At 51.6% G+C, this 57,438-nt stretch carries 50 protein-coding genes, 1 tRNA gene and 5 pseudogenes (2 of these 56 only partly in view); 36 read left to right on the top strand and 20 right to left on the bottom strand.

What is annotated here, in order from left to right; genetic code table 11:
• On the top strand, positions 1–825 hold the 3' portion of the coding sequence (locus O1Q98_RS09410; protein ID WP_125258072.1) for a 6-phospho-beta-glucosidase. Its footprint begins 612 nt before the window's first position; the window shows 825 of its 1,437 coding nt (coding positions 613–1,437); its start codon lies off the left edge, out of view; it ends in the stop codon at positions 823–825.
• 78 nt (positions 826–903) lie between these two features.
• On the opposite strand, the gene argF is transcribed toward O1Q98_RS09410, so the two are convergent.
• On the bottom strand, positions 904–1,920 hold the full coding sequence (argF, locus tag O1Q98_RS09405) for an ornithine carbamoyltransferase (RefSeq protein ID WP_125258073.1): 1,017 nt from the start codon (positions 1,918–1,920) through the stop codon (positions 904–906).
• 162 nt (positions 1,921–2,082) lie between these two features.
• Between argF and rraB the strand changes: the two genes are divergently transcribed.
• Positions 2,083–2,517, top strand: a complete 435-nt coding sequence (gene rraB, locus O1Q98_RS09400) for a ribonuclease E inhibitor RraB (protein ID WP_125258074.1) — start codon at positions 2,083–2,085, stop codon at positions 2,515–2,517.
• Positions 2,518–2,688: 171 nt separating this feature from the next.
• On the opposite strand, the gene O1Q98_RS09395 is transcribed toward rraB, so the two are convergent.
• A complete protein-coding gene (locus O1Q98_RS09395) occupies positions 2,689–3,192 on the bottom strand; it encodes a GNAT family N-acetyltransferase (protein WP_416232397.1) in 504 nt (167 codons plus the stop codon).
• A 322-nt stretch (positions 3,193–3,514) separates the two neighbouring features.
• On the opposite strand from O1Q98_RS09395, the gene O1Q98_RS09390 reads away from it, so the two are divergent.
• Both O1Q98_RS09390 and O1Q98_RS09385 read left to right on the top strand, forming a co-directional pair.
• Positions 3,515–4,084 carry a helix-turn-helix domain-containing protein gene (locus O1Q98_RS09390; RefSeq protein ID WP_125258075.1) on the top strand — a complete coding sequence of 190 codons (570 nt, stop codon included), beginning with the start codon at positions 3,515–3,517 and terminating at the stop codon, positions 4,082–4,084.
• A 38-nt stretch (positions 4,085–4,122) separates the two neighbouring features.
• Complete coding sequence (locus O1Q98_RS09385; RefSeq protein ID WP_125258076.1) at positions 4,123–4,620, top strand: GNAT family N-acetyltransferase; 498 nt, start codon at positions 4,123–4,125, stop codon at positions 4,618–4,620.
• 81 nt (positions 4,621–4,701) lie between these two features.
• Here O1Q98_RS09385 and O1Q98_RS09380 read toward each other — a convergent pair whose 3' ends face one another.
• From O1Q98_RS09380 to pepA, 3 genes are all read right to left on the bottom strand, one after another.
• Positions 4,702–7,557 carry a valine--tRNA ligase gene (locus O1Q98_RS09380; protein ID WP_125258077.1) on the bottom strand — a complete coding sequence of 952 codons (2,856 nt, stop codon included), beginning with the start codon at positions 7,555–7,557 and terminating at the stop codon, positions 4,702–4,704.
• Between the two features lie 12 nt (positions 7,558–7,569).
• A complete protein-coding gene (locus O1Q98_RS09375; RefSeq protein ID WP_125258078.1) occupies positions 7,570–8,019 on the bottom strand; it encodes a DNA polymerase III subunit chi in 450 nt (149 codons plus the stop codon).
• 115 nt (positions 8,020–8,134) lie between these two features.
• On the bottom strand, positions 8,135–9,643 hold the full coding sequence (pepA, locus tag O1Q98_RS09370) for a leucyl aminopeptidase (RefSeq protein WP_125258079.1): 1,509 nt from the start codon (positions 9,641–9,643) through the stop codon (positions 8,135–8,137).
• Positions 9,644–9,926: 283 nt separating this feature from the next.
• Here pepA and lptF point away from each other — a divergent pair.
• From lptF to O1Q98_RS09305, 13 genes and pseudogenes are all read left to right on the top strand, one after another.
• Positions 9,927–11,046, top strand: a pseudogene (lptF, locus tag O1Q98_RS09365) (LPS export ABC transporter permease LptF).
• Between the two features lies 1 nt (position 11,047).
• Positions 11,048–12,118, top strand: a complete 1,071-nt coding sequence (gene lptG, locus O1Q98_RS09360) for an LPS export ABC transporter permease LptG (protein ID WP_125258081.1) — start codon at positions 11,048–11,050, stop codon at positions 12,116–12,118.
• A 205-nt stretch (positions 12,119–12,323) separates the two neighbouring features.
• Positions 12,324–12,408 (top strand) — tRNA-Leu (locus O1Q98_RS09355).
• Positions 12,409–12,594: 186 nt separating this feature from the next.
• Positions 12,595–13,842, top strand: coding sequence for a tyrosine-type recombinase/integrase (locus O1Q98_RS09350; protein ID WP_125258082.1), 1,248 nt, complete (start codon positions 12,595–12,597; stop codon positions 13,840–13,842).
• A gap of 267 nt (positions 13,843–14,109) precedes the next feature.
• Entirely contained in the window at positions 14,110–14,277 is a 168-nt protein-coding gene (locus tag O1Q98_RS09345; protein WP_238553314.1) for a hypothetical protein, read from the top strand.
• A gap of 136 nt (positions 14,278–14,413) precedes the next feature.
• Positions 14,414–14,890 carry a restriction endonuclease subunit S gene (locus tag O1Q98_RS09340; RefSeq protein WP_278143558.1) on the top strand — a complete coding sequence of 159 codons (477 nt, stop codon included), beginning with the start codon at positions 14,414–14,416 and terminating at the stop codon, positions 14,888–14,890.
• A 109-nt stretch (positions 14,891–14,999) separates the two neighbouring features.
• The gene (locus O1Q98_RS09335; protein WP_125258083.1) at positions 15,000–16,523 is read left to right on the top strand and encodes a type I restriction-modification system subunit M; all 1,524 of its coding nucleotides are present in this window, start codon (positions 15,000–15,002) and stop codon (positions 16,521–16,523) included.
• Positions 16,513–17,727, top strand: coding sequence for a restriction endonuclease subunit S (locus O1Q98_RS09330; protein WP_125258084.1), 1,215 nt, complete (start codon positions 16,513–16,515; stop codon positions 17,725–17,727). The genes O1Q98_RS09335 and O1Q98_RS09330 overlap by 11 nt, the downstream gene beginning before the upstream one ends.
• Positions 17,724–18,773 carry a virulence RhuM family protein gene (locus tag O1Q98_RS09325; protein WP_125258085.1) on the top strand — a complete coding sequence of 350 codons (1,050 nt, stop codon included), beginning with the start codon at positions 17,724–17,726 and terminating at the stop codon, positions 18,771–18,773. The genes O1Q98_RS09330 and O1Q98_RS09325 overlap by 4 nt, the downstream gene beginning before the upstream one ends.
• Positions 18,770–22,056 (top strand): annotated as a pseudogene (locus tag O1Q98_RS09320) (type I restriction endonuclease subunit R). Before O1Q98_RS09325 ends, O1Q98_RS09320 begins: the two are co-directional and overlap by 4 nt.
• Positions 22,057–22,086: 30 nt before the next feature.
• Positions 22,087–22,809 (top strand): M48 family metallopeptidase, encoded by a 723-nt coding sequence (locus O1Q98_RS09315; RefSeq protein WP_125258091.1) that lies wholly within the window; start codon positions 22,087–22,089, stop codon positions 22,807–22,809.
• Positions 22,810–22,972: 163 nt separating this feature from the next.
• Positions 22,973–23,887: a restriction endonuclease gene (locus O1Q98_RS09310; protein ID WP_012883150.1), complete on the top strand. Its 915-nt coding sequence runs from the start codon at positions 22,973–22,975 to the stop codon at positions 23,885–23,887.
• Positions 23,888–24,039: 152 nt separating this feature from the next.
• Positions 24,040–25,213: pseudogene (locus O1Q98_RS09305) on the top strand (IS3 family transposase).
• A gap of 237 nt (positions 25,214–25,450) precedes the next feature.
• Here the strand turns inward: O1Q98_RS09305 and O1Q98_RS09300 are convergent.
• The 3 genes from O1Q98_RS09300 to O1Q98_RS09290 all read right to left on the bottom strand — a co-directional run bounded on the left by O1Q98_RS09300 (position 25,451) and on the right by O1Q98_RS09290 (position 27,068).
• The gene (locus O1Q98_RS09300; protein WP_125258093.1) at positions 25,451–26,026 is read right to left on the bottom strand and encodes a hypothetical protein; all 576 of its coding nucleotides are present in this window, start codon (positions 26,024–26,026) and stop codon (positions 25,451–25,453) included.
• A 79-nt stretch (positions 26,027–26,105) separates the two neighbouring features.
• Positions 26,106–26,318, bottom strand: coding sequence for a helix-turn-helix transcriptional regulator (locus O1Q98_RS09295; protein WP_125258094.1), 213 nt, complete (start codon positions 26,316–26,318; stop codon positions 26,106–26,108).
• Positions 26,319–26,438: 120 nt separating this feature from the next.
• Positions 26,439–27,068, bottom strand: a complete 630-nt coding sequence (locus tag O1Q98_RS09290) for an inovirus Gp2 family protein (RefSeq protein ID WP_278143553.1) — start codon at positions 27,066–27,068, stop codon at positions 26,439–26,441.
• Between the two features lie 742 nt (positions 27,069–27,810).
• On the opposite strand from O1Q98_RS09290, the gene O1Q98_RS09285 reads away from it, so the two are divergent.
• The 10 genes from O1Q98_RS09285 to O1Q98_RS09240 all read left to right on the top strand — a co-directional run bounded on the left by O1Q98_RS09285 (position 27,811) and on the right by O1Q98_RS09240 (position 33,829).
• A complete protein-coding gene (locus O1Q98_RS09285) occupies positions 27,811–28,638 on the top strand; it encodes a CopG family ribbon-helix-helix protein (protein ID WP_278143551.1) in 828 nt (275 codons plus the stop codon).
• Positions 28,639–28,771: 133 nt separating this feature from the next.
• Complete coding sequence (locus O1Q98_RS09280; protein WP_033576640.1) at positions 28,772–29,638, top strand: GTPase family protein; 867 nt, start codon at positions 28,772–28,774, stop codon at positions 29,636–29,638.
• A 96-nt stretch (positions 29,639–29,734) separates the two neighbouring features.
• Positions 29,735–30,556 (top strand): DUF932 domain-containing protein, encoded by an 822-nt coding sequence (locus O1Q98_RS09275; RefSeq protein ID WP_278143547.1) that lies wholly within the window; start codon positions 29,735–29,737, stop codon positions 30,554–30,556.
• 30 nt (positions 30,557–30,586) lie between these two features.
• On the top strand, positions 30,587–31,060 hold the full coding sequence (radC, locus tag O1Q98_RS09270; protein ID WP_278143545.1) for a RadC family protein: 474 nt from the start codon (positions 30,587–30,589) through the stop codon (positions 31,058–31,060).
• Entirely contained in the window at positions 31,060–31,461 is a 402-nt protein-coding gene (locus O1Q98_RS09265; RefSeq protein ID WP_240632698.1) for a type IV toxin-antitoxin system YeeU family antitoxin, read from the top strand. Before radC ends, O1Q98_RS09265 begins: the two co-directional genes overlap by 1 nt.
• Positions 31,462–31,486: 25 nt before the next feature.
• Positions 31,487–31,807: a TA system toxin CbtA family protein gene (locus O1Q98_RS09260; protein WP_102802208.1), complete on the top strand. Its 321-nt coding sequence runs from the start codon at positions 31,487–31,489 to the stop codon at positions 31,805–31,807.
• Positions 31,808–31,925: 118 nt separating this feature from the next.
• On the top strand, positions 31,926–32,759 hold the full coding sequence (locus O1Q98_RS09255; RefSeq protein ID WP_278143540.1) for a DUF4942 domain-containing protein: 834 nt from the start codon (positions 31,926–31,928) through the stop codon (positions 32,757–32,759).
• Positions 32,760–32,869: 110 nt separating this feature from the next.
• Complete coding sequence (locus O1Q98_RS09250) at positions 32,870–33,118, top strand: CopG family ribbon-helix-helix protein (protein WP_012883160.1); 249 nt, start codon at positions 32,870–32,872, stop codon at positions 33,116–33,118.
• A 3-nt stretch (positions 33,119–33,121) separates the two neighbouring features.
• On the top strand, positions 33,122–33,397 hold the full coding sequence (locus tag O1Q98_RS09245; protein ID WP_012883161.1) for a type II toxin-antitoxin system RelE/ParE family toxin: 276 nt from the start codon (positions 33,122–33,124) through the stop codon (positions 33,395–33,397).
• A 36-nt stretch (positions 33,398–33,433) separates the two neighbouring features.
• A complete protein-coding gene (locus O1Q98_RS09240) occupies positions 33,434–33,829 on the top strand; it encodes a DUF6088 family protein (protein WP_125258124.1) in 396 nt (131 codons plus the stop codon).
• 350 nt (positions 33,830–34,179) lie between these two features.
• Here O1Q98_RS09240 and O1Q98_RS09235 read toward each other — a convergent pair whose 3' ends face one another.
• On the bottom strand, positions 34,180–35,097 hold the full coding sequence (locus O1Q98_RS09235) for a LysR family transcriptional regulator (protein ID WP_125258125.1): 918 nt from the start codon (positions 35,095–35,097) through the stop codon (positions 34,180–34,182).
• A gap of 160 nt (positions 35,098–35,257) precedes the next feature.
• Between O1Q98_RS09235 and O1Q98_RS09230 the strand changes: the two genes are divergently transcribed.
• The 5 genes from O1Q98_RS09230 to O1Q98_RS09210 all read left to right on the top strand — a co-directional run bounded on the left by O1Q98_RS09230 (position 35,258) and on the right by O1Q98_RS09210 (position 39,650).
• Entirely contained in the window at positions 35,258–36,307 is a 1,050-nt protein-coding gene (locus O1Q98_RS09230) for an NAD(P)-dependent alcohol dehydrogenase (RefSeq protein WP_125258126.1), read from the top strand.
• A 21-nt stretch (positions 36,308–36,328) separates the two neighbouring features.
• Positions 36,329–37,357 carry an alpha/beta hydrolase gene (locus tag O1Q98_RS09225; protein ID WP_125258127.1) on the top strand — a complete coding sequence of 343 codons (1,029 nt, stop codon included), beginning with the start codon at positions 36,329–36,331 and terminating at the stop codon, positions 37,355–37,357.
• Positions 37,358–37,433: 76 nt separating this feature from the next.
• A complete protein-coding gene (locus O1Q98_RS09220; protein ID WP_240632702.1) occupies positions 37,434–37,901 on the top strand; it encodes a cyclophilin-like fold protein in 468 nt (155 codons plus the stop codon).
• 224 nt (positions 37,902–38,125) lie between these two features.
• On the top strand, positions 38,126–38,626 hold the full coding sequence (locus O1Q98_RS09215) for a hypothetical protein (RefSeq protein WP_125258128.1): 501 nt from the start codon (positions 38,126–38,128) through the stop codon (positions 38,624–38,626).
• 220 nt (positions 38,627–38,846) lie between these two features.
• A complete protein-coding gene (locus O1Q98_RS09210) occupies positions 38,847–39,650 on the top strand; it encodes a hypothetical protein (RefSeq protein WP_125258129.1) in 804 nt (267 codons plus the stop codon).
• A gap of 5 nt (positions 39,651–39,655) precedes the next feature.
• Here the strand turns inward: O1Q98_RS09210 and O1Q98_RS09205 are convergent, their stop codons facing one another.
• Positions 39,656–40,297 carry a LysE/ArgO family amino acid transporter gene (locus O1Q98_RS09205; RefSeq protein WP_125258130.1) on the bottom strand — a complete coding sequence of 214 codons (642 nt, stop codon included), beginning with the start codon at positions 40,295–40,297 and terminating at the stop codon, positions 39,656–39,658.
• A gap of 416 nt (positions 40,298–40,713) precedes the next feature.
• Positions 40,714–41,496 (bottom strand): HNH endonuclease, encoded by a 783-nt coding sequence (locus O1Q98_RS09200; RefSeq protein ID WP_125258131.1) that lies wholly within the window; start codon positions 41,494–41,496, stop codon positions 40,714–40,716.
• A gap of 222 nt (positions 41,497–41,718) precedes the next feature.
• Here O1Q98_RS09200 and O1Q98_RS09195 point away from each other — a divergent pair, with 222 nt between their 5' ends.
• A complete protein-coding gene (locus tag O1Q98_RS09195; RefSeq protein WP_125258132.1) occupies positions 41,719–43,104 on the top strand; it encodes an MFS transporter in 1,386 nt (461 codons plus the stop codon).
• Between the two features lie 144 nt (positions 43,105–43,248).
• Here the strand turns inward: O1Q98_RS09195 and O1Q98_RS09190 are convergent, their stop codons facing one another.
• From O1Q98_RS09190 to O1Q98_RS09180, 3 genes are all read right to left on the bottom strand, one after another.
• Positions 43,249–44,148, bottom strand: coding sequence for a jacalin-like lectin (locus O1Q98_RS09190; RefSeq protein WP_125258133.1), 900 nt, complete (start codon positions 44,146–44,148; stop codon positions 43,249–43,251).
• A gap of 466 nt (positions 44,149–44,614) precedes the next feature.
• Positions 44,615–45,145 carry a chorismate mutase gene (locus O1Q98_RS09185; RefSeq protein WP_205744234.1) on the bottom strand — a complete coding sequence of 177 codons (531 nt, stop codon included), beginning with the start codon at positions 45,143–45,145 and terminating at the stop codon, positions 44,615–44,617.
• A 378-nt stretch (positions 45,146–45,523) separates the two neighbouring features.
• Positions 45,524–46,756, bottom strand: coding sequence for an MFS transporter (locus O1Q98_RS09180; protein ID WP_125258134.1), 1,233 nt, complete (start codon positions 46,754–46,756; stop codon positions 45,524–45,526).
• 601 nt (positions 46,757–47,357) lie between these two features.
• Here O1Q98_RS09180 and O1Q98_RS09175 point away from each other — a divergent pair.
• Positions 47,358–48,170, top strand: coding sequence for an IclR family transcriptional regulator (locus O1Q98_RS09175; RefSeq protein WP_125258135.1), 813 nt, complete (start codon positions 47,358–47,360; stop codon positions 48,168–48,170).
• Between the two features lie 111 nt (positions 48,171–48,281).
• Here the strand turns inward: O1Q98_RS09175 and O1Q98_RS09170 are convergent, their stop codons facing one another.
• The 5 genes and pseudogenes from O1Q98_RS09170 to rhaB all read right to left on the bottom strand — a co-directional run bounded on the left by O1Q98_RS09170 (position 48,282) and on the right by rhaB (position 54,362).
• Entirely contained in the window at positions 48,282–49,880 is a 1,599-nt protein-coding gene (locus O1Q98_RS09170) for a methyl-accepting chemotaxis protein (RefSeq protein WP_125258136.1), read from the bottom strand.
• Between the two features lie 407 nt (positions 49,881–50,287).
• Positions 50,288–50,602 carry an L-rhamnose mutarotase gene (gene rhaM / locus O1Q98_RS09165; protein ID WP_125258137.1) on the bottom strand — a complete coding sequence of 105 codons (315 nt, stop codon included), beginning with the start codon at positions 50,600–50,602 and terminating at the stop codon, positions 50,288–50,290.
• 176 nt (positions 50,603–50,778) lie between these two features.
• Positions 50,779–51,610, bottom strand: a pseudogene (gene rhaD / locus O1Q98_RS09160) (rhamnulose-1-phosphate aldolase).
• Between the two features lie 9 nt (positions 51,611–51,619).
• Entirely contained in the window at positions 51,620–52,876 is a 1,257-nt protein-coding gene (locus O1Q98_RS09155; protein ID WP_125258139.1) for an L-rhamnose isomerase, read from the bottom strand.
• Positions 52,873–54,362, bottom strand: a pseudogene (rhaB, locus tag O1Q98_RS09150) (rhamnulokinase). The gene O1Q98_RS09155 and the pseudogene rhaB overlap by 4 nt, the downstream one beginning before the upstream one ends.
• 389 nt (positions 54,363–54,751) lie before the next feature.
• Between rhaB and rhaS the strand changes: the two are divergent.
• Complete coding sequence (gene rhaS / locus O1Q98_RS09145) at positions 54,752–55,576, top strand: HTH-type transcriptional activator RhaS (protein ID WP_125258141.1); 825 nt, start codon at positions 54,752–54,754, stop codon at positions 55,574–55,576.
• Between the two features lie 65 nt (positions 55,577–55,641).
• Complete coding sequence (rhaR, locus tag O1Q98_RS09140) at positions 55,642–56,496, top strand: HTH-type transcriptional activator RhaR (protein WP_125258142.1); 855 nt, start codon at positions 55,642–55,644, stop codon at positions 56,494–56,496.
• A 114-nt stretch (positions 56,497–56,610) separates the two neighbouring features.
• On the opposite strand, the gene O1Q98_RS09135 is transcribed toward rhaR, so the two are convergent.
• A protein-coding gene (locus tag O1Q98_RS09135) for a dipeptide ABC transporter ATP-binding protein (RefSeq protein ID WP_125258143.1) crosses the window boundary here: on the bottom strand, positions 56,611–57,438 show its 3' end. The gene runs 915 nt beyond the window's last position; the window shows 828 of its 1,743 coding nt (coding positions 916–1,743); the start codon falls outside the window, past its right edge — the gene reads right to left on this strand; it ends in the stop codon at positions 56,611–56,613.

Genomic DNA, 57,438 nt, shown 5'->3' with positions numbered 1-57,438 from the left:
CAGGCGATGTATCAGGCGGTGCATCATCAGTTTGTCGCCAGCGCGTTAATCGTGAAAAAAGCCCATGACATCAACCCGGATATCCAGGTTGGCTGCATGTGTGCGTTCGTGCCCTATTACCCGTACTCCTGCCATCCTGATGATGTCATGCTGGCCGCCCGTTCAATGCACGATCGTTTCTATTTCACCGACGTTCAGGTACGTGGCCACTACCCAGCCTACGCCAAACGAGAGTGGGCGCTAAAAGGCTACGAGATAGTCATGGAGCCACAGGATGAGCAGATCCTGCGTGAAGGGAAGGCGGACTACATCGGCTTTAGCTACTACATGTCCAACGTCGTTAAACACGATGTACACAACCGCATTGATGCCAGCATGGATGGCAGCTCTGAGCATTCGATAGCCAACCCGCATTTAACCGCGAGTGACTGGGGCTGGCAAATCGACCCAACTGGCCTGCGCTATGCGTTGCTCAGTTTGTATGAGCGCTATGAAGTGCCGCTGTTTATTGTGGAAAACGGGCTTGGCGCGCTGGATAAGCCGGATGAAAACGGCGTATGTCAGGATGACTACCGTATCGATTACCTGCGTTCACACATTGCAGCGATGAAAGCGGCGGTATGGGAAGATGGCGTCGATCTGATGGGGTACACGCCGTGGGGCTGTATCGATCTGGTGTCGTTTACTACCGGCGAGATGGCAAAACGCTACGGTTTCATCCATGTCGATAAACACGATGACGGCAGCGGCACGCTGGCCCGTCGCCCGAAAAAATCCTTCTACTGGTATCAGCAGGTGATTGCCTCTAACGGTGAACAGCTCTGAGTCTATTCGGGATCTCCGCGCGCTGATGAAAAAAGAATAATATTCATCAGCGCGTGATCGTTGGCTGCGGCGCTGTGGTTATGCCTCAACGTGTGGGCTGAGTGTGGCGACCATCACCGCCTTGATGGTATGCATGCGGTTTTCTGCCTGATCAAACACAATACTGTGGGTGGATTCGAACACGTCGTCAGTGACTTCCATGCCATCATGCAAATCGTATTGCTGGGCCATTTGTTTACCAAGCGTGGTTTTTTCATCGTGAAACGCGGGCAGACAGTGCAGGAATTTCACCTGCGGGTTGCCGGTGGCGGCAATCATCGCCCTATTCACCTGATAGGGGCGCAGCAGGTCAATGCGCTGTTGCCACACCTCTTTGGCTTCACCCATCGACACCCACACATCGGTATAGATGAAATCCACGTCTTTGACGCCGGCGGCTATCTCTTGCGTGAGTGTTATCTTGCCGCCGATTTTTGCCGCCGCCGCCTGACATTCCGCCACCAGCGCAGCATCCGGCCAGCAGGCTTTCGGCGCAATCAGGCGCAGATCTAACCCGGTGATGGCGGCCGCTTCCAGCATGCTGTTCCCCATGTTATTGCGGGTATCGCCGACGTAAGCCAGTTTCATATCGGACAACGATTTACCCGGCAGGTGTTCTTGCATGGTCAGCAAATCCGCCAGTAACTGGGTCGGGTGGAATTCATTGGTCAATCCGTTCCACACCGGCACACCGGAGAACTCCGCCAGCGTTTCCACCAGTTCCTGGCCGTAACCACGATACTGAATACCGTCATATAAGCGGCCCAACACACGTGCGGTGTCTTTCATGGACTCTTTATGACCAATCTGGCTACCGCTGGGGCCGAGGTAGGTGACTTGCGCGCCCTGATCGTATGCAGCAACTTCGAAAGAGCAACGAGTGCGGGTCGAATCTTTTTCGAAGATGAGTGCGATGTTTTTACCTTGCAGGTGACGAGGCTCGGTGCCGCTTTTCTTATGCGTTTTGAGGGTGGCGGCGAGCGTCAGCAGTTGGTTGATTTCAGCCGGTGTAAAGTCCATCAACCGTAAAAAATGACGTTTATAAAACGGGTTCATGCGGGTTATCTCCATATGGCTCAACGCTATTGGTTGAATTAAAATTCACTTTATATGTGTAAATATTCAAATTCAAGTGTCACGTTCAAACTTTCTGGTGGAGAGCGCGAGCGGCCTGTGTGAAAATAAACGTATCTTTGCCGCTTTAACGAGGACTGAGACATGGCAAACCGTGAACTGCTGGAAGAACAACGTGAAGAAACCCGCTTAATCATTGAGGAGTTGCTGGAAGATGGCAGCGATCCCGATGCGCTTTACACCATTGAGCACCATTTCTCGGCCGAGAAGTTTGAAGAGCTGGAAAAAGTCGCGGTAGAGGCGTTTAAGCTGGGTTATGAAGTCACTGATGCTGAAGAGATGGAAATGGAAGACGGCGCGGTGCTGATGTGCTGCGATGCGATTAGCGAAGTGGCGTTGAATGCCGAACTTATCGACGAGCAGGTCGAACAACTGTTAACGCTGGCGGAACGTCACGGCGTGAATTACGACGGTTGGGGCACCTATTTTGAAGATCCGAACGGTGAGGATGAGGATGATGACGAGTTCGGTGAAGATGAAGACTTCTATGACGAAGATGATGACGGTAAACGCCACTAATTTTTCGTTTTAACGTTTTAACGGTGACGGATACCGTTATCGTGTGCTGCAAATCCTTATCTGTTCATCGCCCGGTTTTCCGGGCGATGCTGTTTCTGGCATCGTTTCTGGCGTTGTTTCTGTCGCTTCGCAGCCTAAGCGCCATGATGCCTTTGGCCCAGCGCAGCGGCATTAAGGCATCAGGTTTTTTAGCATCCTGACCTCACAATCAACGTGGCCGGTGTGGCCCATGGCGTGAGGAATGTGGACAAAACCCAGCGTTTCATACAAACGGACGGCGCGCGTCAGGTGTGCGGTTGTTTCCAGATAGCAGCGCGCAAAACCACAAGCGCGGCCAAACGCCAGCGCCTGCTCGGCCAAGCGACGGGCGATACCCTGGCCTCTGGCCTCTGGAAGAAAATACATTTTTTGCAATTCACACACATCGGCTTCACCGCCTGCCAATGGAGCCAGGCCGCCGCCACCGACCACCTCACCCCCGCACTCGACCACCCAGTAGGCACTGTTAGGGCGACTATAGAGCTCGAATAACCGATCCAAATCGGGGTCGGAGACGGTATAGCCCTTGTCGGCGGTCAGGCCAAACTCAGCGGAAACCCGACGGATCACGCTTGCAATAGCCGCATTGTCTGAAGCGGTGATGGGACGTGTCAGCAAAGACAGGGACGCAGACATTGTTATGTTACTCACTCTTGCCAGGCGCGATGTGGTATCAGTCCAGGCGCGGTTAATCAAATCAGGCTGATACGCAAAAAGAAGGGTGCGACGGATTATACCGGGACTCGCACAGGCCAAAAACCCCGTTATTGATAACGGCATCGCGTGCAAAAGGCAATGTGAATTCACCTTCGGTGATAAAGGCGGTTTGGCGATCGTCCACCTCTCTCGCCGTTATTTCGTCACTGTCACTGTCACACCACTCGCGCGTCAAGAAGCCGGATTGATCTTTTGTTTCATTTATGGGATTTTATCTTAAATTTGAGAAAAGAGAGCGTGTATGGAACCTGAACTGTCCGATCTCGATCAACGTATTGCTACGCGGCTGGCCAGTTTGCGCCGCGAGAAGGGCTGGTCGCTTGACGATCTGGCACAACATAGTGGCATCAGCCGTGCGACGCTATCACGGCTGGAGCGGGCGCAATCCAGCCCGAGCGCGGCGCTGTTGGGGCGTTTATGTGCGGTGTATGGCTGTACGATGTCGCGCCTGCTGGCAGACGTCGAGATTCAGCCGCCTCAGCCGCTGAATACGCGACAACAGCCGGTATGGATAGACCCGGAAACCGGGTTTATTCGTCGCTCGGTGTCGCCGCCTTGTGCCGGTTTTCGCGCCGAAATGATTCAAGGCGAGCTGCCCGCTGCGGCCCGCATCCGCTATAACGCGCCGCCGCTGCCGGGTCTTGAGCACCACATTTACCTGCTAAGTGGTCAGCTACATCTGAGTCTGGATGATGAGGTGTATGAACTTGGCTCGGGCGACAGCCTGCGCTATCGCCTGTATGGATCGTCAGGTTTTTATAACCCCGGCCCAGAGCCGGTGCGCTACCTGATGGCTATCTGCATTCCCTGAGTGTGGGTGATGAAGTGAAAACAGTGGAGCGAAACAGTATGGCGACGAGAGAGCAGCAGAGAGATGAGCAGGATACGTGGGCCATCCGCGTTGATTATCTGACCGGTGCAGCAACAAGGGCGCTGATTGCTCTGCATGTGGCGGGAATGCAGGATAACTCACCGCCTGAACAGGTATTCGCGCTGGATCTCAGCGGGTTACAAACGCCAGATATCACCGTATGGAGCGTTTGGCAGGGTGAGAAAATTGCCGGTATCGGCGCATTAAAAATGCTGGCGGATGGCTGTGGTGAGCTCAAATCCATGCGCACGCATCCAGATTATCTGCGCCAGGGCGTGGCGGCGCGTTTGCTGGAGCATATTCTGGCACAAGCCCGGCAGCGCGGTGTCACGCGGGTCAGCCTGGAAACCGGCACCGGAGCGGCGTTTGAACCGGCGCTGGCGCTTTATCGTCGCTATGGTTTTGTGAATGGCGGGGCCTTTGCTGATTACACCGCCAGCGAATTCAATCAATTCCTGCATTTATCGCTGCGCTGATGGCATAAAAAAACACCACGGCGTCAGCGGCCGTGGTGTGTGGTTTTTTCTCGCGACCATTATCGCGGGAAAACGCGCGGATTACAGCGCGGCGATAACGGCCTGCTGCTCCAGCAGTTTTACTTTGGCTGCGGCATAGCCGTCGCGTTTTTCACGCTCTTTGGCAACAACGGCTTCAGGCGCGCGCGCCACAAACCCTTCGTTGGAGAGCTTGCTGTCGATGCGGCCGATTTCCACTTCAAGCTTCGCCACTTCTTTTGCCAGCCTGTCCAGCTCGGCGGCCTTGTCGATAAGGCCAGCCATCGGGATCAGCAATTCAGCGCCCTCCACCAGTTTGGTGACGGAAACCGGGCCTTTGTCGCCTGCCGGTAACAGCGTGATGCTCTCAAGGCGCGCCAGCGTCTGAATAAAGCCGAGGTTATCCTGCACGCGGCGGGTGGCATCAGCAGAAGCATCGCGCAGCAGCAGCGCCAGCGGCTTGCTGGGGGCGATGTTCATTTCAGCACGAATGTTACGCACCGCGATGATAGCCTGCTTGATCCACTCCAGATCGTTGAATGCCTGCTCGTCATCCAGCGCGGCATCAAAGGCCGGGAACGGTTGCAGCATAATGGTATCGGCGCTGACGCCTTTCAGCACTTTCACCCGTTGCCAGATGGTTTCGGTAATGAACGGGATGATCGGGTGCGCCAGACGCAACAGCGCTTCCAGCACTGTCACCAGCGTATGGCGCGTGCCGCGCAGTTCCGCATCGCTGCCGCCGTTCATCACCGGCTTGGTCAGCTCCAGATACCAGTCACAGAACTGGTTCCAGGTGAACTCGTAAAGCACGTTGGCGGCCAGGTCGAAACGGTAGCTGTCCAGCGCTTCGCGGTAGGCTTTCACCGTGCGGTTGAATTCCGCCAGGATCCAACGGTCTGCCAGTGACAACACTTTGTCACCGCCGTTAAAACCGCAATCCTGCTCTTCGGTGTTCATCAGCACAAAACGGCTGGCGTTCCACAGCTTATTACAGAAGTTGCGGTAGCCTTCCAGACGTTTCATGTCCCAGTTGATGTCGCGGCCGGTAGAGGCCAGCGCCGCCAGCGTAAAGCGCAGCGCATCGGTGCCGTGCGGTTCGATGCCGTTCGGGAACTGTTTTTCGGTGCGCTTGCGGATTTTTTCCGCCAGCTGCGGCTGCATCATGTTGCCGGTGCGTTTTTCCAGCAGCGCGTCCAGCGAAATACCGTCCACCATATCCAGCGGGTCAATCACGTTGCCCTTGGATTTGGACATCTTCTGGCCTTCTTCGTCGCGGATAAGGCCAGTCATGTACACGGTATGGAACGGCACCTGCGGCTTGCCGCCTTCATCTTTGATGAAGTGCATGGTCATCATGATCATGCGGGCTATCCAGAAGAAAATGATGTCAAAGCCGCTCACCATCACGCTACTGGGGTGGAAGGCTTTCAGCTCTGGGGTTTGCTCCGGCCAGCCGAGCGTGGAGAACGTCCACAGGGCGGAGGAGAACCAGGTGTCCAGCACGTCGTCGTCCTGGCGCAACGCCACATCCGCCGCCAGATTATTGTCGCGGCGCACTTCGGCTTCATCACGGCCAACGTAGACCTTGCCGCTGTCGTCGTACCATGCCGGAATGCGATGACCCCACCACAGCTGACGAGAGATACACCAGTCCTGAATATCGCGCATCCAACTGAAGTACATGTTTTCGTATTGCTTCGGCACGAACTGGATACGGCCATCTTCCACCGCTTCCACCGCCGGTTTGGCCAGCACAGCGGCACGGACGTACCACTGGTCGGTCAGCATCGGTTCAATGACCACGCCGCCACGGTCGCCGTAAGGGACAGTCAGGTCGTGTGCTTTGATTTCTTCCAGCAGACCCAGCGCGTCAAACGCCGCGACCACCGCTTTACGCGCAGCAAAACGCTCCAGCCCGCGAAACGCCTCTGGAATATCGTTGCTGTAGGCGGTGCTGGCTTCGCCGTTGGTATTAAAGATTTCCGCTTCCTGACGGATATCGCCGTCGAACGTCAGGATATTGATCATCGGCAACTGGTGGCGTTTACCGACTTCGTAGTCGTTGAAGTCATGCGCCGGGGTAATTTTCACGCAGCCGGTGCCTTTTTCCATATCGGCGTGTTCGTCACCGACGATCGGAATACGGCGGCCAACCAGCGGCAGGATCAAGAACTTACCGATCAGATCTTTATAGCGCGGATCTTCTGGGTTGACCGCTACGCCGGTATCGCCCAGTACGGTTTCGGGGCGGGTGGTGGCGACCACCAGATAGTCTTTACCGTCGGCGGTTTTCGCGCCGTCCGCCAGCGGGTAGCGCAGGTGCCACATCGAGCCTTTGACGTCGCGGTTTTCCACTTCCAAATCGGAAATGGCGGTACGCAGTTTCGGGTCCCAGTTCACCAGACGTTTGCCACGGTAGATCAGGTCGTCCTGATACAGGCGCACAAACACTTCTTTCACCGCGTTGGACAAGCCGTCGTCCATGGTGAAACGCTCGCGCTCCCAGTCTACCGAGTTGCCCAGGCGACGCATCTGGCGAGTGATGGTGCCGCCGGATTCCGCTTTCCACTGCCAGATTTTATCGATGAAGGCGTCACGGCCATAATCATGGCGGGTTTTGCCTTCTTCAGCGGCGATTTTGCGCTCGACCACCATCTGGGTGGCGATACCGGCATGGTCGGTGCCCGCCTGCCACAGGGTGTTTTTCCCCTGCATGCGCTGGTAGCGGATCATCGTATCCATAATGGTTTGCTGGAAAGCATGACCCATGTGCAGGCTGCCGGTGACGTTGGGCGGCGGGATCATGATGCTGAAGCTTTCTTTACTGGTGTCGCCATGGGGCTTGAAATAGCCCTGTTGTTCCCAGTGCTCGTACAGCGGCTGCTCAATATCGTGCGGGTTGTATGTCTTTTCCATTATGCTCAAAATTCAGTGAGTTGGCGGCGTCGCCGTGGTCAATTGGAAGCCGACGCTGCGATAGGCTTTATAGCGGTCGCGCGCCAACTGTTTCAGGGATTCTTCGTAAGGAACGAAGTCTATCACTTCATGGAAAGCGGTGGCAAAATCTGCGAATTGGGGTTGCAGATTGATGAGCAGTTCGCGCGGCGCGCTGCCGCGTTTGTGCGGCCAGGCCAGCTCCACCGGTGCCCCCTGACGCGGGCCTTCTCCGGCCAGATTATGCGGCACGAAGGCTTGCGGTTCTCGCTGCCACAGCGCCTCGTCGAGCCTGAAGGCTTGTTGCTGGTCGGCACAGGCAATCAGCACCCGTTGACCGGCACGCCAGCGCGCGGCGGCAATATCGCAGGCCAGCGCCTCACAGGCGTTCAACTCTCCGCTGTGATTATCGTGTTCCAGCAGATAAAAAAGGGCGTGTTTCATGATGCTCCGCATACCGATGAAGGTCACAGACAGAATAACAAATCCCCGCCGGTGCGGGGATTAAATCGGAAAGGAGTGACGATGCTGACCCTTCTGGCACAGCATTTAGCCACGCTTACTCGGTGTCGTTCAGCCCGGCACGATTGAGCAGGAACTGTGACAACAGGGCGACCGGGCGACCGGTTGCGCCTTTCGCCTTGCCGGAGCGCCAGGCGGTGCCCGCGATATCCAGATGTGCCCAACTGTACTTACGGGTAAAGCGCGACAGGAAGCAAGCGGCGGTAATCGCCCCGCCCGGACGCCCACCGATGTTCGCCATATCGGCAAAGTTGGAGTCCAACTGTTCCTGATATTCATCGCCCAGCGGCAGGCGCCAGGCGCGATCGCCCGCTTGCTCCGAAGCGCTCAGTAATTCGTGCGCCAGCGGATTGTGGTTCGACAGTAACCCGGTCAGGTGGTGGCCAAGTGCAATCACGCAGGCACCGGTCAGGGTGGCGACATCAATCACCACGTCCGGCTCGAAGCGCTCAACGTAAGTCAGGGTATCGCACAGCACCAGACGGCCTTCGGCGTCGGTGTTCAGCACTTCCACCGTTTGGCCGGACATGGTGGTCAGAATGTCGCCGGGACGATAAGAGCGGCCATCGACCATGTTTTCGCAACCAGCCAGAATGCCGATAATGTTGAGCGGCAACGCAAGCTCGGCAGCGACGCGCATCACGCCGTATACGCTGGCGGCACCGCACATGTCGTATTTCATCTCATCCATGCTGTCGGCTGGCTTGATGGAGATGCCGCCGGCGTCAAAGGTCAGGCCTTTGCCGACCAGCACGATAGGCTTGCTGTTGTTGTCCGGGTCGCCTTTGTATTCGATAACCGACATCAGCGATTCATTTTGCGAGCCCTGGCCGACAGCCAGATAAGCGTTCATGCCCAGCTCTTTCATCTGCTGCTCACCGATAACGCGGGTGGTTATCTGGCTGTAGCCATCCGCCAACTGGCGCGCCTGTGAAGCCAGATACGCCGCATTACAGATATTCGGCGGCATATTACCCAGATCTTTAGCTGCCTTGATACCGGACGCAATCGCCAGGCCATGCTGGATGGCGCGCTCGCCGGAGGTCAACTCGCGGCGGGTTGGCACGTTGAACACCATTTTGCGCAGCGGGCGGCGCAGCTCGACCTTGTTGGTTTTCAACTGATCAAAGGTGTAGAGCGTTTCTTTGGCGGTTTCGACGGCCTGACGCACTTTCCAGTAGGTGTTGCGCCCTTTGACATGCAGTTCGGTCAAAAAGCAGACCGCTTCCATCGAGCCGGTTTCATTGAGGGCATTGATGGTTTTCTGAATCACCTGCTTATATTGGCGCTCATCCAGCTCGCGTTCTTTACCGCAACCAATCAGCAAAATGCGCTCGGAAAGGATGTTAGGTACATGGTGCAAAAGCAGGGACTGCCCAACTTTGCCCTCCAGTTCGCCACGGCGAAGTAGCGCGCTGATGTAACCGTCGCTGATTTTATCGAGTTGTTCTGCGATAGGGGACAGCCGACGCGGTTCGAACACGCCGACGACAATGCAGGCACTGCGTTGTTTTTCCGGGCTACCGCTTTTTACGCTGAACTCCATGTACTCTCCTGAATCTTTAAAGACAAAGGCGGGCTCTACGGCTAGAATATGACACTCCGTAATATTTTCCCGCCGTTGCGTTAACATAACCTGTGTTAATTTAAACGACGTCGTGAATCTGCATAGAGTATTCTCAGCAGGTTCTGATAAACACCCGGTCAATCAGGGTGCTTTAATAACGTTTTAGCGACGAAGGTTGCCACAAATGAGTGTAAATGGCGAGTTAGCGAAAAAACTATCGACTTTCCTGCAAAAATACAAGTTTTCACAGGCGTAATTAAGCGTGATCATCATTCGATATCTGGTAAAAGAAACCTTCAAAAGCCAGGTGGCTATCCTGTTTATCCTGCTGCTGATTTTCTTTTCACAAAAACTGGTGCGGATACTGGGTGCCGCTGTAGACGGCGATATCCCAACCAATCTGGTGCTGTCGCTGCTGGCGCTGGGCGTGCCGCAAATGGCGCAACTTATTCTGCCACTGAGCCTGTTCCTTGGTTTGTTGATGACTCTGGGGCGGCTGTATGCGGAAAGTGAAATCACGGTGATGCATGCCTGTGGTTTCAGTAAAGCCGTATTGTTAAAAGCCGCGCTATTGCTGTCGTTACTGACCGCGATATTGGCGACGGCTAACGTTGTGTGGTTGAGCCCCTGGTCGTCCCGCCATCAGGATGAGGTGCTGGCGGAAGCGCGAGGCCAACCCCGGCATGGCTTCGCTGGCGGAAGGGCAGTTCCAGCAAACGCAGGACGGCAACTCGGTGCTGTTTGTTGGCAAGGCCGATGGCGGCAACTTTGAGCGCGTCTTTCTGGCGCAACTACATCCGCGTGAAAATTCTCGTCCATCGGTCGTCGTGGCGGATAGCGGTAACGTCGCAGCGCGAGCCGACGGCTCTCAGGTGGTTACACTTCATAGTGGAACCCGTTATGAAGGCACCGCGATGTTACGTGACTTTCGTATTACCGATTTCACCAACTATCAGGCCATCATCGGTTATCAACCGGTTTCTGTTGATCCGAGCAATGTCGATCAAATGGACATGAAAACCTTGTGGCAATCATCGGATATTGCGGCTCGCGCCGAGTTCCATTGGCGTTTAACGCTCATTTTTGCCGTGTTGATTATGGCTGTCATGGTGGTGCCACTGAGTGTCGTCAACCCGCGTCAGGGGCGAGTGTTGAGTATGTTGCCTGCTATGCTGCTGTATTTGATTTTTTTCCTGCTGCAAAGCTCGTTGCGCTCCAATGCCGGTAAAGGCAAGCTCGACCCGCTGTTTTGGATGTGGCTGGTGAATGTCAGTTATCTGGCGCTGGCCGTATTGTTTAACGTCTGGGATAGCGTGGCGGTGCGTAAGTTACGAGCCAGCCTAAAACCTGGCAGCCGTCAACGAGCCAAAGGAGCGGCCTGAGATGTTTCGAGTTCTAGACCGCTATATCGGTAAAACTATTTTTAACACCATCATGATGACGTTATTCATGCTGGTGTCGCTTTCCGGCATCATCAAGTTTGTCGATCAGTTGCGCAAAGTCGGGCAGGGTAGTTACTCCGTTGCTGGTGCCGGGCTATATACGCTGCTGAGTGTGCCGAAAGATATCGAGATTTTCTTCCCGATGGCGGCATTGCTGGGGGCATTGCTCGGGCTTGGACAATTGGCCACGCGCAGCGAACTGGTGGTGATGCAGGCCTCTGGCTTTACCCGCTTGCAGATAGCGGCTGCCGTCATGAAAACTGCGATTCCGCTGGTGTTATTGACGATGGCGATTGGCGAATGGCTGGCCCCGGCCGGGGAACAGATGGCGCGTAATTACCGCTCGCAGATGATGTATGGCCGCTCGATGTTGTCTACTCAAATTGGCCTGTGGGCAAAAGACGGTAATGATTTTGTCTATATCCAGCGAGTCGCAGGAGCCAATGAACTGGCGGGTATCAATATTTATCATTTTGATAACCAAAGTAAATTGCTGTCGATTCGCTATGCGTCATCCGCTGTGTATGAAAATGGTGCCTGGAAACTCTCGCAGGTTGAACAGTCTGAACTGTCTGATGGAAAGCAGATTGGCGGCAGCCAGACGTTAAGTGGCGAGTGGAAAACCAACCTGACGCCCGATAAGCTCGGCGTAGTGGCATTAGACCCGGATGCGCTGTCGATTCGTGGCTTGTATGACTATATTGTCTACTTGAATCAGAGTGGTCAGGAAGCGGGGCGCTACCAGCTCAACTTGTGGAACAAGCTATTTGCGCCGTTATCGGTAGCGGTCATGATGCTGATGGCATTGTCGTTCATTTTTGGCCCGCTACGCAGCGTACCTGCCGGGGTGCGTATTGTCATAGGCATCAGCTTCGGCTTCCTGTTCTACGTATTGGATCAAATCTTTGGCCCACTCAGTTTGGTTTATCACCTGCCGCCGATACTGGGAGCGTTGCTACCTAGCGCGTTATTCCTGTTTATCAGCATCGTGCTGTTATTAAAACGCCGATAGCATTGCGTGGCGTCTCTGGCGGGCAAAGCTGCCCGCCGCTTATATAGCATCACGTATATGTCACCACTGAAAACCGCCGATTGGCGGGTAAATTGCCGCAAGAGACGATTTTTTCAGCATTCGCAACGTGAACATCATGATTCTGGTTGCACCCAACGCACAGCTCGGTATAATCCACCACGTTTTCCGCAAAGTACTACTTCGTGCCGAAGTGGCGAAATCGGTAGACGCAGTTGATTCAAAATCAACCGTAGAAATACGTGCCGGTTCGAGTCCGGCCTTCGGCACCAACAGTATATAAATAGACGTCAACCGACGTCTTTTTTTATGTCTGAAATCCAGTATTTACCCGCCTTTCCCGCTATATTCATTCTCTCAGGGTCAACCGACATCTATGTACATCTACCAACAGTTGTTGGTACAGATGATGGTATTTTCGGTTCGATAATGCTTGTACCAACGGGGAGGAGGTAAGTATGGCGCTCACTGATATCAAAGTCAGAACAGCCAAGCCTTCGGATAAGCAATACAAGCTGACCGATGGCAATGGTATGCATCTGCTGGTTCATCCCAATGGCTCAAAGTATTGGCGCTTACAGTACCGTTTTGGCGGTAAACAGAAGATGCTGGCACTGGGGGTTTATCCTGATGTCTCTCTGGCTGATGCCAGAGCACGCCGTGATGAGGCGCGGAAGTTATTGGCAAACGGCACTGACCCCGGCGACAAAAAGAAATCCGATAAGATTGAACAAAGCGAAGCGTTAACCTTTAAAGAGGTGGCAATAGAATGGCACTCCACCAATAAAAAATGGTCGCAGGAGCACAGCCAACGTGTGCTGAAAAGCCTGGAAGATAACCTTTTCCCGGCAATAGGCAAACGCAACATCGCCGAACTTAAAACCCGTGACCTGCTAGCGCCCATCAAGGCGGTGGAGCAATCAGGCCGCCTTGAAGTCGCCTCACGGCTCCAGCAACGCACAACCGCAATAATGCGCTACGCCGTACAAAGCGGATTAATCGATTACAACCCGGCGCAGGAAATGGCAGGGGCGGTGGCGTCCAGCAATCGGCAGCATCGCCCAGCACTGGATCTCAAGCACACGCCCGAACTGCTCCGACGTATCGATAACTACACCGGCAGGCCATTAACCCGTCTGGCGGTCGAACTGACGTTATTGATTTTTATCCGCTCCAGCGAACTGCGCTTTGCACGCTGGTCAGAGATAGATTTTGATACCGCCCTGTGGACGATTCCCCCGGAGCGCGAACCTATCGACGGCGTAAAACACTCTCACCGTGGCTCAAAAATGCGTACTCCGCACCTGGTGCCGCTTTCCCGACAGGCACTGGCGACGCTGAAACAAATCCAGCAATTTAGCGGCGACCATGAGCTTATCTTTATTGGCGACCACGACCCGCGTAAACCCATGAGTGAAAATACGGTGAATAAGGCGCTGCGAGTGATGGGGTATGACACCAAGGTAGAAGTCTGCGGCCATGGTTTCCGCACCATGGCCTGTAGCTCGCTTATCGAGTCGGGCCTATGGTCTCGTGATGCGGTAGAACGCCAGATGAGCCATATGGAGCGTAACTCGGTACGAGCGGCCTACATCCACAAAGCCGAGCACCTGGACGAGCGTAAACTGATGCTGCAATGGTGGGCGGATTTCCTCGATGCGAATCGGGAGAAGGCAGTTAGTGCGTTTGATTTTAAAAACTACTGATAGTAACAGACTGATTATTATCAAGAAAATACAGCCAGGTGACAATCAATTACCGTGCCTATACTTTTAGATGAAGTTAATTTCTGTAGAGTTTCTACTGTATAATAATTATTGACGAACGTGCTTCCACGATCAACAATATGTTTATCAAATCACTTTTCTTACAGTACTTCTTCTACAGATAAGAGGGTGGTTTTTGCGACAGACTGCAACCTGTCGCGTTGTCTCAAACCCAAAGCGTCTAAACTAGGATAGGAGAGTTGAACCATGGCAGTTTACCAAATTTCTTACGATCTGCAAAAGAAGATTATTACACTTCGCGTAACAACAGAATTAAATCCGGCAGAGCCTAATGCTAACTCTATGACTTTACATGGGTCATTGTCACTAACCAAATTGCTGCGTAAGTTCGCTGGGTTGTTCTGGTTATGGTGATGTTTCTTTGGCTGCACAGATAAAATGGTAGGGATGCAGATTATTGACATGAGGGTCCTTATTAGCTCAAAGCTAGACCCTTAAATCCTCCTTTAAGACAAGTACACCAGGAGTGGTGTACTCAACTGAGGCCATTATGCCAATACAGTTATTTAAGCTAGTTGATATGGCTGACATCCGCTCAGGCTACACCTTCCGGGGGGCAATAGAACCAGTACCTGACGGGGATGTGCGCATATTACAAATTAAGGACCTTGATCAGGATTGGCAGGGAGATCAAGCTGTTTTACCAGCAATAAGTTGGGAGCAGCGCGTTAAACCGCCATTCCTTGAACAAAATGATATTGTCGTTGCCGCTAGAGGTAACCGAAACGTCGCTGTTATCTATCGTAGCGATATTCCAGTGGTAGCTACGAGCCAGTTTTTGATCGTTACACCTCTACGAAAAATGAATGCGATCGCACCAGAGTATCTGTGCTGGGTACTAAACCACCCTATGACGCAACAAATGTTTAATCGTAGTGGTACGGGCATTCAGCTCATTACTAAAGCCGCATTTGCTGGATGTAAAGATTCCTGTTCCATCGATACAAACACAGCGAAAAATTATTGAGCTTCAACGAGTCTGGCAGAAAGAAGAACTACTTATAAGTCAGTTACAGAATAACCGCCATCAGCTTGAACTTGGTATTTTACAACAATTACTTAAGGATTAATGTGTTATGAGCAACAAGATCGACCAGAACCGTATCAACAATGTGTTATGGAGTGTGTGCGATATTTTCCGTGGCACCATCAGCCCCGACACCTATAAAGATTTCATTCTTACCATGCTGTTCCTTAAATACATTTCGGACGTCTGGCAGGATCATTACGATGGTTATAAGGCTGAATATGGTGATGAACCAGAACTGATCGAAGAGATGATGAAGAACGAGCGTTTTGTTCTGCCAAAACAGGCCAGTTTTTACACGCTCTTTCAGCATCGCAATGAACCGGGTAATGGCGAGCGCATCGATAAAGCTCTGCACGCGATTGAAGAAGCTAACGGCACAAAACTGAAAGACGCGGGAAAAAGCGTGTTTCAGGATATCTCTTTTAATACCGACAAGCTGGGTGAAGAGAAGCAAAAGAACGGGATTCTAAAAGATCTCCTTGAAGAGTTTTCCTGTGCAGATCTGGACCTAAAACCTAGCCGTATCGGTGGATTAGATGTGATCGGCAATGCTTACGAGTATCTGATTGGTAAGTTTGCTGCTAATAGCGGCCAGAAGGCAGGCGAGTACTATACCCCACCGGAAGTGTCCGACTTGATGGCGGAATTACTCGATCCGCAACCTGGTGATACCATTTGCGACCCTGCCTGTGGTTCTGCGTCGTTATTGATGAAATGCGGCCGTAAAGTGGTACAAAACCATGGTAGTAAGCAGTATGAGTTATATGGTCAGGAAGCGATTGGTTCGACCTGGTCACTGGCGAAAATGAACATGTTTTTGCACGGCGAAGATAACCACAAGATTGAATGGGGCGATACCATTCGTAACCCTAAATTGCTGGATAAGAATGGCGACCTTAAGCTGTTTGATATCGTTACCGCTAATCCGCCCTTCTCGCTGGATAAGTGGGGATACAGTGAGGTGGAAAGCGATAAATTCAGCCGTTTCCGTCGCGGCCTACCGCCGAAAACTAAGGGTGACTACGCCTTTATTTCGCATATGATCGAAACGCTGAAACCGAAAAGTGGGCGCATGGGGGTGGTAGTACCGCATGGTGTACTGTTCCGTGGTTCCAGCGAAGGGAAAATCCGCCAGAAACTGATTGAAGAAAATTTGTTGGATGCGGTGATCGGCCTACCGGAAAAACTTTTTTTTGGCACCGGCATTCCTGCTGCTATTCTGATTTTCAAAAAGCAGAAAGTTGACGATAACGTAATGTTTATCGATGCCAGTCGAGAGTTTACCACCGATAAGGCGCAAAACCGGTTAAGTGCAGACCATATTGCCAAAATCGTTAAAACCTACCGCGAAGGTGATAACGTTGATAAATACGCTTATCTTGCCAGCCTGCAAGAGATACGCGATAACGACTATAACCTGAATATTCCCCGCTACGTCGATACCTTTGAAGAAGAAGAGGAAATTGACCTGATGGTGGTCCGCGCCGAACGTAAGCAACTGCAAGCACAATTGGCTGAGCTGGAATTGGAAATGGAGAAGTATCTGGAGGAGTTGGGTTATGGTGCCTAAGGGGTGGAAAAAAGATACTTTAGGGAATCTGTTTGAGTTTAAAAATGGCTTAAATACTGAAAAAGAGCAATACGGTAGTGGCTATAAATTTGTCAACGTTATGGATGTTTTTGGAAATGTCATTCTCACAGAATCTAAGATTATTGGTCGAGTTCAGGTCTCAGAGAAACAGCTTAGCGACTACCAATTGAAGTATGGCGATGTACTGTTTAATCGAACTTCAGAAACATTTGAAGAAATAGCAATGGCAGCAGTCTATCTAGATAATGCTGTTGCCACTTTTGGTGGTTTTGTGATCAGGGGACGTCCAAAAGCAAATGAAATTATTCCTGACTATTCAGCTTTTTTGTTTCAAGCTTCTAGTTATAGAAGACAAGCAATTAAATTAGGTCAAGGTGCAATTCGAGCAAATATTGGGCAAAAAGACTTATCTAAAGTTAGCATTTTAATCCCCATTATCGGAGAGCAAAAGAAAATCGCCGAAATCCTTTCTACCTGGGATAAGGCAATCACTACCACTGAGCAACTGCTCAACAATAGCCAGCAGCAGAAAAAAGCATTGATGCAGCAATTGGTTACAGGAAAGAAACGTTTTCCGGGGTTTAGTGATAAGTGGAAAAAAACGATATTGGGAGCTGTTGCCAATATGAGCAGTGGTGGAACTCCTACATCCTCTGTTAAGGAATACTACAATGGTGGTATTCCTTGGGTCTCGATAGCTGATATGACAAGTCAAGGGAAGTGGATCACATCTACTGATAAGACTCTTTCTAATATTGGTTTGGAAAATAGCTCTGCGAAACTATATCCTGAAAATACCATTCTTTATGCAATGTATGCTTCTATTGGAGAATGTAGTATTGCTCGAGTCCCACTTTGTTCTTCTCAAGCAATTCTTGGTATACGTCCGAAGCAAGATTTGCACTATGAGTATTTATATTTTTTTCTAAGTCATTTGAAAGAAAAAATTAAACTTCAAGGGCAACAAGGTACACAGTCTAATCTAAATGCGGGCATGGTGAAAAAATTTAGTATTTTGTTGCCAAGCTTAGAGGAGCAAAAAGCAATTTCAACATCACTTAACATTGCAGACCAAGAAATCGAAACCCTAAAACAAAAGCTCAACCACCTAAAGCAAGAAAAAAAAGCCCTGATGCAGCAACTGCTCACCGGTAAACGCCGGGTGAAAACGGAGGCAGCATGACGGCTAAGCACTTACCTCAAGCCCCGGCAGGTGAATTCCTGCTGTTCCAAAGCGATGATGGCCGTGCTCGTGTTGAATGCCGATTTGAAGCGGAAACGCTTTGGCTGTCGCAGGCTTCAATGGCGGAGCTGTATGGTAAAGATGTGCGAACCATTAACGAACATCTAGTCAACATCTTTGCTGAAGACGAACTTGCTCAAAATTCAACTATCCGGAAATTCCGGATAGTTCGTTTAGAGGGTAAGCGTCAGGTGGCAAGAGAGATCGATCACTACAACCTTGAAGCGGTGCTGGCCGTTGGTTATCGTGTTCGTTCAACCCGGGGCACCCAGTTCCGCCAATGGGCCACGCAAACCTTGCAGGAATACCTGATTAAAGGCTTTGTGATGGATGATGAGCGGCTGAAAAATCCGCCGGTCGGCCCGTCAGTGGTGCCCGATTACTTTGGTGAGATGCTGGAGCGCATCCGAGATATTCGTGCCAGCGAACGGCGCGTCTATTTACGGGTACGGGAAATCTTTGCTCTCGCTGCGGATTATCAGCCTTCACTGAAAGAGACCACACTCTTTTTCCAGACTATCCAGAATAAACTGCATTTTGCTTGCACCGGGAAAACGGCGGCTGAACTTATTCACCAACGCGCCGATGCCAGTCTTCCGCATATGGGGTTGACCAGCTTCAAGGGTGACGAAGTGCGTAAAGGGGATGTCACCGTCGCCAAAAATTATCTCAATCAAAGCGAAGTTGATGAACTGAACCGCGTGGTCAATATGTGGCTGGATTTTGCTGAAGATCAGGCCAGACGACGCCAGCAGATATTTTTACGCGACTGGCAGGAAAAATTAGATCAATTCTTGCAATTCAACGATCGTGATGTATTAAAAGGTGCAGGTACGATCAGCAAGAAAATGGCGGATGATAAGGCTCAGGCTGAATATGAACAGTTCGCCGAGCAACAGCGTCGTTTAAAAGAAGCAGAGGGTGAGCGGGATATCACTGAGCTATTACAGTGGCAAACCAATCCAAAAACTAAGGATGCGCCATGAGTATGCAACATGTGCCAAAATTTCAGGAAGAATACAGCGCTAAAATACCGGCACTAACATTACTCACCAGTCTTGGGTGGTCATATATTACGCCTGATCAGGCGCAGGAGGCACGTGGTAATAAGTCGGATCAGGTGGTATTAAGCCAGATTCTGCGTGAGCAATTGCAAAAGCGTACCTTCACTTTTGCAGGACGGGACTATCCGCTCTCCGATAAAGCGATTGATAACCTGATTGCCGAAGTAAACAGCCCGGCTTTGAATGAAGGTTTGCTCACCGCCAATGAGAGACTCTATAACCACCTGATGTACGGTATTTCTGTCACTGAGTTTATTGATAGTAAAAAGGCTAACCCCACCATAGCGTTGATTGACTGGCATAATCCGGTGAATAACAGTTTTGTCTTTACTGAAGAATTCAGTGTGACTCGCTCTAATGGTATTGAGTCGCGCAGGCCGGATATCGTTTGTTTTGTGAATGGTATTCCGCTGGCGATTATCGAGGCCAAACGTCCAGATAGTAATGCCAAAAAAGGCCCAACCCTTGATGAAGGGATTTCGCAAAGCCTGCGTAATCAGCGGCACGATGAAATTCCGCGTTTATTCGCTTACAGCCAGCTACTGTTATCCATTAATGGTCATGATGGCCGTTACGGCACCTGCGGCACGCCAGCGAAGTTTTGGGCGAACTGGCGTGAAGAGGATATCTCGGATGCTGAGATGTATGCCATCAAGAATCACTCACTTTCCACAGAACAATTCACTGCGCTGTTCAGCCATCGTTCTCAAGCCATTGTGGATTGGTATCAACAGTTAATAACGAGCGGTGAACTTGCCGTTACCGGGCAAGATAAGCTGTTAATTAGCCTATTGTCGCCAGTTCGTCTGTTGGAGATGACTCGCTACTTTACGCTGTTTGATAAGAAAGTGGGGAAGGTTGTTGCCCGCTATCAGCAGGTGTTTGGCATCAAGCGTCTGATTGAGCGTATTAATACCAAACGTCCTGATGGTGGGCGTGAAGGTGGCGTGATTTGGCATACCACCGGTTCTGGTAAATCATTCACGATGGTTTTTCTGAGCAAGGTGCTAATTCTGCATGAAACCCTAAAGCAGTGCCGCATTGTGGTGGTGACTGACCGTATTGACCTGGAAAAACAACTCAGCCGTACCTTTATTTCTGGCGGCGAATTGTATGGGAAACGAGATAAAGCATCTGCTATCGCGACCTCCGGTACGCGGCTGGCGGAGCAGATTGGCAAAGGGACGGAGCGCATTATTTTTTCGCTGATTCAGAAGTTTAATACCGCGATTCGGCTGCCGGGATGCGTTAATACCAGCTCAGATATTATCGTCTTGATTGATGAAGGCCACCGTAGCCAGGGCGGTGAAAACCATATCCGCATGAAGCAGGCATTGCCTAATGCCGCGTTTGTCGCTTTTACCGGCACCCCGCTGCTAAAAGACGATAAAACCACCAATAAGTTTGGTCCGATTGTGCATGCCTACACCATGCAGCGGGCAGTGGAAGACAAAACGGTAACGCCGCTGTTATACGAAGAGCGTAATTCCTGACCTTGATGTTAATGAACGTGCGATTGATAGCTGGTTTGAACGTATTACCGAAGGATTAAGCGACGAACAAAAAACAGATCTCAAACGTAAGTTTGCCAGAAAGGGGCAAATATACAGCACAGACGATCGCATCCGTCTTATCGCATTGGATATTGCTAACCACTTCGACAAGAATATTGATGATGGCTTAAAAGGCCAGCTCGCCTGTGACAGTAAGGTCTCTGCGATTAAGTATAAAAAATATCTTGATGAAGCAGGCTTATTTGAATCAGCGGTGGTTATTAGCTCGCCCGATACCCGTGAGGGTAATACTGAGATCGATGAATCCACCATGCCGGAAGTGGCGCAGTGGTGGAAAGAGAATGTTGGCTCGCAGGATGAACAGGTTTATACCCAGCATATTATCGAGCGTTTTGATAAAGATGATTCGCTCAAAATCCTGATTGTGGTCGATAAGCTGCTGACAGGCTTTGACGAGCCGAAAAACGCCGTGCTCTATATCGACAAGCCGCTTAAAGGGCACAACCTGATCCAGGCGATTGCTCGCGTTAACCGTTTACATCCGAAAAAGAAATTTGGATTGTTGATCGATTATCGCGGCATTCTCCGCGAACTGGATACCACCATTCAGCACTACCAAAAGCTCGCTTCCCGTACCCAAGGCGGTTACGACATCAACGATCTTGTTGGTCTCTACGGCCAGATGAGCACGGAGTACAAACGTCTCCCTCAGCTTTATAAAAATCTGTGGGCAATTTTTTCTGGTGTGAAAAATAAGAATGACACCCAGCAACTGCGCCAGGTGCTAATACCACGTATTGAAGAGCGAAACGGCGAACTTGTCGATATTCATCTGAGGGTGCGTGAAGACTTCTACGAAGCGCTGACGGCGTTTGCCAGTTGCCTGAAAGTAGCATTGCAATCTGCTACGTTCTTTGAAGATAAGAGCTTCAGTGATGATGATCGTTATCACTATAAAGAAACGGTGAGTCAGTTCTCTAGCTTACGCCAGTTAGTTCAGCAGGATGCGGGCGAGCGTATCGACTACGATGAGTACGCTGCTCAGGTGAAAAAACTGCTGGATAAACACGTGGTGGGTGTTGAGGTCCGAGAGCCCGATGGCGTATATGAAGTGAGCCAGATGGGGCAATTCCAGCAACCCGAAGACTGGAGCGATGAGAAAACTCGCAACGAAACAGACATCATCAAAACACGCGTCACGCGGATGATTGAACAGCAACTGCGTGACGACCCTTACGCACAGGAGGCTTTTTCTAAGCTATTGCGTCAGGCGATTGAAGAAGCGGAGAAGTTATTTGATCATCCGTTGAAGCAATACCTGCTGTTTCGTGAGTTTGAAGAGCAAGTACAAGAACGTCGGCTGAATGATATCCCTGATGCATTTGCCGGTAATCACCATGCTCAAGCTTATTTTGGTGTATTCAGAAAAATTCTGCCGGAGGTTTTTGCGATTGTTGATGCACAGGTACAGGCACAAATGGGTAAAACTGGCATTTACTCTCGATCAGCTTGTCGACGTTTCGGTAGCGGAAAACTCGATTAATCCACAAAACATTGAAGCGGATATCCGTAAGAAACTGCTACCTATGCTGTTTAAAGAATGCAAGGCGATTGGCGGTGGTATGGATCAAGCAAAAAAGATGGTGGAGATGATCGTACAAATCACCCGAGTCGGGTTGAGTGGGGTTTAATTCGTGTCTGCTCAACGTCCACATAGGTCAATGTGTTTTTTTTACGGTGATGAGCGAATTAGTTTTGACTGCGTTTCGCGTCTCCAGTCAGTTGGACGCGTGCTGATAAAAGTACACCCAGATTGCAGGGTGGTTGTTTCAGCACCCAAGGATGCTGACGATCATGCAGTACTGAATGCGGTGAAAAAGCGTGGTCGTTGGATATATCAACAACTACGTGATTTTCGCCAGCAGCGTGAATACATCACTCCACGGCAGTACATTAGCGGGGAGAGTCATTATTACTTGGGTAAGCAATATCTGCTAAAGGTTCTTGAAGAGCCATCAGGGATACAGGGCGTCAAGATGTTGCGCGGCAAGCTGGAGGTGACGCTACACCAGAGAAACGCAGCAAAGGTTCGGCAGTTGCTTGTGGATTGGTACAAAACCCGAGCTAAAGAGGTTTTTTCCAGGCGATTAGAGGCGATGCTGGAACAGGCATTATGGGTAAGTGAACGTCCGCAACTACGCCTTTTAACGATGCAAACCCAATGGGGAAGTTGCTCTCCTCATGGTCGGTTGACGCTCAACCCCTATTTGGTCAAAGCCCCCCGTGAATGCATTGATTATGTGATTCTACATGAACTGTGTCATATCGCTGAGCATAACCATAGCGAACGCTTTTATCGGCTAATGGGACAGGTGATGCCTGCATGGGAAATAGTAAAAACACGTCTGGATGGGATGGCCGGGGTGATTTTTTCTGATTTATGATGTAGGGATGAGATTTTCCCTAGGGCAGCAAAATGGGTAACAATGGTGTATATGTTCACCGTCCTCATAAGTTGGAAGTACACTTGGTTGCTGAGTAACCAACTAATTTATAGCTGATTGGTTTGATAACCAATCCAATAAAAACATTATCAGGGATGTTTCCATGGCCGTTCCTACCTACGATAAATTTATTGAGCCAGTACTCCGCTATTTGGCAGGTAAACCTGATGGCGTACCGGCTCGCGATGCGCACGAAGCCGCTGCTGAAGCACTTAATCTTGATGATAATCAGCGGTCAGAAGCAATTGCCAGCGGTCAGTTAGTTTATAAAAATCGGGCTGGTTGGGCACATGACCGCCTGAAGCGAGCCGGGTTATCGCAAAGCTTATCCAGAGGCAAGTGGTGCTTAACGCCAGAAGGAGTTAATTGGGTACATGCCCATCCCCTGCCACTCACTGAAGAGGAAGTGAACTATCTGGCGCTTGATTTTATGAACGTGAAGCTTAAGCAGCAACCTGATGCTGTCGATCTTGATCCAAGGCCAGCCATACTGAACCAGGAAGAGCTGGCAAAAAGCAGCCCGGACGATCGTCTTGATCAGGCGTTAAAAGAGCTGCGGGACGCAGTTGCTGATGAGCTGTTGGAAAATCTGTTACAAGTATCCCCGACACGTTTTGAGGTTATCGTTCTGGATGTTCTTCATCGTCTGGGATATGGCGGGCATCGGGATGACCTGCAACGCGTAGGCGGCACCGGTGATGGTGGTATCGACGGTATTATTTCGCTTGATAAGCTGGGGCTGGAAAAGGTTTACGTACAGGCTAAACGCTGGCAAAACACCGTTGGCCGTCCAGAACTGCAAGCGTTCTATGGTGCGCTGGCCGGACAAAAGGCGAAACGTGGTGTGTTTATCACCACTTCCGGTTTTACTTCTCAGGCGCGAGATTTTGCCCATTCCGTTGAAGGTATGGTTCTGGTTGATGGCGAACGCCTGGTTCATTTGATGATTGAAAACGAAGTCGGTGTTTCTTCACGCTTGGTTAAAGTGCCTAAGCTGGATATGGATTATTTTGAGTAATGAGTGAATCTGAGCCGGAGCGATGGCTCCGGCTATTGGTTTAGACGGCTTGTTTGAGTGCTTTCTGAATGGTTGACCTGTAGTGGCACACTAAATTTGGCCACCTGAATAGAGGTGATATCATCGCCTCATAGTCAAAAACAGGTGACATTATGACCGGACGTAACAGACGCAATTTTAGCCCTGAGTTTCGCCTTGAAGCTGCCCAGCTTGTACTCGATCAGCATTACACTGTTGCCGCCGCTGCCACGGCAATGAATGTCGGCAAATCCACGATGGATAAGTGGGTCCGCCAGTTGAAAGAAGAACGAGCGGGAAAATCACCCATAGCTTCACCCATGACACCTGAGCAGATTGAAATACGCGAGCTGAAGAAAAGACTTCAACGTGTTGAAATAGAAAGGGATATATTAAAAAAGGCTACCGCGCTCTTGATGTCAGACTCCCTGAACAATTCTCATTAGTTGAGAAACTCAGGGCGCGGTTTCCCGTTGCCGTTATGTGCAATGTGTTTGGGGTTCATCGCAGCAGCTATAAATACTGGCGGCAACCAAAGAAGCCTGATGCCACACACGTGGTATTACTCGGTCTTGTTCGTGAAAGCTATCGCGAAAGTCATGGTTCTGCAGGTGCACGTAATATTGCCGCGATGGTCACAACCAAAGGCGTAAAACTGAGTCGCTGGCGAGCAACAAAGCTGATGACAGAACTTAATCTCATCAGCTGTCAGCAGCCCGGCCATCGATATAAGAAGGCGTCTAAGGAGCACGTAGAGATCCCCAATTATCTTGAGCGCCAGTTTGCAGTAACAGAACCTAATCAGGTCTGGTGTGGTGATGTGACGTATATCTGGACAGGTAAACATTGGGCTTATTTAGCCGTTGTGCTTGATCTGTTTCTCGTAAACCAGTTGGCTGGGCGATGTCATTTTTCCCGGACTCTGCATTGACAACGAAAGCGCTGTCCATGGCCTGGGAAGCGCGAGGAAAACCCTCTAATTTGCTGTATCACTCGGATCAAGGTAGCCACTATACCAGCAGAAATTTCAGACAATTACTGTGGAGATATCAGATAAAGCAAAGCCTGAGTCGCCGGGGGAATTGCTGGGATAACAGCCCGATGGAACGTTTTTTTAGAAGCCTGAAAACAGAGTGGGTGCCGAATAATGGATACGCCAACTTTAGTGAAGCCAGCGCAGCGATAACGAACTACATCACGGAATATTACAGCCAGCTCAGACCCCATCAATATAATGGTGGTTTGACGCCGAATGAATCAGAACGATTGTTCTGGAAAAACTCTAACGCTGTGGCCAGTTTTTGTTGACCACTACAACCCGGGTTTAATGCCTCCAGGTCAAGCTTTAACTGCCTGCATGTGTCGATGGAGGATTAATCCACCTAAGAGGAATTAAGTTCGTAGTAAATTGTCAATTGTCGCAGGCTTGATATCTCAAGGTTGATAACGGGCTTGCCAGCTCGAGCTTTTCTTTCGGAGATATCCGGGGTTAACAAAAATACATGAAAATACCTCACCTCTTTTGTTCCTAAAACCTCATCAACATCATTCCCCAATGAACAGAAGATACTCATCCATCATGTGTGTCAGCAGGGCATTCTCGTCCTGACGTTTGTTCAGCCAGATACCAAGCTCCCCCGGTGTTTTACGCTTCAGATTCTCCTGCCAGTCTTCCAGCGGCGCGCCTAGCATTAAATCGTACCAGCACAGCCAGACGAGTTTGTATCGGTATTCCGGTGAGCTGAATTGCTGAAACAGGCTAATCAGCTTGTTCGCCAACGAGCGTTGCTTCAGGCGAATGCACTCGCCCAGTAAAATACCTTCCAGCATTGGATGTCGCAGCAGCAATAGTGTTTCTGTCTCCAGGCTGATGTTCAAATCGGTAGCGATTGATATTGAGGGCGGAGAGGGCTGCTGGTAAATCAGACGATACAGAGATTGCGGTACAACGGCATTCACCTGGCCGATGGTTGGGTAATACAGGCTGGCAATCATCAGGTGATGGCTGGCCTGAATGTTCGGGTGGCACATGCCATTAAGTATGGCGAGTCTGGTAATGCCGTTCAGCCAGCGCTGGTAATGGGTCAACAGGCTGTGATGACGTGTTTTTGTCTCTTGCATATTAAGAATCCTTGAAGGTTTACCCACCTCTGGCACCGTGCCGGACACGCGCAGCATGGTTCAGAAAGCAAAATGGAGGTCATTGTGATACTCGGGATTGGTCGATACGGCGCTGGAGCCAGGCTTCCACTTCACTTTGCAGCCAGCGGGAGCGGCGACCAAATTTGATGGGGGGTGGAAATGCGCCGTCTTGAATCAGCTTGTAAAACCATTTGTCGGTTAATCCGGTCAATTTGGTGATAAACGCCATATCGACGAATTGATCTTTGAGCAGGCTGGGTTCGCTGGTCATGGTGGTATTCTCCGGCTGGGTGATGGATACCGGAGTCGGTGGTTATCTGATGCTCCAGCCGACTCCGCCATACCAACCGGTCACGCTGTAAAAAAGATCCTCGGTGCAGGAAAATCTCCGTCAGCGCTGGCTGCAACCAAAAGCCCGGAGATGGTCCTCGTGGTGCTTGGTTGCGTTTTTTGCCATATACCTGAGCCGAAACATCAGGCTGGAATAGGTCCGCTCACTCTCTTCGCTGTTTACATCGAGCCAGTAGCAGGGGTTCTCAGGGAAATGCACCAGTGAACGGGCCAGTGGGGTGTCCGCAACTTTCATTCCCAATGCCCGGTTCCAGGCCGCAATGATCATCGTTGCCAGATTGGTGTCATCTGACAGGTAGTGCCCTGGTGACTGGTAAGTATCTTTATTCAGTAACAGCACCACATGGTAATGGGGTTTGTTACCAAACCAGTCAAATTCACGGCACCAGATATAGCGCAAATCAGTTTGGTGTACCCGAATGCCTGACTGCATTTTTCGATACCTTTGTGCTTCGAGCTGAGACGCTAATGACGCCATAAAGCGGCTGATAACGTTATTGCGTATTGCCATGCCCGATATATGGTCCCTGTCAGGAATGTGTAAATCTATTCTCAGCGCCAGTGTACGGGGGTGTGCCCTTAGCGCTTTGTGAAGGGTTTCCTCGATTCGGGCGACATAATGACGACATAGCGGCCCATAGGTTTCATCAACAATGATTTCTCTGTTCATCTCTCATCACTTCTTTGGGTTAAAGACATAGTGAGCGGAGATGATGTAAAAATATTATCAGGAGACTGTTCTGGTAAATGCGTGAGGGATTGGTATTGTCTTAGGGTGTTATTTGAATACTGTTTTTGATATGAAGTGAAGAATGGCCGTATATATATTACCAATCCGACAATTATGATTACTCCCTTTTATCTCCCCGGTTCAATAAAAGCCTTATCAGATGCACCACGGTTAGCAGATAATCTGGAGATAAATTTTCGGATGGTTACTCTGAAGTTAAGGATTGCACGGTGTTTTTATTTTTCCAGCTGTCATGATATTACGACGGTTGCCGGTTTTTGACTCCGTGCATTCGCCCCGAATCACTGCCCATATGGTGAAAACCGTCAATGACGGTTCATGTGGATAATCGGCTGACCGGCATACCTGACCACACCTCGCCACCATACTGGCACTTGCCCGTTCTCTCTGCTTACCGAGAAGCGATTTTCTCCGCATGAAGTCTTCCGTGCGCTTAACGCGTAACGCCCGGCTACGACCTCTTCGTGATGCCTCCCGTTGTTTCTGAGTATCAAAATGCTAATCTTGCAATATTTTGTTTTTAATTTATTTTTAGTTAAGGTTAATAACCTATTCTTGTTGGTGGTGCCCACATGCGGCAGTGCGGAAAGCACCCTGGCTGCTTTCGGGTGAACGCCTTGAGTCGTGGGTGATAGGGAAAACGGTGGGAGAACGTTTTACGATGGAAAAGCACACCAGGATTTGTTCGTTCAGTATCAGGAAAACCACGCTGGAGGCATTGGATAAGTACGTCGCTGCCCGTGGTAAACGATCGCGATCCGAGCTTGTCAGTGAATTGCTTGATTTTGCTATTGACCAGAAAAGGCACCCGCATGATGAAGACGATATTCCCAGCGATGGCATCATTCCTGAAAAAATAAGCATTAAATGGTATGAGTCTCTGTATTTTAACTCGCTACGGGATTATTTTTATTCCGGTGATTGCTGGTTTGAAATTAGTCTTGGCAGCGTTAGAATTTTTCAGGAAAACGCAGAGTATGATGACCTCACTGTCAAAATTGACGAGTTTTACGAAAGAATTATAAATGATATAAATATGAAGGTTGGCGAGGGGTCTTATTTTGCGCGTAAATTTATTAATGAAATAAAGGGTGATGGCGTAAAAATTCTAGCTGTAAGAATAAGTGGCAAAAAGAAACATGTTGAAGGCGTGGGGGAGGTCTGCGATTTCATATATGCTGTCACGCTGGTCAATGTCAAAGAAAATATAGATTCAAAAGATCATTTTTATCTGGATTATCACGCTATTCAGGTATTGGATGTGAGGGAAATTGGCCGGGCACCACTGAGTACGTTGGTGAGGAAAAAGAATAAACAGTTAGCACCAGGCTATCTCTACTGGATGCCCATCACGATTTTTCAAAACAAGATGCTTGTTATGGGCGTGAGAAGACGAGCTTTATCTGACCAGGCCATTGCGCTCGTGAAAAGCGATGATGTGATAATGGTAACAAACCAGGCAATACGCGTAAAAAAGAACAGAAAATAATACCGGGCTTCAACAGTGACGGTGAACCCAGGCCCTGCTTTAAAATATTTTCAGACAGATATCATCTCCCCGAACCTTCCCCTTAACGGCAGCGCCTCACGGTGCTGCCGTTTGTGTTTACCGAGGACATGATATGAATCATCAGGATGGGCCTGCGCCGTTGCGTCAGGCGTTGTCGGGGTTGCCGGAGTGGGTGACAGCGCAAATCTGGCGGCATATCCGGCAGTTGACCCACTACGAGCCGGTTATCGGCATTATGGGCAAGACCGGTGCGGGCAAGAGCAGCCTGTGTAATGCGTTGTTTGCCGGTGAGGTGTCGCCGGTCAGTGATGTGTCGGCCTGTACCCGTGGGCCGTTGCGCTTGCGCCTGAACGTGGGTGAGCGTTGCATGACGCTGGTAGACCTGCCTGGAGTCGGTGAAAGTGAACGGCGTGATGCGGAGTATGCCACGATGTATCGCCAGCAACTTCCGCATCTCGATCTGGTGCTGTGGCTGGTTAAGGCCGATGACCGGGCGCTGGCGGTGGACGAGCATTTTTACCATCAGGTGATTGGCGAAGCCTGGCGGCACAAGGTGCTGTTTGTGGTCAGTCAGGCGGACAAGATTGAACCCACTGAGGGCGGCATGAAGGCGTTGTCTGCCAAACAACGGCAGAGCCTTGCGCGCAAAATCACCCTGTTGCACACCCTGTTTTTGCCGGTGCACCCGGTCTGCGCGGTTTCGGTGCGGCTGCGCTGGGGGCTGTCGCACATGGCGGCGCTGATGGTGGCAAGCCTGCCGCGCGAAGCCAGCAGCCCGCTGGTCACACAGCTACAGCCGCCCCTTCGTAGCGAACGTGTCACTCAAAAAGCCCGCGATGATTTTGCCGATACGGTGGGCAGCACGCTCGATACCGTCAGCCGTCTGCCGCTGATACCGGCCACGGTGCGCACGCTTATCCAGACGCTGCGCGATACCGTGGTGTCCGTGGCTCGCGCTTTGTGGGCGGTGTTCTTCTGAGCCGTTAATTCTGCATTACCCATCTGTTTTCGTTTTCCGAGCCCGGTCGCCTGTGCGTCCGGGCTTTTTATTTTCAGCCATCTCAAGGAGTTCATCATGACCCGTCTGGCCTCGCGCTTTGGCGCAGCAAACCTTATCCGCCGTGACCGTCCGCTAACCCGCGAAGCGCTGTTTCGCACTGTACCCAGTGTGTTCAGTGAGGAAAAGCATGAATCCCGCAGCGAGCGATACACTTACATTCCGACGATTACCCTTCTGGATAATTTGCAACGTGAAGGCTTCCAGCCGTTCTTTGCCTGCCAGACCCGCGTGCGCGACGACAGCCGCCGCGAGCACACCAAACACATGCTGCGCCTGCGTCGGGAGGGGCAAATCACCGGCCACCAGGTGCCGGAAATCATCCTGCTCAACAGTCATGACGGCTCCAGTTCGTACCAGATGTTGCCGGGGATGTTCCGACAGGTGTGCCAGAACGGGCTGATTTGTGGCGAAAGTTTTGGTGAGGTGCGGGTGCCCCATAAAGGCGATGTGGTGGGCCGGGTGATTGAAGGCGCGTATGAGGTGCTGGATACCTTTGAGCGCATCGAGGAAAAACGCGATGCCATGCAGTCGTTGCTGTTACCGCCTCCGGCGCAATCCGCGCTGGCAAACGCCGCGCTGACGTACCGTTTTGGTGAGGCGCATCAGCCGGTGACGGCAGCGCAAATCCTGACGCCGCGCCGCTGGCAGGACGACCGGCAAGACCTGTGGACCACATTCCAGCGTATTCAGGAGAACCTGATAAAGGGCGGGCTGCCCGGTCGCAACCCACAGGGGAAACGGGCCCGCACCCGTGCCGTCAGCAGTATCGACAACGATGTGCGGCTCAACCGGGCGCTGTGGGTGCTGGCGGAGTCGCTGCTGCAACATGCCGACTAAATCCTGTTTGTGTTTTCAGGGAGACCCCCGATGAATCAACCGGTTTTACCGACCCCGTTTACCGAACATGAGCAGCGCATCATCCGCCGGGCCCAGCGCCTGCTGGAGCGCCACCTGCGCCAGCCAGGCGAGCCGTTTACCGCCTCCTCCTATACCCGAATGTGGCTGCAACTGCATCTGGCTCCGCTGGAACGGGAGGTGTTCATGGTGCTGTTTCTTGATAACCAGCATCGCCTGATAGACCGGGAAATCATGGCGCTGGGCAGCATTAATCATGTCGAGATTCCCGTCAGAGAAATCGTCAAGGCGGCCCTGCGCCACAACGCGGCGGCGGTGATCCTGGCACACAACCACCCGTCCGGCCATGCCGAACCGAGCACGCCGGACCGGGCGCTCACCGAGCGGCTGAAAAGCGCTCTTGAGCTGGTGGATATCCGCACGCTGGATCATCTGGTGATTGGCGGCAATCAGGTGGTGTCGTTCGCCGAACGTGGCTGGCTGTAATGCCTTTCACTGTCATTCCATTAACCTGTCAGGAGAAAAGTACCTTGTCATTATCGGATGCCCTGGAATGGGGACTTGAACACACTCTGAAACCGCGCTTTGGAGCCCGGCTGGTACAGGAAGGGTGTCACCTGCATTTTCTCGCCGACCGTGCCGGTGTGACCGGCACCTTCAGTGCAACCGTGGCCTGCCATCTGGAACACCGTTTCCCACTGCTGGTGAGACAACTGGAGCAAAAGCTTGTGACCGGTGAGCTCGATCCCCGCCGACAGCAACGCGTCACGCTGCATGACGGCGTACTGACCTGCGAGGCCGATACACTGGGCAGTGCGGGCTACGTCTATATCACGATTTACCCGACCACGGCGGCCACACCGGCAACCGCATTCCCTTCACCTTAAGCGTTTATCTTAAGAGAGCCTATCCATGCAAACACCATCCCCCTCCCCGGCGCGGGAGGCATCGTCATGCCTGTCACCTGTAAATGTCTGGCAACAGTTATTAACTTACCTGCTGGACAAGCACTACGGGCTGACGCTCAACGACACGCCGTTTTGCGAGGAAGCCGAGATTCAGGCCCACCTCGACGCAGGAGTTTCGCTGCCGGACGCCGTGAACTTTCTGGTGGAGCGCTATGAACTGGTGCGTATCGATCGCAGCGGTTTTAGCTGGCAGGAGCAAAAACCGTTTCTGAACGCGGTCGATATTCTCCGCGCCAGACGCGCCACCGGCCTGCTCAAGCCATAAAGACTGCGAGCCGCTTTCCAGTCACACAACGCCAAACCGATTTTTCTTTCTCCCCCGATGCATAATACGCCAGCCCTTACCGGCTGGCGTATTGGCTGTGATGTATGGACAACACACTATGCAAACTGAACCCGAGGTGTTAACCGACCACACCGAGCTGATTGGCTCGACCAACATTGCGCGTATCGTCACTGGACGTGATGCCGCGCTGCAACAGATAGAACAGCTTCTGACCCAGTTACAGGCCATTTCAACGCTAACGGCGACTATCGGTGGCGGCACCGTTGAAGACTGGGCATTGAAACCAGGGCATCGCTATGATTGCTGGCTGACAGAAACGCCTGACAAGGCGATGCCAGCCATTATCCGCACGCTGGACAGCCATATCTGGCGCGACCTGATGCTGAAATCCGGCATGTTGTCACTGATGGACGCACAAGCCCGCAGCCAGTGGCATAAGAATCTGGACGAGGGCGACCTGCCGACCATCAGCGAAGCCAATATTCTCAGCACGTTTGAACAACTTCACCAGAGCAAGCGGGAGGTATTCGAACGCGGGGTGATTAACGTATTCAAAGGGTTATCGTGGGATTACAAAACCAACCATCCTTGCTACTTCGGTAAGAAAATCATCATCAGTAATCTGGTGACGTACCACCGTTGGGGCTTTGGCCTGAACTGGGGCTGGCGACGCGATCAACTGGCCGATCTGGAGCGGATGCTGTCCTTGCTGGATGGCAAACCCATTCCTGATAACCGGGGTGATGTGACTATCCGGCTGATGAACCATATTCGTGATAATCCTCATCAGCAAGAATACGAAGATACGTATTTTAGTGTGCGTTACTTTCAGAAAGGCACCGGGCATCTCATCTTTAAACGCCCTGACTTAATCGATCAGATGAACGACATTATCGCCAAACATTATCCGGGGATGCTGGCGGCGAGGTGAGCGTATGACGTAGCAGGGATGCTTGATGCTGTACTTGTCACTGGTAGTGGTACTAACAAAATTATGCTATTTTAATAAGTGTTATTAATTTTTATTAAAAGGTGATTTCCATGGGACAGCCCGCAAAACAGACTATTAGTGCTCAGATACCCGCCGAGCTTGCTGCTGCGGTTGAAAGCCTGGCTATTGAATTGGATAGGTCGAAAAGTTGGGTGATTAAAGAAGCATTGACCGCAATGATCGAAGAGAGAGAACGTCAGCATCAACGGATTTTGCAAGGCCTTGCTGATGTTGATGCTGGAAGGGTGGTAAACCATGCTGATGTTCTCGATTTTGCCAATAAACTGAAAAAGTCGTAATCAATGGAAATACTTTGGACACAAAAGGCACAGGATGACCTAGAGCGCATTTATCGGTTTGCCAGCCAGTACAGTCGGCAGCATGCTGACGATGTGTTAGATCGCCTGTTCATCGGAACAACAGAGCTTGTTGATCATCCAAGAATCGGTGTATCTCAGACAAGATATGAACCCCGTGAGGTGAGAAAAATTCTGTTTGATGATTACGAGGTTCACTATGAAATTCAGCACAACACTATTTATATCGTCGATTTGTGGCATACACGAGAAGATCGCTGAATTATCGTTATCTTCGATAAGTATATGAAGGAGAACATGATGATGAGAGATCGTATTCAGTCTAGGCTGAAGAGTTCCACGCGTTATGTCTTCACTCGTGATGACTTCAAGGATATTGGCAGCTATGCCCAAGTTGGCAAAGTATTACGTAATCTGGTCAGTGAAGGTGTATTACTGAAGGTGGGCTACGGGGTATACACCAAAGCTCGTCAAAATAGTATTACTGGCAACATCATGCCTTCCGCACCAGGGGGATCTTCAGCCGTGATTATTGAAACTTTAGAGTGTTTAAATGTCCCTTATCGTTTCGTTGGTGCAACGGCAGCGTATAACAGCGGGAAATCCACGCAGATTCCTGTGTCTCTGGAAATAGAAACCCCGCTGAGTTTTAAAAGAGTGCTTAGCGTAGGGAACAGTAAATTAAATGCATGATGCTCTGGTGCAATGATATTGTCAGGTGCCAATCTTCCCTTCTAAAACATCTGCGCGGCTTCGAGTCCCAAATTTAACAATTTCAAGCGTTGGTATCTGTGTTGGTATAATGTCTTTAGTCTTTATTTTAATTAATATTAAATCAAGAGGTTACATGCAATGTGCGAGTCCGGCCTTCGCACCAACAGTATATAAATAGACGTCAACCGACGTCTTTTTTTATGCCTGAAATCCAGTAGTTATCTGTCTTGACTTGCTGAACGGCGCACTTTCTATGTGAGTTATTTCTATGTCGGTTGTTTTTATGTTGGTTGTTTGCACGATAGGCCGTACCGTGCGCGCGAAGTGTGTTATGGCGATAACGATGTGTCGGGGTTTTTCGGCCTGACCCGCAGTGCGTCAACCACCAGTGAAAATGCCGGGGAGGGTTGTTTGCGGCTGGGGTAGTAGAGGTAATAGCCGGGGAAGGGCTGGCACCACTCTTCCAGGATACGGATTAAACGGCCTTCTTTAATGTGCGAGCCAAATTCCTCTTCCGGTAAAAAGGCGATGCCTAACCCTGCCAGTGTCGCGTCAACGATATGCAAAGAGGTATTAAAAATGAGCTGCCCGCTGACGCGGACGTTTAAATCGCCGCCGTCTTGATCAAAATCCCATACATAGAGCCCTCCTGAGCGGATCATGCGCTGGTTAATGCATTGATGCTGGGTCAGTTCGTGCGGCGTTTTGGGAATGGGGTTGCGGGAGAAATAGTCTGGTGAGGCGACGGCAGCCATGCGTAATTGGGGGCCGATAGGGATGGCAATCATGTCTTTATCAATGGTGTCGCCAAGCCTTACGCCTGCATCGAAGCGGTCTGCCACGATATCTCTGAAGCCATGGTTGGCATCAAACTCTATGTGAATATCCGGGTATTCGCGTAATAACGGGCCCAATTTGGGTAACAGCGTAGTGCGTAGCACATCGGGGCCGCAGGTGATACGGACTGTACCACCAGGCTTGTCGCGCAGCGCGGTGAGCATATCCAGTTCGGCCTCAATGTCATCAATCCGACTGCCGATGGCTTGCAGCAAACGCTCTCCGGCAACCGTGGCGGAAACGCTGCGGGTGGTGCGGGTCAGCAAGCGAATCTGCATGCGAGATTCCAGCGCTGAAATCGCCTGACTGATCGCCGGTTGAGTGACGCCGAGCAGTGCGGCCGCACGGGTAAAACTGCCTTCACGAGCGACGGTCACGAAATAGAGCAGATCGTTCAGATTACGTTTCATCCAGCCCCCAGCATGCCCATTAATAACCCTTGCTTATAAGCCTATTAAGTATTCATTAGCTAGTCAGGATACACCCGCCGTGTAAGATTTTCAGCAGGAAAACAGCGTGTAACCGGGTACAGACCCGGGCGTGTAACCATGCCATTGAGGAGTCCATGCAATGAAAATTAAGGCCATTGGCGCGTATTCCAGTACGCAACCGCTGCAAATGATGGAGATTAGCCGTCGTGAGCCTGGCCCGCACGATGTCAGGATTGAGATTGCCTATTGCGGCGTCTGCCACTCTGATTTGCATCAGGTGCGCGCCGAATGGGCAGGGACGCGTTACCCCTGTGTTCCCGGCCACGAAATCGTGGGGCGTGTGTTAGCGACCGGCGAGCAGGTACAGGGGTTTGCGACCGGCGATCTGGTTGGCGTGGGCTGTATTGTCGATAGCTGCAAGCAGTGTGATGACTGCCACGATGGGCTGGAGAACTACTGTGACCATATGGTCGGGACGTACAACGCGCCGACCCCGGATACGCCGGGGCATACGCTTGGCGGATATTCCCAGCAAATCGTGGTGCATGAGCGCTATGTGCTGCGTATTCGCCACCCACAGGAACAACTGGCTGCCGTTGCGCCGCTGCTGTGTGCGGGGATCACCACCTACTCGCCATTGCGCCATTGGCAGGCGGGCCCGGGTAAAAAAGTCGGTATCGTCGGGATTGGCGGGCTTGGGCATATGGGCGTGAAGCTGGCCCATGCGATGGGAGCCTATGTGGTGGCTTTCACCACTTCTGCGGCGAAACGCGATGCCGCAATAGCGCTGGGGGCCGATGAGGTGGTGGTGTCGCGTGATGGCGCTGAAATGGCTGCCCACGCTGCGAGTTTTGATTTAATTATCAACACTGTGGCAGCACCGCATAACCTTGATGCATTCACCGCCTTATTAAAACGTGATGGCACCATGACGCTGGTTGGCGCACCCGCCTCGCCGCATGACTCACCTGAAGTCTTTAACCTGATTTTCAAACGCCGTTCGATTGCTGGCTCGATGATTGGCGGCATCCCTGAAACACAGGAGATGCTCGATTTTTGCGCCGAGCACGGAATTGTGGCCGAGATAGAGCTGATTCGTGCCGATCATATCAACCAAGCCTATGAGCGCATGCTTAGAGGTGATGTGACATATCGGTTTGTTATTGATAACGCCACATTGACGGCGTAATTCCCCACTGAGGACACTGTTATGAGAACGTTGCCCCTGTTGTTTGGTCTGTTGTTCACGACCTCTGCCGTGAGCGCCGCTGATATGTCGAATGGCGCGGATAATTTTTATAAAAGCGATAGCGTTACCCAACAAACGGTAAGCTTTAAAAACCAGTATCAGATGACTGTCACCGGCAATCTGTTTATGCCGAAAGGGCTTAATCAGGCGAGCAGGCATCCGGCGATTATCGTCGGCCATCCCATGGGAGCCGTCAAAGAGCAGAGCTCGAACCTGTATGCCCAGAAGCTGGCAGAGCAAGGCTTCGTGACGCTGGCTATCGACCTTTCGTTCTGGGGAGAGAGTGACGGGCAGCCGCGTAATGCCGTTGCGCCCGACCTTTACGCAGAGGCGTTTAGCGCTGCCGTTGACTATCTTGGTACGCGTGAATTTATCGATCGCAACCGTATTGGCGTGCTGGGCATCTGCGGCAGCGGCAGTTTTGCCATCAGTGCCGCCAAGATTGACCCGCGCATGAAAGCGATAGCGACGGTGAGTATGTATGATATGGGGTCGGCGAACCGCAATGCGCTGCACCACTCTTTAACGCTGGCGCAACGTAAGCAAATTATTGCTGAGGCAGCCGAACAGCGTTATGCCGAATTTACCGGCGGCGCGATTAAATATACCGGCGGTACGGTGCATAAAATTGAGGCCGATACACCCGATGTGCAAAAAGAGTTTTATGATTTTTATCGCACGCCGCGCGGTGAATTTACACCGAAAGGTTCGTCACCGCAGGTGACAACGCACCCGACACTGACCAGCAACGTGAAATTCATGAATTTCTATCCGTTTAACGATATTGAAACTATTTCACCGCGTCCGATGCTGTTTATTACCGGCGATAACGCCCACTCGAAAGAATTTAGCGAGGATGCGTATAAACGCGCAGCCCAGCCGAAAGAGCTGTATATCGTACCGGGTGCGGGCCACGTTGACCTCTATGATAGAACCGGCTTAATTCCATTTGCGAAATTGACCTCGTTCTTTAAAGCTAATCTAAAGTAATAATATTAGTGTGATGTCAGGCCGCCGGAAGAAGGCGGCCTGATGCTTGCGGTAATACATACTCTGGAGCTTAACCATGCAATATTGGCGACCGGCTATTGTGACGTTGATGGCCCTGTTCTCCAGCGGGTATCTTTATTGCAGTGATGCCGCACCGTTAGGCCATCAGCCGGATGCATCGATAAAGGAAAATACCATGCGAGTGAAAATGACGATTCATCAGCAAATATTTGACGTTGAGTTATACGATAATCCGGCGGTGACGGCCTGGCTAAAACAGTTGCCGCTCACGCTCCACATGGCGGAGTTGAATGGCAATGAAAAATTCATCGACCTGGCCGACCCCTTACCGATAAACCCGCAGGCTCCGGGCCTGATTCAGCAAGGCGATTTGATGCTGTACGGCTCAAAAACGCTGGTGTTGTTCTATGCCACCTTTCCTACATCCTATCGCTATACTCCGCTTGGCAAGGTCATCGCGCCGCAGATGCTGGCGCAGAGTCTCGGCACGCAGGCTGCCACCGTCACGTTCTCGATCCCTTGAGTGTGTATCGCTGTTTTTTCGCCTGAGCCCCGCCATTCTTTCGCGCAAACATTCCGGTATTACCCTATTTTCTCCTGATTTGACGCGCTAAAAAATGACGAACTAATGGGGGTGGATGTTCGATTGGTTTTTTCTGGCAAGATTCGAGGGTCGGTTTGACTTATCAACAGCTATCGTTCATGTTTCTCTTATTCTTTCTGAGTAAGGCGCTGTTGATTATTATCATGAAGTTACTTCCATTTAAATCAGCCTATACGCGGCGTTTTGTTCGTGACTCGGCACTGATGTTTTCGATTGGTTTTATTCTCTCTTTTTATCCCGGAGCGGTGCTAACTTTATTCTTGTCTTTTATTCTTCTGATATGGGTTGTAGTCCGGCTAATCCAATTATTGTTTACCATTTTTTCTGGCCTGTTTGCCAAGGCCGCTGCCGATATGGGTTTGTTTTTGGTGTCTGTGATTGTTCTCATTATTTCTGTGGGAGAAATGGACACGATTCATGTCGCCATATTATATCCTTACTATATTATGAAGATTCGCTCTAATAATACATCATCGGATAAATCCATGATATTGGAATCTACTGATTATGGCCCCGGTTTTCATAGCTATATCTATGATGAAAGTGGTGATGAAATTAATAAGCGCTCTTTGGATGATGAAGGTATGACGGTTCATATAGAGCACATTTTTGGACCGTTTTTTACCCGAAGCGATCTTTTTTGATGGCGGTACATTTTATCTAAAGTGAATAAATTGACTGGCTTGATGGAAATCGGTGTTCATCACGCCAGTGTCATGCCTGTTCGTTGTCTATGCCTCAGCAATCATTTACCTGCCACCAGCGCATCTCCGAGCCCTTGCCTGTTTTTCCCGCTGTACCACCGAAGAGAATTCCGCCGTGCCGAATTATGGTGTGAGGACATTTATTGGCGGGAGGAACACCATGAAAGGCTACCATATAAAAGAGCAGTACCGACGTAAGTCCTGGGTACGTAGCGAGAGCACCGATACCGAAGTGGCGGCGTTGCGCTACTTACCGGATTTGTTAAATACGCTGGCATTGTCGATGCCGGTGCCTCCTTCAGTGATGACGCGTGAGATTGAAGGGGAAACTTTTTTCGATATTCTCTACCGCTGTGACTTCAATGCCCGGCAAAACATTCATCAGATTGAGAAAATTTTCTCAGAAAAAGAGGCGTTTACTCCTGAGTGGCTGTCAGGTGCCGACCTTGCTTTGCCGGTGATAGCCTCTGAGCCGCATCCTCTGGATGAGCGCCATTACCTGTTGCTGGGGCTGGATCTCTTCGCCGCCAGCGATGCACAAACCCTGCGCACCGCTGCGCAAGGGTGGGACGATACACACCTGACCGGGAAAGCGCTGTCCGCGAGCCAATTTTTGGAGCTGAAACCCCAGCCGGTTTGCCTGTATGCCGGGGTGTTACACGGCCACGCCGGGGAAGCGCTATCACACGCGCAATTAATTGGCTGGCTGGAACGGATGCTACAGCTGTTCGGCCAGCCTGAAACCACGGTGGTTGCATTGGCTCCGGTTGCCGACAAGACCGGGTTTGACGGCTGGTTCGGTTTATATCGCTCTGCTGAGTCTGATAAGACTGCATTGCAGTGGCGTCCTCTATCGATGCTGGTAGCAGAGCCGTCTTTCTGGCTGGCGATGAAACACACCGGTCAGGCGCATAATGTCTACGTCAGCGCGATGGGGGCCGCCACTTATGCTGGCGGTAAATAATCCCATTAGGCGTGCAGGGATGATGTCTGGTACAAAAAGCGGCACAGCTGCAACGCCATGATTATCATGTAACAACCAATCAGGCTGTCGATAATGCGCCATGTCACGGGTTTGGCGAAATAGCGTGAGCAGGCGGCGGCGGTGTAGCCAATGGTGTAAAACCAAAGCCCTGAGGCGCTGATGGCTCCGGCCAGATAAAACAGCTTCAATTCCGGGGCGATAGCCGAAGAGATGCCGCCGATAATTGCCACGGTGTCGAGATAAACATGGGGATTGAGCAAGCTGACGGCAAGCGTCGCACCGATAACGGTTCGGCGCTGCCGCAGGCTTTCAGCGCTGGTGGCAAGCGTCAGTTGATGGTTGCCGCGCCAGGCGCTTTTCAGCGCGTTATACCCATACCACAGCAAAAAGATAACCCCCGCCAGCGTCAGGGTGATGAGGGCGGGCAGGCTGTCGTTAATCATTTTACCCAGCCCCAGTACGCCAAGCGTCATTAATAGCATGTCGCATAAAAAACACACCGAACTGACCCAGAATATATGTTCCCTGCGCATACCCTGACGCAGCACGAAGGAGTTCTGGGCGCCGATGGCAACAATAAGGCCAGCGCTGCTCATAAAGCCGGTAATAAAAACAGGTATCGACATGATTGGCTATCTCTAAAGCGATAAGACGGACAGGGGTGAACAGTGCATGCTGTTGCGGCACAGCGGGGATAATGGCGGGGTTTTTATTATAAGGCCAATCAATAAATTTAATATATTATTAGCCTGTCTAATAATAATGGGCTTAATCTGACATCCTTAAAGGCGCACAAAAACAAGGTCAGACGGCTGACAAACGCATGAAGTTCAGGGCGACGCCTCTTTGCCGCGTCAAAAACGGCGCGATGGTGGCCGACGTCGCCGGGTGAGCCACATCGACGTAGCGCAAGTCCGAACCACGAAGGCGAACGCCGAAGGTCGCACGTGTCATGAAGCAGCAGCCAAGAAATTTATTCACTGACCTAACAAACTTCACCCTTCACAAGGCCACCTCGCTAGTTGCCAACAGCCTCAGGCTGTTAGCGTTTTACGAAGATATGTTCACGGTGATAACGCAAATGGGCCGGGTTAGGCATATAACACGCCTGCGCAGGTAATTGCAGCGGTTTGCCTTCGTAAGCCGCGAATAAGTCAGCGGTTGCCGAATTTTTGCGTTTTTTTAACTGCGGCGATAGCAGCAGTTCCAGATTATCGTTAACTGCAATCAGGCCGATATCAAAAGCCTTGTCGTGCAGGGCAGAAAGGCACAGGCCGTTGCTGGGGTCAAGCCGGTGTTCCGGCGCTTCGCGCCACGGCACAATGTGGCTGGCGATGAGTAACGCAGGCTCCTCAAGCCCGGTAATGCAGCAACGCTCGTGATAAGCGCTCAATACCCGTTTACGAAACAGTTGCTGGCCGATGCGGGTATTGACCGTGCGCTGGCGCTCCTGGCCGTAATAATCGGCAGGCGTTTCCTGGGCCGATGGTGCGTAGCGCATAGCGGCATCTGACGGGAGTAGCGCCGCCATCGCCTGTTGGCATTGCCGTTCGAAGGCATCGGGATCGCAGTCCATCTCCTGCCACAGCTCCCGGTCCATTTTTGAGACCTGTGTGAGCCCACTGCGGCCTGACTCGATAATCATCGGGTCGAGGCTGGCAAGATTCACCAGCTTCATCGCCAGTGCCGCAGGGGTTCTGCCGATAAGCGCAGCATAGTGTTTAATGTCGGCGTTACGGGCGTGCAGTTTGCCGAACGGTAACTGGCTGTAGAGTGTAAAGGCAATCAACAGCTGTTCGCGCGTCCAGCGTGAAGTCGCGGCCATGTTATTCCTGTTCGTTAACACAAGACGTTATTAGCAGGTGTTAACTATGCCAGGTCAGGCAGAAAAAATCATGGCGCTCATCAACCCGATAGCGCACAAATTGCGTTTTGCATCAATTGCTTCATCGGTTTAAACCCAGTAGGGTAGCGGAACAACAACACGCGCAGCAATAACGTGTAACCACCCCCTTTTTCGTCTGTTTTTTTGGATGCTATCTTGAATATGACAACGTCTTCACAGGCTTCCTCCGTGGCTGCGGACGGTTTGCCAATGCCTGCGCGTATCGGTGCAGTGCTGACCATTGCCTTCGGTATTGCCATGGCGGTGCTCGATGGCGCGATTGTAAACGTGGCGCTGCCGAGTATCGCGGCTGATTTTAACGCCAGCCCGGCGTCATCTATCTGGATAGTCAACGCCTATCAATTGGCGATAACCATGACGTTACTGTCACTTTCGTCACTGGGCGACCGCATCGGCTATCGCCGTATTTATTTGGTTGGATTGGTGCTGTTTACGCTGACCTCGCTCATTTGCGCCTTGTCTGATTCTCTGACGACGCTGACGATTGCCCGCATCCTGCAAGGGTTGGCGGGGGCGGCGTTGATGAGTGTGAACACCGCGCTGATTCGGCTCATCTACCCCAAAGATAAGCTTGGGCGTGGCATGGCGATTAATTCGCTGGTGGTGGCGGTGTCGAGCGCGGCGGGGCCAACGCTTGCCGCCGGTATTTTGAGTGTCGCGTCATGGCAATGGCTGTTTGCCATCAATGTGCCGTTTGGTCTTGTCGCATGGGGATTGGGCTGGCGCTTCTTACCGCGTAATGAGGGGCTAAAAGCGCAACGTTTTGATACGACGGGCGCGTTGCTCAACGCACTCACGTTTGGGCTGTTCTTTATCGCACTCGGCGGTTTTGCCCAACAGCAGAGCGGCTGGCTGACGCTGGGTGAGCTATTGCTGGCGTTACTGATTGGCCTTTACTTTTTTCGCAGCCAGCTTGGTCAACAATCGCCGCTGTTACCGGTTGATTTGTTGAAAATCCCGGTATTTGCACTCTCTGTTGCCACGTCTATCGGTTCATTTTGCGCGCAGATGCTGGCGATGGTATCGCTGCCGTTTTATTTCCAGCACGTGTTGCACCTCAATGAAATTGAAACCGGAATGTTATTGACGCCCTGGCCGCTGGCGACGGTCGTCATCGCTCCGCTGGCGGGCCGACTGATTGAACGGGTGAATGCCGGTGTGTTATGTACGCTTGGCCTGATGATGTTTTCACTGGGGCTCTACTCGCTGGCCTGGCTGCCTGCTTCGCCCGGCTACTGGGATATTGCGTTGCGTATGATGCTGTGCGGCGCGGGGTTTGGTTTATTTCAGTCACCCAATAATCACACCATTATCAGTGCGGCACCGCGCCATCGTAGCGGTGGGGCCAGCGGTATGCTGGGTACTGCGCGTCTGGTCGGACAGACCAGTGGTGCAGCGCTGGTGGCGCTGATGTTTAACCTGTTCAGTACACAGGGGACTCAGGTGGCATTGCTGGCCGCAGGCAGCTTTGCGGCGCTGGCAGCGCTGGTGAGCGGGCAACGCATTGCGCGCTTGTCGCCGCGTTGAGCGCCTGTGGCCGCATTGAATGTTGGCGAAGCCTGTCAGCCGCGCTGTTGTTGCGCCGCCTGACAGGCATAAACCTAACCCGGAGCGAAGACGGATGCGGTCAACCGAACCGTCTTCATCCGAGGGGTGTTGGCATGAAGGGGATTATTCCTGCACGGTTTCCGCATAAAAAACGAAACCGTTTTGCACTTTTTTATATTTCTTCAGCTCGGGCATTTGAGTATACAGCTCACCGGTTAAATCATAGTGATTCAGCATGTTGGTATAATCAGTCTGTTTGATAACGGAATAAGAGGGCTCAGTGCTGGGGTGCATCCAGTAATTATTATCTTCACCGAGTAAAATTGTACCGCTCACCACAGTAATACCGACATAATTCTCAGGAACTTTGGTGGTCTTTTTGATGCTGTGTTGCAGCTCCCGGGTCAGCTCGGATTCAATTGTCGTTAAATTGGTGTCTTTTATTTCGATGTCGGTCGAGGTCGATACTTTGACATAATATTCGCCTTGTACGCTGGCGCTATATTTTTGGTCTAGCATATGTTCGGTGACTTGCTTATAACTATCGACAGTTTTCTGATGTGAGTCGGTATATTCTTCCAGCTCTGTAAACGGTGCAACATAACTGAGAATAAAACCGACTTTTTCTGCAACGACTTTTGATGGCACATAATCTTTAACATAGGTGATATCGAGCGCATCAACCCGCGAACCGGAACGGCCACCGATATAAAGAACGCGCACGTTCTCTAAAACATGTGCCCCACCGCCGTTGCCGCCACCGCCAAGGCTTGTGCCTTTGTTGGTGGTAAATTTCACGTAATCTATTTCGGAGCCTGAACGTAGGTCAACCCGGTTAATATATTCATTATTTCCAAGGGTAATCGCACCTAAAGCACTGCCACCGTTCCCGCCGTGATTCTCGTCATTAATCTGTATTTGATCAACACGGCTGCCGGTTCGCAGGCCAAGTTTGTAAACAACTTTATGTATGAACGGGCTTCCACCATTGCCGCCATAGACAGAGGTGATAATTGCAGACATGTTGCGCTCCTTTTTTGACTATATTTTTATTCACCCGATATCGTGCCGGGTGGTAGTTATTTCAATACGTGTTAATGGCGGTATTGGCCATTTTTATTGAGTGAAGAGGTTATGTTGAATGTATTTTTACGCTAATTAATGCATGGTGATTTCAGGCCTTAATATTGTTCTGGTTTTATGAGTGTAGAATTTCATTTTGGTAATACAAGTTTTTATAAAACTGTCTTTGTCAGAAAATGATAACGAGTTGTATGCGTTGGTTTTTTATTTTTCTGAAAGATGTAATTATATGAGTGATATTATTCACTCACCGGTTTGGATAATGTTATTTGGGATAATAGGTTTTGCGTTATTCGCATAAAAAATTATGCGTAGCATCAATCAGCCTGTCATCAGGATACGTCAGCAGGCGTTTGTCTCATGCGAGCCTGGCGTCACAGTGCGCCACGTGAGCGCACTGAGCAGGTTATTTTTGCAATGTGGCCTGTTTGAGCGTCGAGAACAGCCGTTCCTTGTCCTGTTCAGACAGGTGTTTTTGCGTCACGGCGTGGAGAAACGCCTTGTGATTCAGTTGGCTGAGAGTCCCTCCTTGCTGGCGCAGTGTCTCAGCCAGTTGCTGTAGCAGGGCGGCGTTCAGTGTGGCGATGCTGGCCCGAACCTCGTCTAACGGACGGGGCTGCCAGTTTGTTTCCGGCGTGGCGAGCCAGTCCGCGCGATAGCGATACTGAATGGCTTTCGCCGCATCCATTTGTGCCTGAATAAACGGCGTCACGGAATCGGCATCCAGCCCGTACTGTGTGGCTTGCTGACGGCTGGCTTTCAGTACGTTCTCCTCCTGCTGTAAATCTTCAATGGCTAAATGGTGAGCGGCTTTGTAACCTGCGACATCCTTCATGTAGCTAAGGCGTTGATTGACCTGCGCAGCCAGATCGTGGCTCTGTGCGGCCAGCACACTGGTGCTTATCAGGCAGGCGGCAAGGCATATTGTCCGTAACATGGTCTCTCCAGATGATAAAAGGGCGTTTTTTCAGGAAAAAATCTGTATTGCCGGGCAACGAATAGCGGCCTGCGACGGCAGGCAATACCACGTCATTGCACGCAACACACCGTATGTAACGTAAAGCGTGAGGGCTGGCGATGATCGATTCGTAACCAAACGTAGCGCTGGGTGGCATGTTGCCATGTGGTTTACTGGTGTTATTTTGTCATTTGTAATGATTTATTTTTGGTACTAATGCGATGGGCAGAGCACCGACGGTGTCTTGCTTGCGTGCGGGCTCCTGTGGGAGCCCGCATGACATTCTGGCTGGGTGAGGGCGTCGGGATAACGTTTTTATACGCCTGGACATAGATTGACACGCTCAGGCCGCCTGTCTTATGCCGCATGGTCTGGCTGGGTGGCGCAGAGTGACTGTGCAACTGATTTTCGCCGCAGGCCAATCAGCAACCCTATCCCCGCCAGCAAAGAGAGCGCGATGGCGAAATACAGACAATACATTAATGGCCAACGGTAATACTCGCAGAAAAAGAGCATCCCTCCCGCCAGCGGCAAAACCGACTGGTTAAGCATCATTATCAGCGAAGAGACGCTGGCCAGCCGGTCGGTCGGGATTAGCCTTAATCGCAGGCTGCGCATGATGTTGCCGGTAAAAACCTTGCCGATAATGCCAAGCGCATAGCAACTGATAAAGAGCACTGGCTGTGTGAGTGAACGGGTGAGTAACAACGATGACGCGACAATGAAAATGAGCCCCAGAGCCAGCAAACGTTCACGGCTCAGGTGTTTTAGCGCGCTGGCGTACAAGAGTGTAGATAAAAAGCCTGCGACACCGGCACACAAATCGATAAAGCCAAAATATTTTACTGACAAGCCCATATATTGTTCAATTAATGCCGCCCCGCTGGATTCAACTAACCCATCAAACAGGTTATTTCCCATTGCCAGCAAAATCATCAAAATAATAAATGGGCGTTTTAGCATCGATAACGAAGTCATAAGATAATTAGATGCTAAATAGGCTGTGTTTTCTTTATTATCGTGTGAATATTCTGATGTGTAAGTAAACAGCCGAGAGGTTAGAAAATAATAGGCGTTGCATAAATAGAGCGTTGCAGCGATATACAATAACGTAATGAAACTGTATTCGTATAGCAGCATACCGATAACCGGCCCAAATACCATACCGAGCAGATCCAGTCGGGTGAGCAGATTGGCATCCCGATCCAGTTGCTGACTGCGTAATGCAATCAATTTTTCCATGGCGGTTAGCGTCTGGGCATTACCGATTGAAATGCAGGCGCCGAGCAGACCGGCGGCAATACTCAGGGTCAGCGGTTGGTCTGCAAAGTTCAGCACCAGGCATAGCAGCAGGCAGCCAAAGGCTTTGGTCGCATCAGAGGCGATGGATACCGGACGAATACCCAAACGATCAATCAGTGACCCCAGCGCCGGGATTAGCACGATACGCGGCAGCCACCATAATGCATAAGAGAGGCCGGAATAGCTCATACTATGGGTTTCTGCATACACCATGACGGGAATAAGAAATACCATCAGGCCATCGGCAATAAAGACCAAAGCAAGAAAGAAAAGCAGCAAAGGGTTCATTGAATAAATACCCCCGATATCTCTGGCATTCTGCAAGTTGCACAAGAAAATGCTGTTAAGCGCACTGTTGGATAGGCGCTGTACTGTGCCGATTTATCATGCTATTACGCTGGCTGGGTTATTACGACAATAGGCCGTTTCCGCATAGGGCAACGCCGTAGCATTAAAGTCACTTGGTTATTCAGAGTGAGAAATATATCAGGCCATGTTTTGTAAATTAAAAAAATGACGTAAACATAAATGAAAAATAAACGTCGCCAAAAAACAGAACAGGCTAAATATAGTGTTGTGATGTCTCTAATGTAAATGTTTATTTAATGGCTACCGCATTTATTGCCAGCGAGCCAAATCGTGTTTTCAACATAATATCGAATGACATGACAGCCGTTGTATCCGTTTGGCGATGGGGTGTCGGGTTCACCGTAACACATGGGCAAACCGCCATGGCCAGACGCGCCGCTGCCCGGCGCGCGCTATCCGCTGGAATATGAGGTAGATAACAGCGTGTAAATTTTCCCTGGCAGAGTGGCGCAAGATCACGTCATTTAATACGAAATCATGTTATCGATAAGCGTTTGTTTGGGGTCGGGAAGAGGCGAGCATGAGAGCGCAAACAAGGGAAAGTACCTGCCAGGATAAAGCTTCCGGCAATCAGAGTTTGGTGAGAGGGTTTCTGCTTATCGATATTCTGAGCAATTACCCGAACGGGTGCCCGTTGGCGCATCTGGCTGAATTGTCCAATCTGAATAAAAGTACGGTACACCGCTTACTACAAGGGTTGCAGGCGTGCGGCTACGTTACCCCGGCGCCAGCGGCGGGCAGTTATCGTTTGACCACCAAGTTTATTGCCGTCGGGCAAAAGTCTCTGGCTCCTCCTGAGGTCATCAGGCAAGCGGTGCCGCTGTTGCAGCGGCTCAATGCCACGACGGGGGAAACGGTGAATTTCTCGCTACGCGATGGCGATCACTGCATTTTAATCCATAAGCTTGAGCCGACGACCGGTATGCTCCGTACCCGCGCCTACCTTGGTCAACAGATGACGCTGTTTAGCTCCGCGATGGGCAAGCTTTTTCTGGCAGATGACGTGCCGGGCGCATTTTTGTCTTACTGGCAGCGCCAGCAGCCGAATTTACGCAAGCTCACGCCCTATACCATTACCGAGCAGGCGCGAATGAACCAGGAACTGGAATGGGTGCGCCAGCAAGGGGTCGCGTTTGACAGAGAAGAACATGAGGCTGGCGTGTTCTGTATTGCCGCGCCGGTGCTCGATGCCCACCATAAGGTGCAATATGCTATCTCGCTGTCCATGTCGGCGGTGAAATTGCGGCAAGTCGGTGAAGCGAGGCTGCTGGAGCCATTACGCCAGACGGCGCAGGCGTTGTCGCTTGCGCTACAGCAACAGTCCGTCGCCTGAAATAAACGTTGATCGTTTAGGCGACCAGCCAGCAGGAACCTGGGGTGTAAAAATAAAGGCCGGGTCAATGACCCGGCCTTTAGCATAAATACCCGGTAGCGAGGCTATCGCTTAATTAAGGCGCAGCCTGGATGAGCTGTTATTGGTGCTTTTCAACTGGAAGATACGCACCGAGTCACGCAGCTGCTCGCTTTGCTCAGTCATTGACTGCGCAGCAGTCGCCGCTTCTTCGACCAGCGTCGCATTCTGCTGAGTCACCCGGTCCATCTGTTCAATCGCGACGCCGATTTCACGAATGCCCTGATGCTGCTCGGTGGATGCCATCGAGATTTCAGCAACAATGTCTGTCACTTTGGTAACAGAGCTGACAATTTCATCCATGGCATGGCTGGCGGTATCGGCATGACGCGAGCCGTCGGTGATTTTCTCCACCGTGCCTTCGATAAGGGTTTTGATCTCTTTTGCGGCGTTGGCGCTCTTTTGCGCCAGGTTGCGAACTTCACCGGCTACCACGGCAAAGCCTTTCCCTTGTTCCCCGGCGCGTGCGGCTTCAACGGCAGCGTTCAGCGCCAGTATGTTGGTCTGGAAGGCAATACCTTCGATCACGGCAATAATATCGACAATTTTCTGCGAACTGTCGGAGATTTCATGCATACGCTTGAGCATGTCATCCACGACATTGCCGCCATGCACCGCTGTTTGTGAGGTCTGGCGCGCCAGCTCACTGGCCTGATGCGCATTCTCGGCGTTACGTTTCACCGTTTCGGTGATCTGCTGCATGTTAGAGGAGGTCTGCACCAGTGATGCGGCCTGCTCTTCGGTACGCTGCGACAGGTCATTATTTCCCTGTGCAATTTCGTCGGCCACCTGAGACATCGATTCACTGCCCTCGACGATGCTGTGAATGGTTTCGGCCAGTCTGTCGTTCATGAATTTGATGGTTGCCAGCAGGCTGGTGGTGTCGCCTGCGCGCAGTTCGATAGGTACGCTCAGGTTGCCGGATGCCACCTCATGCATGATGGCGGCCGCGTAAGTGGGTTCACCACCCAACTGACGAGACAGGTTACGCGCAATCATGGTGGCAATGACGATGGTGGCGATCAGCGCCAGCACCAGCAGGCCACACAGCACATATAAGGCGCTCTGGTAGCCTTTTTCCGAAACTGCACCGGCTTCTTCTCCGGCTACAATTTCGCTGTTCACCAACTGCGCCAAATCTTTCATCAACTGAGTACGGTATTTAGAGGAGACTGCACCGCTGATTTTGCTGGCCTCATCCAGACGGCCACCGTTAACGGCATCAATCACCTTGACGTTAACATCAACGAAGTTCTTGAAGTTATCGACCACTTGATTAAACAGCGCTTGTTTATCCTGCGGTGCATTTTTCAGCAATTTGGCATAGTTAGCCTGTGCATTGAGAAAAATATCCTGATTTTGCAGCAACTCTACGCGGTGCCCTTCGACTTCCTGCGGGGTTTTCGAGGCGATGTATTGCACCTGCTGCAGTCGAATTTCAGACAGTACGCCGCGCATTTCCAGCGCGTAACGCAGGCCCGGCATGCGATCATTTTTGAAATGACCAATATTGTCATTGCTGGAATTAAGCTGATAAATCGCGACGACGCCAAGCACTAGCATCATGGCAATGAGAACCGAGAACCCGGACAGGAGCTTGGCGAAAACGGTTAATTGCGAAAATTTCTTCATAGTTGTTTTCTTTTCTGGGAGGGAAAGTGTCTTTAGTAACGGCAGAATAGTGCAAAAATTTACGGCTCGCATGAGAGCAAGTCATCATTTTGGTAAAATGTTTTTTTATTTCTGAAATGTGTTTTTGTGATTCTGGCGTGAGATTTTTGTACTTTGCTGTATTTTTGACTTTTTTGCGGTGGGTGTGATTCGTTAATCTTCTGTTTTTATTGAAGATACTGAGATTTTTACTGCGTCGTTTTTTTCTTTTTTCCTACCAGGAAAATATTTATCGCACTAACGATTAATGTGCCCATCAATCACTGGCGTAATCATCGCTGCCGTGAGCATGGCGGGCGATGGCTGAGGTGCATATCATGAGTATGATTACTCTTCGCCAGGAAATGGCAGGTTGCCCTGCCGGGCGCTTATTCCAGCCAAAATACCTGTTTGAGTTCAGTGCTGACCGGGCTGTTATCTGCATTGGCGGGCATCAGGTCTTTCATATGGTGCCACCAGCGTTGGCAAACCTCGGTTTGCGCAATCGCATTCCAGCGCTCTTCCGATTCGATTTCCACATAACCGAACAGCAGGTGGCGCGTCGGGTCGAGAAAAATACTGTAGTGATGAGCGCCGTGCGCTTTTAATACGGTTTCCAGCTCAGGCCATATCGGATTGTGCCTGCGCTGATATTCCTCATGGCAGTCAGGGAAGACCTGCATTACAAAGGCTTTTCTTAACATTGCTCGGTTGTCCTGTTGTAGCTGTCCTGTTGTGGTTGTCATGTATCCATTCGCGTGATGCCAGGTTGACGGCACATCCCTGTTTGCCATGTCGAGGCTGTCGTGTGTGGGATTTCACCATTACAACCCACAATTACCGCGACCGACACGGCATCCTGAACCGATTAACGCCGTTGTTACTCGCCGTATTTTAATGCGGCTTCCATCGGTGTCACGCCAAAACGCTGGCCAAGGGCAAATTAACTCTTCGGTGGCGATAGTCTGTTTTTTTTCACCCATTGAGCGCACTTTTACCATCACTTCAGCGGATTTTTCCGCTGTGTCGATCAGGCCAAAGGCGTCATCCAGCGATGGGCCCGTGCCGAAAATACCGTGGAACGGCCACAGTACCAGCGAGTGGTGTTGCATCTGTTCTGCCGTTGCGGTGCCGATGGCATCCGTACCGGGCACCATCCACGGTACAATACCCACGCCATCAGGAAAGACCACCAGGCACTCGGTGCTGCCTTCCCATAATTCACGGGTGAATGCAGCGCTGTTGAGTTCCAGCACATAACTCAGGGCAATCAGGTTGGTGGCGTGGCAATGCATGATGACGCGATCGCGCCCGCCGCTCACATCAATGCGCACACAGTGTGACTGAAAGTGTGCAGCCAGTTCGGATGTCGGCAGCCCGCCATTGCACAGCCCCCAGAAAATGCGGTAGCCCGCGCCATCGTGGTCAACTTGCAGTAACACCAAATTATCCGCCGGGTCTAACTGGACATTGCGAAAGAATTTGCCCGATCCGGTGACGATAAACCACTGGTTTGCCAGTTGCGGCATCGGTTGCGACAGCGCTTCGTGGCGCGGCTGAGGGTAAAAATCACTCTCAAACGGCGTCACATCTGACTGCTCAAGGCGCAGGCTGATGTTGCCGCCGTTACGCTCATCCCAACCTTTTAACCACATATCGCTGGTGGCTTTGATCATTCCCTGTACAAACCAGGAGGAAACTATTGATTGCATGCTAAATCCTTAACGTTGACAGAGAACGGTATTTTCATAATCACGAACGGCTTGCAGCCATTCACCACCAGGCATGACATCCTGTTGCAGGCAGTAGTGTTCCCACACGGCCTGCCAGGGCAGTGATTTTTGCTCTTCCAGCAGCGCCAGACGCGCGGTGTAGTCGCCGTTTTGCTCCAGCTCACGCAGAATGGCGGTAGGTTCAAGCAAGGCGCGTAACAGCGCTTTTTTCATGTTGCGGGTGCCGATGACCCAGGCTGCGATGCGGTTAATCGAGGCATCGAAGAAATCCAGACCGATGTGTACCCGGTTAAACAGTTGATGGCGCACAATTTCATGGGCAATCGCCTGTGTTTCATCGTCAAGCAGCACGACGTGATCGCTGTCCCAGCGTACCGGGCGGCTGACATGCAGCAACAGACGCGGCACGAACAGGCTGGCGCTGGAAATTTTGTCGGAAATCACCTCGGTTGGGTGGAAGTGACCGGCATCCAGACACAGCGCGGTTTGGCGGCTGGCGGCATAGCCCATATAGAATTCATTGGAACCAACGGTGAAACTCTCGGCACCGATGCCAAACAACTTACTTTCTACCGCATCAATGTGGTGGGCCGGGTCGAGTTTTTCAGCGATAACCTCATCCAGCGAGTCCAGCAGCCGTTGGCGGAAGGCCAGCCGGTCTACCGTCAGGTCTTTCATGCCATCCGGTATCCAAATATTCATGACTGACGCAGTGCCCAATTCTTTGCCGAACCAGGCCGAGATGCGGCGGCTGGCCTGACAGTGCTCAATCCAGAAACGGCGCACGTTTTCATCCGGGTGGGACAAGGTAAAACCGTCGCTACTGAGCGGATGTGAAAAACAAGAAGGGTTAAAATCCAGCCCTAACTGGTGCGTTTTCGCCCATTCAACCCAGTGGCGAAAGTGTTCCGGTTCGATGGCGTTACGCGCAACCGGTGTGTCTGACTCCAGATAAATCGCGTGCAGATTAAGGCGTTTTGGCCCGGGGATCAGCCGAAATGCCAGTTCCAGGTCGGCCCGCAGCTCGGTGGCGTTACGGGCTTTACCCGGATAGTTGCCGGTTGCCTGAATGCCGCCGGTCAATGCGCCACCATTATGTTCAAAGCCTGCAACGTCATCCCCTTGCCAGCAGTGCATTGACACCGGGATACTGTCTAACTGACGCAGTGCGGCATCCACATCCACATTGAGTCGCGCATAACGTTCTCTGGCCAACTGCCAGGCGGTGTCTATCGCGGTATTCATACGGTAAGCTCCTCATTAGCCTGGCACAGCGCCTCAAAGCGGCGATAATGACCAGAAAAATCACTCTGTTGTTTGGTATCAAGCCGCTGCGGCAGGAAGGTGTGCAGCGGGAAATTTTCTGTTAGCAACTGGCGAAATGCGCGCTGATCGGCGACATCGCCCAATGCGATTAATTGGCAGCCGATGTTGCCGAGCGTCGAGGCCTCGGTTGGCCCGGCCAGCACCGGTATCTGGCAGACGTCGGCGCACAGCTGGTTGAGCAGCGTATTACAGCTGCCGCCGCCAACGATGTGCAGCCGCTCAAAAGCGCGACCGCGCAATTGCCCTAATGTCATCAGGCCCTGACGGTAGGAGAGCGCCAGACTGTCGAGAATGCAGCGCGCGAGCGCGGCGGTGCTGTCGGGAACCGGTTGCCCCTGTTCGCGGCAAAGCGTGCGCAGCGCCACACTCATTGATTCCGGGTTTAATCAGGCGTGCGTCATTAGGGTTAATCAGGCTTAGAAAGGCCGGTTGCTGCGCCACATCCCGCAGTAGCGCAGGTAAATCGGTGACATGTTGTTCCTGGCAAACGCGCTGCAACAACCACATCCCCATGATGTTTTTCAACACCCGATAGTTTCCGGCCACGCCGCCTTCATTGGTGATGTTAGCCGCCAGCGCCGCGCGGCTGGTCAGCGGCTGCGGGCTTTCCATCCCGATGAGTGACCAGGTGCCAGAGCTGAGATAAGCGCTGTCGCTATCCTGTAGCGGGGCGGCAACCACTGCGCTGGCGGTATCGTGGGTGGCTACGGTGACGACCGGCACCGTGCGGCCGCTGGGGGCCGTCCACTGGCCGACCTGATGGCCGGGTTGTTGAGGGGAAGCCAGCCATTGCGGTGGTATGCCGAGGTAATCAAGTAGGTTGCTATCCCAGTTACCGCTGGTCAGGTTCAGCAATTGTGTGGTGCTGGCGTTGGTGTATTCGCCATGCCATTTGCCCGGTTAGCCGGTACTGGAAATAGTCAGGGATCATTAACAGATGGGCGATTTGTGCCCAGTCAGCCGGGTTTTGCTGGCGCAGGGCCCGCAGCTGATACAGCGTATTGAACGGCAAAAACTGGATGCCGGTCTGTTGGTAGAGCCGCTCGCGCCCAAGCTCGGCGATAACTTGCGCCATCTGTCCATCGGTACGGTGATCGCGGTACGCATAAGGCAGGCCGACTCGCTTGCCATTCGCATCCAACGGCACCATGTCAACGCCCCAGCTATCAATGCCGATACTGGTGAGCTGGATGCCGCGCGCATCAACCCGATGTAATCCATAGCGAATCTGGCGCTCCAGTTCATCCAGATCCCACAGGTGGTGGCCTTGCCATAACCGCAATGCATTACTGAAACGGTGTACCTCTTCCAGCGTCAGACGCCGGGTGTCGGTATCCAGCGTGGCCAGCATCACTCGTCCGCTGGATGCGCCGAGGTCAATCGCTACACAATGCCTGAAAGCCATGCCGTTCTCCCGTGATAGTGCGTGATAGTGCGTAAGAGTGCCCTTGCCCGGACACGTTATGACTGTGAGCTCAGTGTAGAAAAGATAAAGCGGGATGACCTTTTGGTGAGTGCCATCTGTAAAAACGGGTTGGCAAAATGGCAAAGTTGACTGTGAAGCACTTCACAGTTTGGTCGGATAAGCGCCGGGAGACGGGCGTTATGCTTTGTTTTTGTGCCTGTGATCCTGCCCGCATTTCAGCGATTTAGCGGTGCAATCTTGAAAAAATGACCTCGCAGCGGCAATTGCGCGGCGCTATTTTAAGGCGCGGGAGCACGCCTTCTGACTACTATCCTGCCAGGTGATATTCGCAGATAAATGTGGCAGGACAGGAACAGGGGGAAGGCGACATGGCACAACTTCATGGCGATGAGTTTTTTGCTTCACAGGCAGCGACGGTAGCGGTGGAACCGCGTATGCCACAAGGTGCCTTCCCTGAGCACTATCACGATTTTTGGGAAATCGTGCTGGTTGAACAGGGTGCCGGGGTGCATGTTTTTAATGACCAGCCATTTGCGTTATGCAGCGGCGCGGTGTTTTTTGTGCGTGACAACGATCGCCATTTGTTTGAACAGGTGGAGTCGCTGCACTTGACCAATGTTTTGTACCGTTCGCCGCGTGGTTTTCGTTTCCTGTCAGATATCGCCCCGTTTTTACCTTACGGGCCGAATGGCGAATGGCTGGGTCAGTGGCAGGTCAACAGCGCCACGCAACAGCAGGTTAAACAGTTGATTATGCAATTGGCAGCGCTGTCAGCGAGTGATAAGGCAGAAAATGTGGCGACCAGTGAAAGCCTGTTCTTACAAATTCTGGTGCTGCTGAGGCAAAAATGCTTTCGCACCGAGGCTGATGGTAGCGAACAACAAGGCATTCAGGCGCTGCTGGGTTGGTTACAGCATAATTTCTGCGACGATGTTGACTGGGAAGGGATGGCAGAGCGCTTTTCGCTCTCGCTACGCACGCTGCACCGGCAGTTGAAGCAACACACCGGGATGACGCCCCAGCGCTATCTCAACCGGTTACGGTTGCTGGAAGCGCGCCGTCGCCTGCAACAGAGTGATGATTCCATCACGACTATTGCCCATGACTGCGGTTTTAGTGATAGTAATCACTTCTCTACCCAGTTTCGTAAAGCCTTTTCGCTGGCTCCCAAAGCATTGCGCCAACGGATGTGATATACCCCAAGGCGCATACGGGTAACGACTGAGCAATAGGCAACTGAGCAATAGGTGTATGCGCCTTGACATCGCGTGGGTTGAAATTACTGACGGAAGATTATTTTCTTACCGATAAAACAAGAGTAACGGTTGCAGAACGCAGCCCGCAGCCTGCTTTTGGGCTGCATCATCATGACTTTGACGAGCTTGTGATAGTCTGGCGCGGTAACGGGCTGCATCTGTGGAATGATGTGCCCTATCGTATTACCTGCGGCGATCTGTTTTATGTTTCCGCACGCGATCGCCATAGCTACGAATCGGTACACGATTTGGAGCTCGATAACATCCTCTACATTCGTGAGCGCTTAACCTTGCCGACGGACTGGCAGCATCTGCTACCCGGCGCTGACGTGCCGCAGTCGCAGCGTTATTGGCGGCTTGCCACCCATAGCATGGAAATGCTGCGTGAAAAGGTCGAAAACCTGGCGCAGGAGTGCATGAAGTCCGATCCGCTCTCTTTGCAACTCAGTGAAGTGCTGTTGTTGCAAATTGCGCTGTTGGCGCTGCGTTATCGCTATGCGCCAGACAGCACCGAACTGGCTGATGCCCAGCAGCTCGACCTGCTGATGAATGCATTGCGCGCCAGTATCGCGCACCCCTTTCGCCTGGAGGATTTCTGCCAGTTGCATGGCATCAGTATGCGCAGCCTGCGTAGCCGCTTTAAACAGCAAACCGGCATGAGCGTCGCGCAGTATTTGCGCCAGCTCCGGCTGTGCCGCGCCATGGAGTTACTGCGCTATAACCGCCAGACCATCAGTGAAGTGGCCGCTGAATGCGGCTTTGATGACAGTAATTACTTCTCGGTGGTGTTTCATCAGGCGTTTGGCGTGACGCCAAGCGGCTATCGCCAGCGTTTTCAGTCTATCGGCAAAGGCTAGCGGTTAGCGTGTGGTTTACGGAATCGTGGCGGGGATAAATAACCGGTGTAAGCCCGTTTAGTCGGGCTGTCACACCGGTTTAGTGTACCCAGTGCGGTAAATACCCTTAGTACGTCAGACAAGGCTTGCGCTGAGGGTGTCGTTGCTCACCGCAGAGGGGGCGTGCGTTGTGCTGACAACCGGGGCGACGGTGGCGAGCAATTGCCGGGTATAGGGATGTTGCGGCTGATTAAAAATCTGCTCTACCGTACCGCGCTCGACGATATCGCCATTTTTCATCACCACGATGCGGTGACTCATGTGTTGGACTACGCCCAGATCGTGCGAGATAAACACCATCGATAGGCGCAGCTTGTGTTGCAATGCCACCAGTAAGTCCAGTACCTGCGCCTGAGTGGTGACATCCAGCGCAGAGACGGGTTCGTCACAAATCAATACGTCAGGCTCGGCGGCGAGCGCCTGCGCAATGGAAATACGCTGGCGCTGCCCGCCGGAGAGCGAGCGCGGCCTGCGCGGTAGCAGCGTTGGCGAGAGCCCAACCAGTTCCAGCAGCGTGATAATGCGTTGCTGGCGGGCCTGCGCACTGAGATCGCGCCGTAATCGCAGCGGTTGCAGCAGAATTTGCTCAATGGTGAATTGTGGGTCGAATGAGCTGAGAGAGTCTTGCGTGATGGTTTGAATGCGCGCGCGCAGCGGGCGGCGCTCGCGTTCGTTCAGGTGGCTCCACGGCTGCCCTGCCAGTTTCACCGTACCGCTATCCGGCGATTGCAGTGCCAGCATCACTTTACCGAGGGTGGTTTTACCCGAACCGGATTCACCGACAATCCCCAGCGTCTCGCCGCGTTCAACGGTGAGCGACAGGGTGTTGACCGCCGTCATACGGCTACCGTCAGGGCGTCGGAAACTCACTGATACGCCATCCACTTCTAATGCCAGACCATG

It is taken from the genome of Dickeya lacustris (genome assembly GCF_029635795.1).
Lineage (GTDB): Bacteria > Pseudomonadota > Gammaproteobacteria > Enterobacterales > Enterobacteriaceae > Dickeya > Dickeya lacustris.
This window is presented reverse-complemented; position numbering and strand designations above follow the sequence as displayed.

Excerpts from the sequence above, each read along its gene's own strand:
- O1Q98_RS09390 (WP_125258075.1), top strand. The coding sequence starts at position 3,515 with ATGGAACCTGAACTGTCCGATCTCGATCAACGTATTGCTACGCGGCTG.
- O1Q98_RS09325 (WP_125258085.1), top strand. The coding sequence starts at position 17,724 with ATGACGGCTAAGCACTTACCTCAAGCCCCGGCAGGTGAATTCCTGCTG.
- O1Q98_RS09190 (WP_125258133.1), bottom strand. The coding sequence starts at position 44,148 with ATGTCTGCAATTATCACCTCTGTCTATGGCGGCAATGGTGGAAGCCCG.
- O1Q98_RS09340 (WP_278143558.1), top strand. The coding sequence starts at position 14,414 with ATGCCAATACAGTTATTTAAGCTAGTTGATATGGCTGACATCCGCTCA.
- O1Q98_RS09260 (WP_102802208.1), top strand. The coding sequence starts at position 31,487 with ATGCAAACACCATCCCCCTCCCCGGCGCGGGAGGCATCGTCATGCCTG.
- O1Q98_RS09280 (WP_033576640.1), top strand. The coding sequence starts at position 28,772 with ATGAATCATCAGGATGGGCCTGCGCCGTTGCGTCAGGCGTTGTCGGGG.
- O1Q98_RS09300 (WP_125258093.1), bottom strand. The coding sequence starts at position 26,026 with ATGCAAGAGACAAAAACACGTCATCACAGCCTGTTGACCCATTACCAG.
- rhaS (WP_125258141.1), top strand. The coding sequence starts at position 54,752 with ATGGCACAACTTCATGGCGATGAGTTTTTTGCTTCACAGGCAGCGACG.
- rraB (WP_125258074.1), top strand. The coding sequence starts at position 2,083 with ATGGCAAACCGTGAACTGCTGGAAGAACAACGTGAAGAAACCCGCTTA.
- O1Q98_RS09225 (WP_125258127.1), top strand. The coding sequence starts at position 36,329 with ATGAGAACGTTGCCCCTGTTGTTTGGTCTGTTGTTCACGACCTCTGCC.
- O1Q98_RS09250 (WP_012883160.1), top strand. The coding sequence starts at position 32,870 with ATGGGACAGCCCGCAAAACAGACTATTAGTGCTCAGATACCCGCCGAG.
- O1Q98_RS09265 (WP_240632698.1), top strand. The coding sequence starts at position 31,060 with ATGCCTTTCACTGTCATTCCATTAACCTGTCAGGAGAAAAGTACCTTG.
- O1Q98_RS09375 (WP_125258078.1), bottom strand. The coding sequence starts at position 8,019 with ATGAAACACGCCCTTTTTTATCTGCTGGAACACGATAATCACAGCGGA.
- O1Q98_RS09350 (WP_125258082.1), top strand. The coding sequence starts at position 12,595 with ATGGCGCTCACTGATATCAAAGTCAGAACAGCCAAGCCTTCGGATAAG.
- O1Q98_RS09345 (WP_238553314.1), top strand. The coding sequence starts at position 14,110 with ATGGCAGTTTACCAAATTTCTTACGATCTGCAAAAGAAGATTATTACA.
- O1Q98_RS09255 (WP_278143540.1), top strand. The coding sequence starts at position 31,926 with ATGCAAACTGAACCCGAGGTGTTAACCGACCACACCGAGCTGATTGGC.
- O1Q98_RS09310 (WP_012883150.1), top strand. The coding sequence starts at position 22,973 with ATGGCCGTTCCTACCTACGATAAATTTATTGAGCCAGTACTCCGCTAT.
- radC (WP_278143545.1), top strand. The coding sequence starts at position 30,587 with ATGAATCAACCGGTTTTACCGACCCCGTTTACCGAACATGAGCAGCGC.
- O1Q98_RS09170 (WP_125258136.1), bottom strand. The coding sequence starts at position 49,880 with ATGAAGAAATTTTCGCAATTAACCGTTTTCGCCAAGCTCCTGTCCGGG.
- O1Q98_RS09380 (WP_125258077.1), bottom strand. The coding sequence starts at position 7,557 with ATGGAAAAGACATACAACCCGCACGATATTGAGCAGCCGCTGTACGAG.
- O1Q98_RS09180 (WP_125258134.1), bottom strand. The coding sequence starts at position 46,756 with ATGAACCCTTTGCTGCTTTTCTTTCTTGCTTTGGTCTTTATTGCCGAT.
- O1Q98_RS09185 (WP_205744234.1), bottom strand. The coding sequence starts at position 45,145 with ATGTTACGGACAATATGCCTTGCCGCCTGCCTGATAAGCACCAGTGTG.
- lptG (WP_125258081.1), top strand. The coding sequence starts at position 11,048 with ATGTTTCGAGTTCTAGACCGCTATATCGGTAAAACTATTTTTAACACC.
- O1Q98_RS09245 (WP_012883161.1), top strand. The coding sequence starts at position 33,122 with ATGGAAATACTTTGGACACAAAAGGCACAGGATGACCTAGAGCGCATT.
- O1Q98_RS09330 (WP_125258084.1), top strand. The coding sequence starts at position 16,513 with ATGGTGCCTAAGGGGTGGAAAAAAGATACTTTAGGGAATCTGTTTGAG.
- O1Q98_RS09210 (WP_125258129.1), top strand. The coding sequence starts at position 38,847 with ATGAAAGGCTACCATATAAAAGAGCAGTACCGACGTAAGTCCTGGGTA.
- O1Q98_RS09200 (WP_125258131.1), bottom strand. The coding sequence starts at position 41,496 with ATGGCCGCGACTTCACGCTGGACGCGCGAACAGCTGTTGATTGCCTTT.
- O1Q98_RS09215 (WP_125258128.1), top strand. The coding sequence starts at position 38,126 with ATGAAGTTACTTCCATTTAAATCAGCCTATACGCGGCGTTTTGTTCGT.
- O1Q98_RS09155 (WP_125258139.1), bottom strand. The coding sequence starts at position 52,876 with ATGAATACCGCGATAGACACCGCCTGGCAGTTGGCCAGAGAACGTTAT.
- O1Q98_RS09285 (WP_278143551.1), top strand. The coding sequence starts at position 27,811 with ATGGAAAAGCACACCAGGATTTGTTCGTTCAGTATCAGGAAAACCACG.
- O1Q98_RS09315 (WP_125258091.1), top strand. The coding sequence starts at position 22,087 with ATGTGTTTTTTTTACGGTGATGAGCGAATTAGTTTTGACTGCGTTTCG.
- O1Q98_RS09205 (WP_125258130.1), bottom strand. The coding sequence starts at position 40,297 with ATGTCGATACCTGTTTTTATTACCGGCTTTATGAGCAGCGCTGGCCTT.
- rhaM (WP_125258137.1), bottom strand. The coding sequence starts at position 50,602 with ATGTTAAGAAAAGCCTTTGTAATGCAGGTCTTCCCTGACTGCCATGAG.
- O1Q98_RS09175 (WP_125258135.1), top strand. The coding sequence starts at position 47,358 with ATGAGAGCGCAAACAAGGGAAAGTACCTGCCAGGATAAAGCTTCCGGC.
- pepA (WP_125258079.1), bottom strand. The coding sequence starts at position 9,643 with ATGGAGTTCAGCGTAAAAAGCGGTAGCCCGGAAAAACAACGCAGTGCC.
- O1Q98_RS09290 (WP_278143553.1), bottom strand. The coding sequence starts at position 27,068 with ATGAACAGAGAAATCATTGTTGATGAAACCTATGGGCCGCTATGTCGT.
- O1Q98_RS09335 (WP_125258083.1), top strand. The coding sequence starts at position 15,000 with ATGAGCAACAAGATCGACCAGAACCGTATCAACAATGTGTTATGGAGT.
- O1Q98_RS09295 (WP_125258094.1), bottom strand. The coding sequence starts at position 26,318 with ATGACCAGCGAACCCAGCCTGCTCAAAGATCAATTCGTCGATATGGCG.
- argF (WP_125258073.1), bottom strand. The coding sequence starts at position 1,920 with ATGAACCCGTTTTATAAACGTCATTTTTTACGGTTGATGGACTTTACA.
- O1Q98_RS09395 (WP_416232397.1), bottom strand. The coding sequence starts at position 3,192 with ATGTCTGCGTCCCTGTCTTTGCTGACACGTCCCATCACCGCTTCAGAC.
- O1Q98_RS09240 (WP_125258124.1), top strand. The coding sequence starts at position 33,434 with ATGATGATGAGAGATCGTATTCAGTCTAGGCTGAAGAGTTCCACGCGT.
- O1Q98_RS09220 (WP_240632702.1), top strand. The coding sequence starts at position 37,434 with ATGCAATATTGGCGACCGGCTATTGTGACGTTGATGGCCCTGTTCTCC.
- O1Q98_RS09195 (WP_125258132.1), top strand. The coding sequence starts at position 41,719 with ATGACAACGTCTTCACAGGCTTCCTCCGTGGCTGCGGACGGTTTGCCA.
- O1Q98_RS09230 (WP_125258126.1), top strand. The coding sequence starts at position 35,258 with ATGAAAATTAAGGCCATTGGCGCGTATTCCAGTACGCAACCGCTGCAA.
- O1Q98_RS09275 (WP_278143547.1), top strand. The coding sequence starts at position 29,735 with ATGACCCGTCTGGCCTCGCGCTTTGGCGCAGCAAACCTTATCCGCCGT.
- O1Q98_RS09385 (WP_125258076.1), top strand. The coding sequence starts at position 4,123 with ATGGCGACGAGAGAGCAGCAGAGAGATGAGCAGGATACGTGGGCCATC.
- O1Q98_RS09235 (WP_125258125.1), bottom strand. The coding sequence starts at position 35,097 with ATGAAACGTAATCTGAACGATCTGCTCTATTTCGTGACCGTCGCTCGT.